At 41.6% G+C, this 57,671-nt stretch carries 31 protein-coding genes and 1 pseudogene (2 of these 32 cut by a window edge); 1 reads left to right on the plus strand and 31 read right to left on the minus strand.

The window, feature by feature from the left end; genetic code table 11:
* The 10 genes from BC643_RS05935 to BC643_RS05980 form a co-directional block, all read right to left on the minus strand.
* Positions 1 to 85, minus strand: the start of a protein-coding gene (locus BC643_RS05935; protein WP_120272221.1) for a family 43 glycosylhydrolase. 1,238 nt of this gene lie to the left of the window's left edge; 85 of the gene's 1,323 nt are visible here — the first part of the coding sequence; it begins with the start codon at positions 83 to 85; its stop codon lies beyond the left edge, outside the window.
* Between the two features lie 8 nt (positions 86 to 93).
* Entirely contained in the window at positions 94 to 1,863 is a 1,770-nt protein-coding gene (locus BC643_RS05940; protein WP_120272222.1) for an alpha-L-rhamnosidase-related protein, read from the minus strand.
* A 61-nt stretch (positions 1,864 to 1,924) separates the two neighbouring features.
* A complete protein-coding gene (locus BC643_RS05945; protein ID WP_170154470.1) occupies positions 1,925 to 5,557 on the minus strand; it encodes a glycosyl hydrolase in 3,633 nt (1,210 codons plus the stop codon).
* Positions 5,558 to 5,653: 96 nt separating this feature from the next.
* Positions 5,654 to 8,947 carry a glycoside hydrolase family 2 TIM barrel-domain containing protein gene (locus tag BC643_RS05950; RefSeq protein WP_120272224.1) on the minus strand — a complete coding sequence of 1,098 codons (3,294 nt, stop codon included), beginning with the start codon at positions 8,945 to 8,947 and terminating at the stop codon, positions 5,654 to 5,656.
* Between the two features lie 46 nt (positions 8,948 to 8,993).
* Positions 8,994 to 12,797 (minus strand): beta-galactosidase small subunit-related protein, encoded by a 3,804-nt coding sequence (locus tag BC643_RS05955; protein WP_120272225.1) that lies wholly within the window; start codon positions 12,795 to 12,797, stop codon positions 8,994 to 8,996.
* Between the two features lie 93 nt (positions 12,798 to 12,890).
* Positions 12,891 to 15,158, minus strand: a complete 2,268-nt coding sequence (bglX, locus tag BC643_RS05960) for a beta-glucosidase BglX (RefSeq protein ID WP_120272226.1) — start codon at positions 15,156 to 15,158, stop codon at positions 12,891 to 12,893.
* 174 nt (positions 15,159 to 15,332) lie between these two features.
* Positions 15,333 to 17,201 (minus strand): beta-glucuronidase, encoded by a 1,869-nt coding sequence (gene uidA / locus BC643_RS05965; protein ID WP_170154471.1) that lies wholly within the window; start codon positions 17,199 to 17,201, stop codon positions 15,333 to 15,335.
* A 229-nt stretch (positions 17,202 to 17,430) separates the two neighbouring features.
* Positions 17,431 to 17,802: a hypothetical protein gene (locus BC643_RS05970; protein ID WP_120272228.1), complete on the minus strand. Its 372-nt coding sequence runs from the start codon at positions 17,800 to 17,802 to the stop codon at positions 17,431 to 17,433.
* A gap of 39 nt (positions 17,803 to 17,841) precedes the next feature.
* Positions 17,842 to 20,160, minus strand: coding sequence for a porin family protein (locus BC643_RS05975; protein ID WP_120272229.1), 2,319 nt, complete (start codon positions 20,158 to 20,160; stop codon positions 17,842 to 17,844).
* Between the two features lie 616 nt (positions 20,161 to 20,776).
* A complete protein-coding gene (locus tag BC643_RS05980; RefSeq protein WP_120272230.1) occupies positions 20,777 to 21,910 on the minus strand; it encodes a helix-turn-helix domain-containing protein in 1,134 nt (377 codons plus the stop codon).
* Between the two features lie 663 nt (positions 21,911 to 22,573).
* On the opposite strand from BC643_RS05980, the gene BC643_RS05985 reads away from it, so the two are divergent.
* The gene (locus BC643_RS05985) at positions 22,574 to 22,900 is read left to right on the plus strand and encodes a winged helix-turn-helix transcriptional regulator (protein ID WP_120272231.1); all 327 of its coding nucleotides are present in this window, start codon (positions 22,574 to 22,576) and stop codon (positions 22,898 to 22,900) included.
* Positions 22,901 to 22,946: 46 nt separating this feature from the next.
* Here BC643_RS05985 and BC643_RS05990 read toward each other — a convergent pair whose 3' ends face one another.
* The 21 genes and pseudogenes from BC643_RS05990 to BC643_RS06085 form a co-directional block, all read right to left on the minus strand.
* Positions 22,947 to 23,975 (minus strand): hypothetical protein, encoded by a 1,029-nt coding sequence (locus tag BC643_RS05990; RefSeq protein ID WP_120272232.1) that lies wholly within the window; start codon positions 23,973 to 23,975, stop codon positions 22,947 to 22,949.
* 91 nt (positions 23,976 to 24,066) lie between these two features.
* Positions 24,067 to 27,180, minus strand: coding sequence for an efflux RND transporter permease subunit (locus BC643_RS05995; RefSeq protein WP_120272233.1), 3,114 nt, complete (start codon positions 27,178 to 27,180; stop codon positions 24,067 to 24,069).
* A gap of 41 nt (positions 27,181 to 27,221) precedes the next feature.
* Complete coding sequence (locus tag BC643_RS06000) at positions 27,222 to 28,289, minus strand: efflux RND transporter periplasmic adaptor subunit (protein WP_120272234.1); 1,068 nt, start codon at positions 28,287 to 28,289, stop codon at positions 27,222 to 27,224.
* A 69-nt stretch (positions 28,290 to 28,358) separates the two neighbouring features.
* Positions 28,359 to 29,729: a TolC family protein gene (locus BC643_RS06005; protein WP_120272235.1), complete on the minus strand. Its 1,371-nt coding sequence runs from the start codon at positions 29,727 to 29,729 to the stop codon at positions 28,359 to 28,361.
* A gap of 407 nt (positions 29,730 to 30,136) precedes the next feature.
* Complete coding sequence (locus BC643_RS06010) at positions 30,137 to 30,901, minus strand: SDR family NAD(P)-dependent oxidoreductase (RefSeq protein ID WP_120272236.1); 765 nt, start codon at positions 30,899 to 30,901, stop codon at positions 30,137 to 30,139.
* A 149-nt stretch (positions 30,902 to 31,050) separates the two neighbouring features.
* Positions 31,051 to 31,869 carry an SDR family NAD(P)-dependent oxidoreductase gene (locus BC643_RS06015; protein WP_120272237.1) on the minus strand — a complete coding sequence of 273 codons (819 nt, stop codon included), beginning with the start codon at positions 31,867 to 31,869 and terminating at the stop codon, positions 31,051 to 31,053.
* 338 nt (positions 31,870 to 32,207) lie between these two features.
* Complete coding sequence (locus BC643_RS06020; RefSeq protein ID WP_120272238.1) at positions 32,208 to 34,463, minus strand: glycoside hydrolase family 3 N-terminal domain-containing protein; 2,256 nt, start codon at positions 34,461 to 34,463, stop codon at positions 32,208 to 32,210.
* 16 nt (positions 34,464 to 34,479) lie between these two features.
* Positions 34,480 to 35,382 (minus strand): alpha/beta hydrolase, encoded by a 903-nt coding sequence (locus BC643_RS06025; protein WP_120272239.1) that lies wholly within the window; start codon positions 35,380 to 35,382, stop codon positions 34,480 to 34,482.
* 67 nt (positions 35,383 to 35,449) lie between these two features.
* The gene (locus tag BC643_RS06030) at positions 35,450 to 37,045 is read right to left on the minus strand and encodes a carboxylesterase/lipase family protein (protein WP_120272240.1); all 1,596 of its coding nucleotides are present in this window, start codon (positions 37,043 to 37,045) and stop codon (positions 35,450 to 35,452) included.
* Between the two features lie 9 nt (positions 37,046 to 37,054).
* Positions 37,055 to 38,629, minus strand: coding sequence for a carboxylesterase/lipase family protein (locus BC643_RS06035; protein WP_170154408.1), 1,575 nt, complete (start codon positions 38,627 to 38,629; stop codon positions 37,055 to 37,057).
* Between the two features lie 63 nt (positions 38,630 to 38,692).
* Positions 38,693 to 38,758: pseudogene (locus tag BC643_RS23745) on the minus strand (twin-arginine translocation signal domain-containing protein); the annotation flags it as partial.
* A gap of 46 nt (positions 38,759 to 38,804) precedes the next feature.
* Entirely contained in the window at positions 38,805 to 39,515 is a 711-nt protein-coding gene (locus BC643_RS06040) for a LamG-like jellyroll fold domain-containing protein (protein WP_120272242.1), read from the minus strand.
* 32 nt (positions 39,516 to 39,547) lie between these two features.
* Entirely contained in the window at positions 39,548 to 40,420 is an 873-nt protein-coding gene (locus BC643_RS06045; protein WP_120272243.1) for an alpha/beta hydrolase, read from the minus strand.
* A 20-nt stretch (positions 40,421 to 40,440) separates the two neighbouring features.
* A complete protein-coding gene (locus BC643_RS06050) occupies positions 40,441 to 42,222 on the minus strand; it encodes an alpha-L-rhamnosidase-related protein (RefSeq protein ID WP_120272244.1) in 1,782 nt (593 codons plus the stop codon).
* 18 nt (positions 42,223 to 42,240) lie between these two features.
* A complete protein-coding gene (locus tag BC643_RS06055; RefSeq protein WP_147377150.1) occupies positions 42,241 to 44,250 on the minus strand; it encodes a hypothetical protein in 2,010 nt (669 codons plus the stop codon).
* A gap of 125 nt (positions 44,251 to 44,375) precedes the next feature.
* Entirely contained in the window at positions 44,376 to 45,767 is a 1,392-nt protein-coding gene (locus BC643_RS06060) for a family 43 glycosylhydrolase (RefSeq protein WP_170154472.1), read from the minus strand.
* Positions 45,768 to 45,854: 87 nt separating this feature from the next.
* Positions 45,855 to 49,631: a beta-galactosidase small subunit-related protein gene (locus BC643_RS06065; protein WP_120272247.1), complete on the minus strand. Its 3,777-nt coding sequence runs from the start codon at positions 49,629 to 49,631 to the stop codon at positions 45,855 to 45,857.
* A 278-nt stretch (positions 49,632 to 49,909) separates the two neighbouring features.
* Positions 49,910 to 52,078 (minus strand): hypothetical protein, encoded by a 2,169-nt coding sequence (locus BC643_RS06070; protein WP_120272248.1) that lies wholly within the window; start codon positions 52,076 to 52,078, stop codon positions 49,910 to 49,912.
* Between the two features lie 183 nt (positions 52,079 to 52,261).
* Positions 52,262 to 53,818, minus strand: a complete 1,557-nt coding sequence (locus BC643_RS06075) for a RagB/SusD family nutrient uptake outer membrane protein (protein ID WP_120272249.1) — start codon at positions 53,816 to 53,818, stop codon at positions 52,262 to 52,264.
* Positions 53,819 to 53,841: 23 nt separating this feature from the next.
* Positions 53,842 to 57,195, minus strand: coding sequence for a SusC/RagA family TonB-linked outer membrane protein (locus BC643_RS06080; protein WP_170154473.1), 3,354 nt, complete (start codon positions 57,193 to 57,195; stop codon positions 53,842 to 53,844).
* Between the two features lie 127 nt (positions 57,196 to 57,322).
* Positions 57,323 to 57,671: the end of a FecR family protein gene (locus tag BC643_RS06085; RefSeq protein WP_170154474.1), read on the minus strand. 725 nt of this gene lie beyond the right edge of the window; the window shows 349 of its 1,074 coding nt (coding positions 726–1,074); its start codon lies beyond the right edge, outside the window — the gene reads right to left on this strand; its stop codon occupies positions 57,323 to 57,325.

The raw sequence follows: 57,671 nt of genomic DNA on the forward strand, positions 1-57,671 counted from the left end.
AAATGCCAGGTGGTACAATCGGATTTTGAGCATTAACTGCTGCACCGATAAAAAGCAGGGCACAAAGGGAAATCAGATATTTCATGTGAGGTTTTATTCTTTTTCAATAATCACTTTTATGCCCTTTGGCTTATCATAGGTAGTTTTCACGTCTCCATTAGCTGTTTTGTGATGTTCGATGTACAACTCACCATAAGGCGTTGGAAAGCTCCCTTTTACCCACTGGAGGTCACCCAAATGTGGACTAATCCTAATTGTTTTGCAACCTGGCTCTAAAACATTTACTCCAAGTACGTATGTTGTAAGCCAGGCAGTAGGACCAGATGCCCACCCATGGCAGAAGCTGTGACGAAATTGTTTGTAACAATAACCACCGTATGTTTTGTGAACATCTATTTTACCCTCAGGAACAAGTTCGTCTATTCGGGCCGCATTTTCCATCCAATCAATATCAAAATCTTCCCAAAAGGTCGTTGCTCCGAGGTCAAGCATCCCTCCCCAATATTCTCGAATATTGTCAATTGCCCCTTGATAATCACTAGCCATTGCACGAGCGATGAGCATATAGTATCCATAAAAGGTCGACATTTTGTGAACGCCATCCTGTGATAAAATCTCACGATTTGCCTTCGATGGAGATACTAATCCAGAGATAGCCAAGAGGGCTGCGGCCTGCTTCGAGTCCGCCATTTCGGGTACATGCTGCTTCAATTTCGCAACATATTCTTGGCATAGCTTTTCGGTTTCTTTATTCCCCAAAGCATTGCACAGTTGCTCTCCTGCCTTAAAACCCATCAACATCAGGGACTGCAAACCGGCGTGAATCGCTTGAGTATTTTCACTGGAAGGCCAATCCAGGAATCGTTCTGATTCCATTTGTTCAACCCCGTTCTCATCAACATTCCGAGTTAACTGACCAAGCAGATTAACCAAGTAGTCTTCCTGTTTTTTCAGGTATTCCAGATTTCCCTGGTAATAATACCAATCGCGTTGAATTAATATCCACCACAGAGAATACGAACTGATGTTGTTCATCCATTTGGGCAAAGGAGTTCCATCTCGCACAAAGTCCAGACTTTTAGGTACAACCTCATTATAACCAAAAACCGAATTAATAGTCATTACCTCCGGATGCATATCCCCGACCCATACCAACCGGTCTCGTTTAATACCATCCCACAGGTAATTTTGCATGTTCATATGTACGGTATAGGCACCGGTCATCCAGATTTCGTTCAATCTGTCATCGCTGCAAGTAAATGAACCTTTATATGGAATATCCCGATAACTCATCACAGCGTTCACTTCTTTGATCTGTATCCTGGAATTTGGATCAACCAAATTAATCTGTACAAAGCGGAAACCTGATTCCCCAACCACCGTCCTTCCAAGTCGTGGAATTGTAACAATGAAATCACGAATTGCATGATCGTTTGTCGCCCCATCAATCCCGACTTCTGACATTGTTTCGGAAACAGATTCGCCTAATCTTATTCGAATTCTACCGGCAGGACTTGAATTGCTTATTGTCGTGACAATTTCAATACCTCCTTGTATCTCTCTCCCGAAATCAATAATCAATCCCTGCTCTGTTTCGACGCCCCGATTGGCAAGCATTAAAAAGTCACCCTTGTTCAGATCGGCTTGTCCAACGCCGGTATTGAGCAATGAATTAGCGTTCTTAACTTTTCTGCCTGACGGATCAGAAGTCCAAACAATTCTCTTCGGGCTAATGTATAGTTGAGACAATTTTGATTTTCGAATTCTCAATGAGTCCTGTTGGTTAAAAACCGGAGGAATCTGGGCAATAGCGCTGATCACACTAAATGTGATTAATGCTATTGATAGGATTAGTTTATTCATTTTACTGACGGTTTTGTTCTTATTGCTCTTTGCAAACTTATTTTCTGACTACAGGCTCAGACTACTTTGCCTTAATCCAACTACTAATTTTGACCGGCCCTAGAATTCCCGCCGGCACTAATTCGGCATTCTTTTTAATCCCACCATTTCGGATTCCACAGGCAACCCAGGTTTGTCTTTCCTTTTTAGGTAGGCCTGCATCATAAGCCAGCCTATTATGCCAGGTATTCGTAGCTTCGATTTCGATAATATTTAGACCAGGCTTAGCTGTCGTTGTCATTTCAATACAATAGGGTGGCTTCCAGATTACCCCCAGGTCTTGACCATTCACCTTAACCCGAGCCAAATTACGAACCTCTCCAAGATCCAGGAAAATGCGTTTATTTTTTCGGAATAAAGCTTCATCTAAATCGATCGTTTTATGATAGGTCGCAGTTCCTGAGAAATGTTTAATCTCATCATCTTCCGAATTTGTCCACGACCCCAAGTTTAGTTCTGTAACACGTTCCTCTCCTGTTAACAATGGGAACCGAACTTCCCATTCTCCTTCAACAGCAACAGGCGTATCTATCTTATTAACTTTGACTTCATGTTGATTTCCGTTTTTCTTTTCCAAAATCCAGCTTCCACTTTCTTTCGCCCAAACATTGATATTTGAAGCTTGAACATCTATCTGTAGATTAGTTTTAGCTCCTTGATTCGGGCTAATAATATCAACCAATTGATTAGTCTTAGCTGACGAATGCCTAAACATCACAAAAACAGATTCAGCCGGTTGAAATATGTGTGGGATAATCGTCCTTCCATTTTCTTCACGCCAAAGCGGGACATCTTCTATCTGACCGGAATCCGGATGCCAAAACTCGGGAATTCTCCCCGACTGACGAATGCTGATTTCTGTCGAAATCAACATCTGTTCCTGGTTGGATAGAAAATAGAAGTCCTTCCCGTCGTTGCTTCTGTGGTTCCACATGAGGCCCCAACCTTTACGATCTTCCCCATATGCAGTTGGATTGTATCCAACCGGTTGATTCGCTGTCGCCCGAAACGGGTTCCCCGACAACGTCTCTGTTTGATTTAGAAATAACACATCGGGAGAAAGGTTCATCCGGTCTAGCACATCTACCATTGGCATTCCCCAGAAGATACGCCCTAAGCCATAGGTCCGTTCCTGACGTAAGACACCGTCCAGATCGCCCCAGACTTCATCTGCAATAGACAGCACCTCTTCGTGTGCCTGCACTCCACCCTCCAGCGTAATGGAACCAGTTGGTTTGGGTCCAACAACTTGTGCACCTTCTGCAATCAAGGCTTTGATTTTTCTTGCCAATTGAGGAGTCAACTTCGTATCAGGATGTAATACCAAAACCCGATAGCGAACTTCGTTGGGTAAAACAATATTATTTTCTTCGACCCTGGCACGCGATAATAACGCATCCTGATTTATCGAGTCATAATCATATCCGTCTGGCAAGGCCGGTTCTGTGACAAAAAAAGATCCGTATTTCGGGGGAATTAATGCTCGGGCTGGTATTTCCTCACCAATAAAGTAAAGTGCATCGCAGGTGGCAACTCCGGATTGAAGCAAAGCTTGTACTCTTCTCATATAGTCGAGCCAAACCTTCCCCGGCTTGATCCAGGTTGTATTTTGATTGAAATACAATCCCGTTGCTCCTGTCGCTCCGGGCTTCCGATCCGGATATGGCTGTGCTGCCCAAAGGTGAATCATCATTCGGTTAACGCCATCGACATAGTGCATATCGCCCAACGCCTTCAGGTCATAGGGATGCTCTCGCCAATCTCCTCCTCCGGTAAAGGCTTCTGCAATAACGATCTGCTTACCGTAAACACGAGCTCCTGATGCCGCATCCCGGATATCACACGGCTTCCAGCAGTTCCATTTCTCACACCAGAACTCACTGGAAGTTTCATCAACGTTTTTGTATGCCAGAATTCCATCTGATGTCATGGTAGGGTTCGTAACTTCGGTATTCACCAGGGAACCTTTAGCATGTGCCAGAGTCCTCATTTCATCGAAAAAATTGTCACTTATTAAATCGGCAATCGTGCGACGAATATCATACAAAAAAGCTTCTGAAACTTCGGCGCTCTCCACCGGGATACCGGTCATCAGCGGTAAGTATTTTGTCACTTTATACCCGCGACGTTTTTCAAATTCTTCTTTAAATACTGGAGACCAGTTCTGTGAACCACACTCCCAACTGTCGATGTTGAGCATTTTAACGACACTATCGGCCATTCGTGGCCCAACATGATCAAGTATTCGTCCATACCACCCTTCGAAGGCAATTCGTGCTCCCTCCCGACTAAATTTATCTGATTCCAGCCCCTGCCCGACACCATGTCCATTGGTTCGTGCCATTGTTGTGTAACCGAAACGCATAATCTTCCACTCACCATCAGGTACCTTCCAATTAAGCGTTCCGTCTTCCTGCATCTCATTTGTCAAATCAATAATCGCATCAAGTGGGATGCAAGCACTAGCAGGCATTTCGGCATTGGCGACGCGTCGACTTTTGCCCCAGGTCATCGCTGTTTTTGCCTCCCAATGATGAACTGTTGCTTGACTCAATAAGCAAACAGAGGCAATACTCAAGTCATCGACCATTTTTGAAAGATCAACAAATCCGGATGGTTCACCATACGGCCTGGCTCCAAAACCACCGGAGGTGAATGATGCGCCGACCATGTGTTCGTCATAATTAATTGGAGGCTTCGGGGTATAAACCAGTCTATAGAATTTTGCAGTCGACTGAGGAACAACATGAGTTAATTCTGTCAATTGGGTCTGAAAGCCACTCAACATAGCATCCAACTTACCAATTGTTGCAAAGGTAACGCCATCGTTACTTTGCTGGATCTCCATCGTGTGAGCTGGCAAGTTATAACTACCTGATTCGACTTTAATTGCCCTCAAGGTGAAAGGATTTTCAAATTCAAATTGAATGTATCCCTCTTTTTCCGATTTCAGGACGACAGACCGATTGTCTGGCGATCCTAATTTTTCAAAATCAGTTACCGGCAGGTTCGATGTTATTTTAGCATTTTCGGTAAAGCTTGTTTTCGACCAGTCCTGTGGTACCGGAAAAGCCAAAACATGCAAATCCCGGTAGTAATTGTTCCAACTATCTGGTATCTCTGGTTGGGCTATCCCGTGTCCACCGATTGGTTCGCCTCGGGTAGGACGTTCCAGTGAACCTAAATACGTTTGACCTCCCTGAATCAGGGTTTCGCTCCATACAACTTGCTGTTGAGAAAGCTCAGGAGGAATCCAATCACCTCCAGCGGTTGCCCATCCTGCACTAATCTGAATGGCTAATTTTAATCCTAAGCGATCCGCTTCATTAACGGCTAAGTCAATCAAATCAAACCATTCAGGAGTTAACGGCTCTGCCGGATTATCGATTACTGTGCCACCACCTGATCCCATTCCGCCAGTAGGAAAGCTAAATAATGTCGCACCAGCAATACCTGCCTCTGCCATTCCTTGCAAGTCGCTTATAACACCTTCTTTGGTCTGATTGGCCGATGTCCAATGCCAAACCACCCAGGGTCCGACTGACCTCTGTGGATTGATAAAACTATTTTCAAGTCCCGCATAGTCACCATCAGTAAGGGCCTTTATTGATTGGGGTGTCAACAGGCAAAAAACAGCACCTGCGCTACCTGTCAACTTTATAAAATCTCTTCTTTTCATCACCTGGTCTATTTTAGGAACAACTTAGTTCCAAGTTGCGTCAATCAACTGTCGTTCAAACGAATTAATCAATCACTTAATCTTCAATCTGCCGTAATCATCAGCATCTCCCATTCGAACATCATATGGTCTCAATTCATAGACGATATCATGTGGTGAGGGTTTTAACTGGAATTGGCTCAAAGTAGAAGGACCACAAGCCGCACTTCCCAATCCAAGATGTGCGACATCAATTGTAATTATTGTCTCCGGTCGTTTATGCAATTGATAAGGGTAGTTTGCTTTGTTCAAATCTGTTGCACGATAGTGCAAAGCGCTGAAATTGAAATTAGCACTGTCTGCAACAAGCATTAAACCAACACCATCTCTATTCGTGAATGTCGCCCACCTTACATCTGATCGATTCCCCATCTCTTGAGGACGAGCATAGAATTCTTCCATGTCCGTTACAGATATTTGATAGCGCCCCACAGTCGATCCTTCCATTCTATCGTTATAAGTTTCAAATGGGCCAGCTCCCAAGAAACCAACGTTTTCGAATCCTTTCGGCATTTGCAGGACATGTCCAATTCGCGGTAGTAAATTCAGTTTTCCGCTGTTATCAGGCTCAACGTGCGATTTCACACGGATTGATCCATTGGCCCATACGGTGAAAGTCGTTTTTGTCAGCGCATTATAACCCGCGTTTGTCTCATAGTTTACAGTGGCTTGTATTTCTACCTGTTGATCATCTACCTGGGTGTAAGCAAACATTTCAACTTTAGGCTTCAGAGTTTCAAGCTTATTTTTGTTCCAGGAATTCGCTATTCCCCTGCCATTTGACAAATCATTATCGGTCGGAGCTCGATACAAATTTAATTGAGGCCCGGACACAAGTTCATCCGTCGTTGTGTCCGTATAAATTACTTCAGCCTCCGGTTGGACTCCATAGATTGCCTCGGCTTTCGTTTCAATTAAGTTTGTAGCCCCGTACCAATATTGTGTGATTGTGCCAACTGCTTTATTGAATGTCACTGAGAACACTTTCCCATTTACAATGACGTCATCTCCCATTTCTGTGACATGAATGCTTCCAAACCCCTTCAGACGAAGCGTTTCGGGACTCGCTTTCTCATAGGGTAACTCCATTTGCTCCCATGCAATAACGTGTCCCTTAGGAGCCCAGGATTCATCAGATTTCAATGCGAAATAGACATTCAAAAAATATTCTACTCCCGGTCTGATCGCTGGTTTTTCAACCGGAATTGACACATGTGTCTGATTACCACCCTCCAGATCAATAGCAGGCAAATCCCCACTTTGAATAACAACTCCATCAGCTGTCAATTCCCAATAGCCCTTAAACTGGTCTAAGTTTAGGAACTGGTACTTGTTTGTAATCTCAATCGTGCCTTTTGTCAAGTCGACTGGTTTTATACCAATATATTGATAGCATTTCTTGACATTATACATTTTAGGTGTCACCTGACGGTCGGGTGTTGTCAAACCATTCATCAAAAAGTTCCAGCGAGTCGGGCGGTCTCCGTAATCACCACCATAGGCGAAATATTCTTGTGTCGGACTTCCGGGAACCGGTCTTGCTATTCCTTGATCTACCCAATCCCAAATGCAACCGCCGATGAGTCGCGGATATTCTTCAAAGAGATCAACGTAATCTTTTACTGAACCTGGACCATTGCCCATGGCGTGTGCATATTCACAGAGAAAGAACGGTTTGTTCGTCTCTTTATCCCTCGCTTTCCGCTTAAGTGTTCCCAAGGTGAGATACATTTCCGACTCGATATCTGCATGCTCGTTATCTCCTTGATAGTGGACCGGCCGGGATTGATCGATCGCTTTGATCGCTTGGTAACATGCAGCAAAATTTTGTCCATGTCCTGCCTCATTCCCCATTGACCACATGATAATGGACGGGTGGTTTTTATCGCGTTGAACAGAACGCACATTGCGGTCAACATGAGCTTTTTTCCAAGTGGCCACATCTCCTAACCTGTCCTCCTCATTACGAGCCATACCATGAGATTCCACATTTGCTTCAGCGACAACATACATTCCATATTCATCGCACAGGTTATACCATTGCGGATCGTTAGAATAATGTGAAGTTCGGACCACATTCATATTAAACTGTTTCATGAGTTTAATATCCGTCAACATCAATTCTTTACTCATTGTCCGTCCTCCCCAGGGGTTGGTCTCTACCCGGTTGACCCCTTTCAACAGCACACTTTTGCCGTTTACAAACAGCTGCTGATCCTTGATCTCGATCTTTCTGAAGCCCAAATTTGTGCCTAACACTTCTGTTGTATCGCCTTGAGTATTTTTTAGAACAAAGAGTAAATCATACAGGTTAGGGACTTCAGCAGACCAAAGCTTAAAATCCTTGAAGTCTGTTGTCAATTGGATTGTCAGTCCCTTTTTTGACGATACGTTTTTTACTGGCGTGGAATACAGCTTTTTTGCCTTTTCCTTTGGTTGTCCCTTCTCCAGCAGCAGTGCATCCAACTGATAATCTCCCTTTCCACCAAAATTGCGAAACTGAAGTGTAGAACTTATTGTTGCTGTTGTAAATTCAGGATCAAAATCGGTATTCACGAAAAAATCCCACAAATGAACTTTCGGAACCGAATATAAAAACACATCCCTGTAAATACCGGATAATAGCCAAAAATCCTGACCCTCCAGGTAGCTACCATCACTCCAACGATAAACTCGAACTGCGAGGGTATTTTTTCCAGGTTTCAAATATTTGGTAATATCAAATTCCGCCGGAGTCATACTATCCTCACTGTAACCGACTTTTTGACCGTTTACCCAAACGTACATTGCACTTTGCACGCCATCAAAATGAATAAAAACTTGACGTCCAGACCAATTCTCCGGCAACTCAAAGTCTCTTCGATAGGAACCTACTGGATTTGGCAGCGCGTTCTTCGTGAATTCAGCAGGCAAGTCTGCTCCCATTACATAGGGAGGATTAACTTTAAAATCATGTGCAAAAGGATAAGTACTATTTGTATAGTTCGGGATTCCGTAACCTTTTATTTGCCAATTTGAAGGCACGTCGATGTTGTCCCAAAAGCTTACATTGGTAGAGGGCAAATAGAATTCAGTCGGTGCTAACTCCGGGCTTTTTACCCAATTGAATTTCCACGTACCATTTAAATTCAGGTAATACGGAGATGCCTCTGCATAAGCGGTTAATGCACCGTCAACATCTGCAAAAGGCACATAAAATGCATGACCATCTTCCTTATTAATCCCAATAACTTGTTCATTTTCCCAATCAGGCTGTTGTGCTCGGCTAACAATACCAATCAATAAACAAACGACAAGGAGCCATACACTTTTGCTTGTTATCTTCATAATTTTTCCTCCACCAACATTTAACTATTCTATTTTTGTTTTCGTACTATTTTCTCAAAGGGCTTATTGTAATCTCCCGGTGGTACCCTGTAGGATAAACCCTGTATGCATTTAAAATGCCCCTGGCTGTTCCTCCAACACCGGTTGTGGCATAATCTAAATTCACAGTCACTGCACTATCTTTTTCAAGTTGATAGGTATACAACGCTTTAGTAAGATTCTCGGTGGAATAAATTGAGGTACTAAAGTTGAAATACCGATCCATTGAAAACTTCAATCCATTTCCTTTTTCGTCAGCGATTTCGAGCCAACGATTATCTGTTCTCAACCCGTTCTCCTGCGGAATGAGGTAGGGTTCGTACATATCTTCAACCGTCGAGCTATAGATACCAACTTTGTATCCAGTTTTGCGATCCGGATAGTTTTCCTGAGGGCCACGGCCATACCATTCCACCTGACTGAATTGATTGTTTAATTTTAGTGTAAGCCCGACACGAGGCAAAAATTGAGGCATCGTTCCTTGAGGCAGAAAGCTATGTTCGATATTTATTTCACCGTCGCCGTTGATTCGATATTCATAGATATTCTCGAAACCGTTGTATTTTGCGCCCATGATATACTTGTCCAGTTGTGCAAATTCCAATGTACCCCCATTTAGAAGAACAAATTCACGCGCATAGATATACACATTTCCATTGCTCTCTGTAGCTCTAACTTCCAGTGGATAATGCTTCAGGTTATGAAGCCCGTTCGAATAATATTCAGTCGCGATGACATCACCGTATTCACTTTTCCACCCTGAATTCTTAAAGGAGGAGCTATTCCATGAGTCCAGTTCGTTGGCAATAGGTGCTCGCCATACATTTAGCCGGAGTGGAGACCTCAAAAGTTCATCACCATTTATTTTCAATGAAACCAGTTCCCCTGATTTCTTATCAAAATTGTAACTGAAATCTTTCCCCCTAACAATGAAATAAGTGGAGTCTGAAATCAGCGAAACTTCATGGTGCGATTTTTTTGCAACAGCATTGTTTTGGTACCAATCCTTAAATTCAAACTGTTCCCAGGAAATTTCAAAGCCTGTGGGTGCCCAGAGTTCATCTTCTTTCAAACAAGAACTGATATTCAGGCGGTATTCCTTTCCCGCTTTTACAGCCGGTCTCTTGAAGGGAACGGTAATATTTCCGCGTTCCTGAGGCCTTATATTCAAATCCAGTTTCCCTGATTGCAATACTTTCTCGTCTTCTGTGAGTGTCCAGGTCGTTTCCCAGTGCGAAGCATTTAGAAAATGGCTGTGGTTCCAGACCTGAATAACGCCTTTCTCTTTGTCTATCAGCTCAAATGCCAAGGGCTGACAGGTTTTCTTCATCTGCCACATCTCTGGCTGAGGCTTTCTATCGGGCCAAATAGCACCATATGTTCTAGCCCCGATTCCATAGCTATAAAAATTACCTTCACGAGACTCGCTTTCAAAATCCAGCCATAAATCAGCATCACTCTTGTCTATCGTAGAAAACGGATTTATTTCCTTGGTAAAAACACCCACGTTATCAATCAACGCATCACAGATGTATTCAGAAGTGCCGTCGCCGTGTTTTTCTGCATTTCTTCCAATATTTAATGGAAAAGGTAAATTCACGATAGCACCGGTAGTAACTTTGGAAACTTTCACCTCACCATCGATATAAAGTTTCATTTCGGTGCCGTTATATACCGCAGTTATATTATGCCAATGATATTCCCAGTCATCTGGCAATGGTGCTGTAACGACTTGCCGTTCTCCATTAAATAAGTAAAACTCCAGTTCATTTTTCCCTTTCTGATTTATTCCAAACTGGTTATTTCCTTTGGTAATATAATAGCCACCTAATCGGGCGAGATTTCGAGGAAAAACATCTAGTGTGAGAGACAATTTATCGCCTGATATCTCCGTATTTTCGGCCCGGTAAACTTCGATCCACTGGTCATGACCATTTAGGTCAATCGCCTTACCATTCTTGCCATCTACCAATTTGGCATTTCCCATAATGTGCACTGGGGTTTTATATTCTGAAAGGTCATCCAAGCGACGAATCGGCTCAGTTACACCTGTACTCACAAAATCCCAGATGGCACCGCCCATTAGTCTTGAATGGCTGTAAATAACCCTCCAATACTCGTCAAGTTCTCCACCGCCATTACCTGTAACGGCCAAATACTCATCCATAAACGAGGGTCTGTTATCCTCTTTATTTAAGCCGATGTGCATTTCCAACTCTATTGGTGTTGGATAGCGCGGACCAATAATATCTTCCGCTGAATGAACCGGTGCATTTCCACCGTACATCCAATACCTGGTGGGATCAAGTTCCTTTCCTAGTTTGACTACTTCATTTATATTTTTGCCTTCACCACTTTCATTTCCAGCGCTCCATAATAATACACAAGGGTGATTTCTGTCACGAAGAACTAATTTACGGGTCCTGTCCCTGTACATCTCAACAAAATCACTCTTTCCCGATAAATAGGGAGATTGATGAGCCTCATCACTGACTTCGTCGATAATAAAGAGCCCGTACTCATCAGCTAATTCTATGTATTTATTTGTGGGAGGGTAATGTGATGTACGAACAGCATTAAAATTGAATTGCTTTAACAGCTCTAAATCCCTGCGAATTGTCTCTTCATCGACGTAATGCCCCATTTCCGGGTGTTGCATATGAGAGTTGATAGCATTTACCTTCAAAGGAACCCCATTCAAGTAAAATGTATTTCCTACAATTTGTGTTTCTTTGAAACCAATCCTGGTATCCAATGCATCGACCATAGAACCATACTGATCAAACAGTTCGATCGTCAAGTTGTACAAATCAGGCGTTTCTGATGTCCATTTCCTTGGATTAGTAACAAACTCTTTAAACGATACTGTTTGGATACTATCCTCTGACACAACAAATAGCGAGCTGGCTGAAGAAAAAATTTCCTGATTGTTTCTTGTTAATGTTGCTTTTATTTGAAATTTCTCTTTCGCAGTATCATAACCTTTAACGTCTACATCAAGCAACAAATCGGCATCTATAAACGAATCATCCAGGTCAGTAATAATCTGCCAGTCAAATATCCGCTGCTTCGGAGTTGCAAAAACGGTAACATCGTCAAATATCCCTGCTAATCTCCAGGCATCAACCCCCTCTAAATAATACGCGTCTGAAAACTTGGTTACAAGAATGGCAATCGTGTTTTTCCCTTTTTGCAGGTAAGAGGTAACATTATACTCGGAGGGTTCATGAGATCCTTCGTTATACCCTACCTGTTTCCCGTTTACCCAAACAAATGAAGCCGAAGCAACTTTTTCGAAGCGCAAGAATACTTCTTTACCATCCCAATCTAAGGGCATCTCAAAAGAGGTTCGATAGGCACCAGTTGGATTCCACTCGTAAGGTACCTCTCCCGGTTTTACCGGAACATAGTCGTCATCTAATGTTGTCGACTTGTGGCTATCGGCTGAAGTTCGACGCCCCATTCGTCCCAAGGGAAAACCAGTCCCCACATTCCGAAAGAATTTGTCGCCAAACCCTTCCATTTCCCAGTTAGAGGGTACCTTAATCGTGTCCCATGCAGAGTCATCAAAAGACATTTTATAGAAATCGTCCGGAATACCCCAAGGTGTATCACTGTAGGTAAATTTCCATTTTCCATTGAGAAGTAAATGTGCTTTGGGGATATGGTACGCATGAGCTTTCTCCTGACCTTCCTCTAACACATTAATATTCTCAATGTAGTTTGACAAATTATGCAGATAACCTGTACTTTGACAAAAACCATAGAGGTTCGAAATAATTCCGATAAGTAGGAGCAACTGTCTTTTCATTTTATGGCTAAGAATGTTTTCAAAAAGAGTACAAAGAGATGAGTCATTTTAATTCCCCACCTCTTTTCTAACTAACTAAAACCAATGAACTTTTTATTTTTTCCAAACAAAGGATGCAGTTTTTACTTCCTCCGAATCCGTTCCGACGTAAACAATAAATTTTCCAGATTCCCAGTCCCACTGTAGATTAGAGTTATAAAACTTAAGATCATCCGGAGATATTTTGAAGTTAATCCGTTGGGTTTCCCCTGGTTCTAAAAATACTTTATGATATTTTTTCAGTTCCTTCACTGGGCGAACAACTGAAGCAACCGGGTCATTTAAATACAACTGGACCGTTTCTTCTCCTGCATATTCCCCAACATTTGAAACTTCAACGCTAACAACCAAATTGTTATTCTCCCCTGCAATCAATGTATCACTTAAAGAAATGGCACTGTAATCGAAAGTTGTATAACTGAGTCCATAGCCAAAAGGAAATAGCGGATCATTCTTTTCATCGAGATAACGGGATTTAAAAGCACTTTTCTCTCCTTCTGTATATGGTCTTCCTGTATTCTTATGGTTATAATAAATAGGAATCTGTCCTAGTGATCTCGGGAACGTCATGGTTAGCTTACCCGAGGGGTTATAATTGCCAAACAATACGTCAGCCAAGCCAGCTCCGGCCATTGTTCCTGGTCGCCATGCCTCCAAAACAGCATCTGCATATTGGAGGTTATCTCCCAATGTAAGCGGCCGCCCATTGAGTAACACCAGGACGACTGGTTTTCCGGTAGCTTTCAATTTTTTCAACAAGTCTACCTGACAACCGGGAAGCGATATATCGGTCATTGATTTCGCTTCTCCTGACATCGCGATAGACTCTCCTAATACAGCTACGATAACATCTGATTTTTGGGCTATTTGAATGGCGTCTTTTTCCATTTGCAGCTGTTCTGCATCCTCATACCGTCCGTAGTTTTTTAAATAATCCGGATCATCGGTAAAAAATGTACCATCTGCACAAACTACCTTTTCATTCAGTTTTTGAATCCCGTCAAATATCGTTATAACGCTTTGCTTGTCCCCTGTTTGAGACCACATACTGAACATTTCAAACTGGTCATTAACAGAGGGTCCGATTAATGCGATTTTAGCATTCTTGCTTAAAGGCAACGTGTTATTATCATTTTTCAGCAAGACAATTGATTTACATACCGCCAGCTTTGCGACTTCTTTATTTTCGTCAGTCAATGTGACTTTTGCTGGTTTTTCCGGATCATAGTTTTTATACGGATCTTCGAATAGTCCCAGATCATATTTCCCTTCCAAAACTCTCCTACAAGCCTGATCGATTTCCTCTATTTTAATCTCACCTTCATCCAATAATTCTTTTAAAAAGGTCGAATAACCTTCGCTGGCCATATCCATATCCAGACCAGCATCTATTGCTTTTTTTACTGCGTCTTTATAATCACCGGCTATGCCATGGGCAATTAATTCCTGAACACAGTTGTAGTCACTAACAACAAAACCAGTAAAGCCCCATTTATCACGTAATAAATCCGTAAGCAACCACTTGTTAGCTGTAGCGGGGATCCCGTCAATATCATTAAACGATGACATGATGCTACCAGCCCCTGCGTCTATAGCGGCTTTGTATGGTGGAAGGTAAGATTGAAACATGGTTAGCCTGCTCATGTCCGTAGTATTATAATCTCGTCCCGCTTCAGAAGCTCCATACAGACCAAAATGCTTTACACAAGCCATCATCGAGGTTTCGTCAGTCAAGTCATCCCCTTGATAGCCTTTAACAACTGCCCGCGCAACGAGACTTCCCAGATAAGGGTCTTCACCTGCACCTTCCATTACACGCCCCCAACGAGGATCTCTGGTAATATCCACCATGGGAGAATAGGTTTGATTATAGCCCATTGCCGTCCCCTCGATAGCGGCGATTCTAGCAGTTTTCTCAATAAGAACGGTATCCCAGGAGCAAGACAACCCGAGGGGAATCGGGAAGATTGTTTTATAGCCATGAATTATATCAAGAGCCATGAAGAAGGGAATTTTCAATCTGGTACTATCAGCGAGAGATGCTGTTTTATGAATCCTTTCGACGGATCCCATCACTGATAAAATATTTCCAGCAGATCCTTCCTTTAGTTTTTCCATGACTCTCTTGGTTTTAAAAGGTCCTGTTCCCGCAGAAGGCGTCACCAGATTTAGTTGAGCGATTTTCTCTTCAACCGACATTTTATTCATTAACGCCGTGATGAACTCGTTCTTTTTGTCCTGCGGTTTTCGTTCGTTAACACAAGAGGCAAAACAGATTAGTAACACAACTGCCGATAATGACGCAGAAAAATTTGCTTTCATAGATTGAGGTCTTAATGTTTCGTTGAAACTAGTTCTGATTCTGTTTTTTTATTGTATCAGAAAGACTTTTAATAAAAGAAAGGCTCCATCGCCCTTAAAGCCTGATTAAAAGCGTATTGAAACAGCTCGGAAGCTGGATCAATTACGCATCTAATTCAGCCTAACAGGATCAATTTAATCCTTATGTTCTGTCCATCTTTCTCTTAAGTAATGAGCGGCCATTTTGGGTCGACGATCCCGTGTGAACACTCCTTTGAGATTATAGCCACCAAAACGAATCAAGTTTTGGCTGGTCTTAAAATCCGCAAAGTTCCAGACAAGCATACCGGTAACAAAATCTTTGGAATCTGCCACATCCAGGTATGCTTTTATCAATTCCTTTTGATACTCCTCTGTAAACATTTCCGGTTGGTCACTATGAAATCCGGCATATGCATCAGCTCCAAATTCTGTTACCATAACCGGTTTGTTGAACTTTCGGTGGAGTCTGTCAATTTCTAAACTGATGGTTTTCGCCCCCTGTTCAATATTTCCGGGTGTTGAGTACCAGCCCCAATAACGGTTAATACAGATTACATCTGTCAGTGCAAACCAATTGGTCGGTCCCATCATTACACCGACATAGCTCACCAAACGAGTTTTGTCCATCTCGCGAACCTGGGTAAACAATTTCTCAAATTCAAGATATGCTTGCTCTTTTTCTTCTTTCGCGATGATCGTTGCCTGTCCTAATTGAGCAATCTCATTCGGCTCATTAGCGACACACCACATAACAATGGAGGGATGATTTTTATCTCGAAGGATCATTTCCTCAATGTATCGTTTCATCGCCGCTTGTCTCTTGTCTAGTTGTTCTTTATCTCCCGTGAAGTATAAACCAACTCCTGGTGTTTCTCCAATGATTAAGAAACCTTCTTGATCTGCCAGGTAGTAGTTCTCTTCATCATATGGGTAATGTGTTGTTCGATAACAATTGGCACCTACCCACTTCATCAGTTCCAAGTCTTTTACAACAAGTGAATTTGAGCTGGAACGACCTAATACCGGGAAATCTTCATGCTTCCCAAACCCTTTCAAAAATATCGGCTTACCATTTAGTAGAATTTGTTTATCATCAACGCTGACCGTACGAACGCCGGTTTTCAACTCATACTGATCCTTGATATCACGATCATCTCCCAAGATAACTTTCACCGAATAAAGAAAGGGATCGTTCAAATCCCACATTCGAACGTTTGGAATCTTTATACTCACTACTGCTTTCCCGTTTTTCACTTTAAAGGGAGCCTCTATGTTCTTATCGTCTCCCAATATGATCACTTTCCCTTTTGCGGCTTTATCGGTCGTTTCAACTACGATATCCATCAAGCCCATTTTCTCCTCCAAACCAGGGATTACAGTAATATCTTTGATTCGATCTGTTGGGACAGAATAAAGTAATACGGAGCGATTCAAACCTGCATAAGGGAAAAAGTCGTAATTCGCTTTTGGGAAGCTTTCGAATGACCCTCCGGAAACATTTCCGGTCGGGACACGGTCCGGTGAAAGTTGATTTTCAACTTGAATAACAATCCTGTTGGATTCATCCCAATTTATAAAAGAACTAATATCGAATGCAAAAGGAAGATGACATCCTTCATGATAACCAACCGGTTTGCCATTAATCCAAATCTTGGCAGCATAAGTTGCATCATTGACGCGGATAAATATATGTTGTCCTTTCCAACTGGAAGGGACGTAAGTTTCAGTTTCATACCAAACCCAGTCCATGTAATCACGCATGTCTGAGAATTGTTCGTTCCAACTGCCAGGTACTGCAATTGAACGATAGTCGGTTAGTCCCTTGAACCAATATTCCTGTTCACCAATATTGGTGGAATCTTTTTTAAATTTCCAAACTCCGGATAAGTCCAGAATATTCCTTTGGCTATTTTGAATTGGTCGAAGAGCAATATCCTTAGGATCTGCAATTTTAAAATCTGAGGCAAACATCTCCATTCCAATTAAAAGAGACAACAATAAAAATGTAGATTTCAATTTCATAGGCATAAGTTTAAATTAGGTTAAGCAAGTGTCTAGTCAATGGGACTATACCCCAATGGGATTTCAGGCTACTATAAATACTGATATTCAACAAAAAACCCACAATTAAAAATCGAATTCAGCACGCTACTTCAATACGATCGCCTGATATAATTAAGTTTAGAAAGCTTGTTTATTTCTCTCAGAGAAAAGGGAGGATAGAATACCTATCCTCCCTGAGATTTATAGATTATTCCTTAGCGCGTTCACCTGTAGCATCGAACATATCCATCAATGAACCTTCAACGTTATCTTCATCGACTTTCTCCAAGAACAAATAAACATTGTATCCACCTGCAACCCAATAAGCTGTCAGTTCTGTGTCGGAGATTTCGAAGCGATCAACCGGTTTCAACTCACCACCTTCTTCGCTTTGCATTAACACAACGATCTTACCGTCTTTCTTAACGACTTCCGCTTTCATTGGAGAATCTCCGTTAGGTGTTCCCATTACCATAATGTTCCATTTACCGAGAAAGTATTCACCTTCAGCTTGTACGTTGTTCGCGAAAACAGTCAGCATTAAGAACATTCCCATCAAAATTGAAAAAACCTTATTCATAACTTCAAATTTTTAAATTAATAGAATTATTAAGTGTAATTAGAATTTAAAATCTACTTTCAATTCGACCGTTCTTGGACGAATAGCATTTGCAACAATTGGCTTGCCAATATAATCTTCATCAGAGTCTATCTGAGAGCCACCTTGGATTGCTCCTTTAACGCCTGATTGATCCAGGAAGTTAACCACTTGCAATTTGAGGGTTAGTTTTCTATTCACCATATAATCTAATCCTCCGAAATTCTCCCACCACGGATTCCATGAGAAAGCATTTGTTTCATTTGAGTATTGCTTTCCAAAATATCGCAGACTAACCCATGCCTTCAACTTGCCTTGAGCAAACATGTAGCTTGGATCAATTTCCATCAACACTTTAGATAGAGCTGGAATTGTTTTGTCACTGTAGGACAATGTTTGCCCGAAGCCACTAACTTCATAGTCTTTGTACTGTGGATTTTGTAGAGTCAACAGATAGTGAATATTGAAATTTCTGAACAGTTGTGCGGTGATATCCGTTGACCAGCCCATCGTTTCGATATTGTAGAATTCCGGTCCAAAATCGGCACGTAACCCACTTCCTGACGGATCATCCAAAGTCGCAGCTCCTGGTACTTCATTCTTTTTGATGGATGTCAACATCGAAACAAGGCTTATTTGTTTGCCAATATTCAAATAGACACCACCTCCCATTTTTGTCACTGCAGTTTCGTAACTTCCTGGTTCAGTTGTCCTGGGATGACCACCTTCTGATGCTGTCAAACCATTTTCGTCAACAGCTTTACCTTCTGAGTCCCGGTATGTGTAATCCCAGTAAGCTTTATTTTCGCTGTTATAACTAATATCACCCACGAAGCCGAAACTATTTGTCAATTTATACACAAATTTGGCGTAACCTACTTTATTGAATTTATTATTAAATTCCTTTTTGATTGGTTCCTTATCCTCCTGCCCTTCATTGTTCACATAGGGATTGTGATAATCGGTATAATTTTGATGTTCAAGTCTTGCGCCCAAACTCAACTCCAATCTCGATCCAAAATTGAAATCATCTGATGCGTAAAGCGCTGTCCGACTATATTTGTCATGACTAATAGTTCCCCATGCGCCACTAAAGACGACAGTATCATCGTTGGGAGACATACTTAGTAACACCGGATTTGGTTCTACCGACATTAAATATGCTCCTCCGTAAGTCGTATATTCTCTATTGTTATTCTGATACGTTGCACCAATTCGAACACTATGATTTTTGATTTTTTTGTTCATCTCCAGTCTGGTGACAAAATATTCACAGTCGGACTGCGGCATCAACTGGTTATACATCATTTGCACGTGACGACCTTCATACACATCAGAACTTCCAGCTTTATAGAAATTCATATAAGAATAGGGTGACTCCTGCGTATCCCAAATCATCAAACTTAAAGGGAATTCAATAATCAATGGAGATTTCATGTTCTGATAAAGAGCCGAATAATCGAGTTTCCAACCATTGTCAAAACGGTGATCTCCCATTAAGTAAATATTATGTGATTTAGACTTAGAGAATTCATCTTTCGTCAGATCAGCCCACTGTGCATCCCCCATAACATCTCGATAAGGAATCAGACCGTTTCTGGGGAAATAAGAATCTTTCCCTAATCTAAATCCAGGATATTCTTCGACTTCTCCATCTCCTTTGTAGATTACCGGGAAATAAGCCGTAGCTCCGATTTGAGCTTCAACGTATTTATAGAGTAACTTTACGCTACCTTTCTTATACTTTTTACTAATGGCAAATTTAGCATTCGATGTTTTGTTATCCCAAGGTGTATACATGAGATTGGTTCCGTAGCCCCGGTCGAATGATTGATACGCACTGACCATATATCCCCACCCCTTATTACCAAGAGGTCCGGTAACTGTCATATCAAATCTGGAAGACCCAACACTACTTATAAAAGAAGATGCATACCCTTGAAATTTACGACCAGGATCTCTATCGTAACTTTGAACAGCAAAACCAACCTTACCATATAATAAGGCACCTTCTTCAAAAGAGAGGAGCCCCATCCGACCTAAGCTGTTATCAACATTCCAAGCAAACGTCGGCATCGTCGGCCAAAAAGAAAATACGACAGGAACACCATTCTCCAAAATAACGATATCGCCTCGAAACGGCAAACCAATATTCACCTCGCGCGGACCAGTTGCTGCATCGGCGTTAAGCATTACATTACGATTCTTCTCTTCCTTCCGGTGAGCAATTGAGCTCTCCAACACAATAACGGTATCAATCTTTGCTTCCTGAGCAAAAGTATATACGCTCGGAGTGAGCAACAATGTCAAAAAGCAGAGATAAAAAAATGTTTTTTTCATTTCTATATTATTAGGTTTAAACGTTAAATCAATGATTAGCAGAATGCCATTTCAATTTTGTTGATCTAGTTTGGTAATCATTTTCGTTCAAACCTATACAATGATATTTAATCAAACGTCTATCTATGCTGACCCAAGAAAATAGACGTATATCTAATCAAGCATTGACAAGTACAGATTCCTGAGGATTCTCTATTTCTGACACTTACATGATTATCTAAACACAAAAAAGAGCAAAGAAAAATTGTTTGGATTTGATTTTTATATTCGATAAAACGATCGATCTCTCCCCTTTAACCGTCCGCCAGCATCGTGAATAAAGAGATTGGATATACTCTCCCTTTTTAAAGAGCTAGCTAATGTTGAAATGTAGATAAAGGATCAAGTAGCAAAACTGAAGACGATCCAAAACGTTGAATAATTGGCGTTGAATTGTGTTCTTCGGAATCACCAACGAGAGAACGAAAGGATGGTAAAAACTGGCTTGATAAAGGTTTGTTCGCCGGGAGATAACGTGTTTTTTAGTTCTCGGATAAGAACATCTTAGACAAGAAGGAATCTCAACAAGTCCAAGTCTTTGATTCTGATATTTACGATACAATTGTAATAGTTCTATTTAAGAACCAATAACTGATTTCTTATACTCACTTGGAGTCATTTCTGTATACTTTTTGAAAAAGTTATTGAATGCAGCTTTAGAATTAAATCCACATTCAAAAGAAATCGCGACAATTGACCAGTCTTTATATTTGGGAGAAACAATCATGTTTTTTGCGCACTCAACCCGGTATTCATTCACAAAAGTGTAGAAGTTCTTCTGGAGATTCTCATTGAGCACCTGACTGATATAATATTTGGGGATGCCTGTCGCGTCAGAGAGTTTAGCAACTGTAAGTTCATGATCTTTCCATGCTTTGTGTTGATTCATATATTCGATCAACAAATTCAGATATTCCTCGGCTTTCTGGTCTTTCAATCCTGATTTTTTATAACGATCGGACGAGGATTCTGTGTGCTCCAAATTCTCGTTCAAGCTGATCGAATCTTCGCCAGTAATTAGCTGTTGCTGCTTAAGTCCAAAAAAACTGAGGATATAAACAAAAACAAGTAAAGCTCCACTTCGAAACATTTCAACGTTCCTAAATGCTGAGTCAATCGTCTTGAAGGCACTAACGACAATTATAAAATTAAATACCACAAAGAACGATATCACAACAAATCGAAGCCAACTAAGATTTATCGACTGAGATTCAAAAGAATAAGCATTCCCTATTTGCTTCTTATATTTATGGATCTTGTAATAAGCTCCTATTGAATAAAAAACCAAACAAATGTGAAAGAAAATACCGGTTGAATACTTTAACCCTCTTAGGCTGTTAAAATAATCTCCAAATGATCCAATACTATCGATACCAAAGTCATAAGCGAGCAGTATAGCTAGAAAAACAACGATCTGAGGCAGGTGAAATAAATAATCTTTGCGTTGAAAATGCTCATAATCTTTGGTTATGTATTTAGAATACATAAAAAGACTAATTGGAAAGCCTATATACAAAATCAGAGAGATTGGCCACAAATCCTCGTGATAACCAGCCTTTAGTTTGACAATATTAAAGACAAACAGAGCAGTTAGATAAAAAAACCAGGAAGCGAGCATAATATCCGCTAATTTCAATCTTTTCCGGAAAAGGATAAAAATAGCAGAGAATAATGACTGGGATATTCCCAAGTAATAAACCGTACTTTCCATTTTACAAATCTAAAATATTTTTCAAGCAGCAAATAATTAAGATCAACAAAATGATTTTAAACTGACGATTCAAAATAAAAGAATATCCAACACCTGTTCACACAGCACAAATCAACTACAATCTTCTTATCACCATGAATAACGGCACATTGATAATTCATCTCGTCAAATTTTCAACAGTTCTTCCTTTTATATTTCCCCTAAATATTAATTCGGATCTTTGTTTTATCTACGCAAGGTCAACGTCAGTATTCAACCCCCAGGTTATAGCTGGCAAAAAAAATGCTTTTCAAACAAAGGATGGTTTCAATTTTGATTCCTCATCTACCCCAACAACAGCTATACCAAAAGCACAATAATATTACGTAACCAAATTGTTGACAGAAGCAAATAAAACATCTTTATCATCTAAGGAACAGTATTACACTGTAACGGTGTCTATCTTTAAATTCCTGTCTTTCACTTCGCTGAAGTAGCATCCATTTTCGTCTTCAGCACCGAACATTCTGAGGGTGGACTTGTTTATTGCGTGTCCTACCCTTATTTTTACGTATTTTTGTATAATCACCCACACAAAATAACCAGACACCAACACCTCACAAATCAAGTCATACGAACTGTTAGTTCTGTTTTAATATTTTAGAGGCTTAAAGGGAGAAAAAAATGAAAAAAAGTTATTGTCCGATTGATACATTTATAAACGTGGTCAAGGGAAAACGAAAAGGAACAATCATTTTACACCTTTATCAAGGAGACAAGAGGTATAGTGAGTTAGTTAAATTATTGCCTGACATTAGCGAACGCATGCTGACTAAACAATTGAAAGAATTGGAAACAGACGGAATAATTAATAGAACTGTCTTTCCTGAAGTTCCACCACGAGTTGAATATAGTTTGACAAAACTTGGTCGAGAAATTCATCCCGTATTAAAGGGAATGTTTAAAGGAGGTATCCTTTTTGAAAAATCGATTGATGGTTTTGAGGAATAAACCCACAATCGCACCTAAACACATCACATTCAATCCGAAATAAAAATCAACGAAAAGACAACACTGAAAAATTCAAACCGAAATAATAGTCAAATGCAGCCTCATTTTTCAATATTGTTCCCAAATCTCTAAAAGCAACGACATTGTGAATTTCTGATTTAAATGTGTTAACACAACCAAAGGAAGCTCCACAGACCAATATTTTGCCAAGTCTTCTTTCCCAAAGTAATCCTATTCGCAATTCTGTCATATTTAAACGAGCTTGATTTACGGTATACCCCCCCGTAGTCTGATAGAAAAACATCGGCCCTCCCAGTTCATTGACAAACGACAGAGCACTTCTGGCTGTCAATTCTTTCCGCAAACTCAATCGATAGGGAAGATTTGCAGAAAGTTCAAGTCCTAAAGTAGCAAAAGTATGCTCGTAACTTACTAACCCAAATACAGGTATTTTGACAGTTGGACTAGCAATTATCGCTAAACCAACAGATAGACTTGTATAGGCATTGCTCTTGAGGCTTATAAGCCCAACTCCGACAAGAGAGTGTTGTGATTGTGAAAAATCGGAATCAAAAAGACTACTAAAATTTATCCGATAAATTATCCGCTTTTTAAATAGCATCGATCTCATTGTAAAGCCAGCGACAATCCCTAAACTAGTTTGGCTCACCTTGTGTTCAAAATCTATATTCCCAGGATAGAAATTCTCAACTTCCGTCAAAACTGTTCTTTGATTCAAAGCACTTCCGGTTAAATCAATCGATTTGTTATTCCATTTAATCACCGGGAACCTCATTTGAACTGAGTTTCTTAACAGATCAGCATCTCCCGTGAAATAAGGTGATCCATTTAACTTAGAATTGATTCGGTGTTGCGGGATGAACTCTGAACTCACCAGGACAGATCGCAAAGACGGGTTTTTCAATGTCATCTTTTCCCAATAAGCTCTTTCCATCGCCTCCCGGGCACTCTCGCCTGATGATTTTGATTGTGCTGCTACATTTACAAATAGCGTTGGTAAAATGAACAAAGCTCCGCTAAAAATAATTCTGGATAACCGTTTACTCTTCCGCATTTGATGTTTTATTAAATGAAAAACAGCTATAAAACCTGCGTCCAGAAATTATAGCTGCATTAACCAATGACTATTTTTGATAAAAAACTAACTATGACTCTTCAAACTGAATTTTCGTTTTATTGAAAACTCCCATCTTTTGTTGAATTCGTTTCACCAGGTAAAAAACTACCGGAACAATAATCATGGACAGCACCATTGAAACAGTTAGACCACCGATCAAAGTCCAGCCAATACCATTCTTCCATTCCGCACCTTCACTTTGAGAAAAAGCCAAAGGAATCAAACCTATAATCATAGAAACATTGGTCATTAGAATCGGTCGAAAACGCAATTCTACAGCTTCCGAAATTGCTGTTGACAGCTCCTTTCCATTACTCATCAACTCATTGGCGAAGTCTACTATCAGAATCGCATTTTTGGCAACCAGCCCGACAAGCATAACCATACCCAAAATAGAAAAGATATTCAGTGTCAGATTTGTTAGAGCAAGCGCCCAAATCGCTCCGGTAATCGACAATGGGATAGAAAACATAACGATAAACGGATCTGCCCAACTATTGTATAAGACCACCATAATCAGATAAATCGAAATAATAGCAGCCAAAAACGCAAGTCCGAGATCCGAGAACGATTCTGCCATCAACTTCGTCAGTTTTGATGTAGTTACCTTTGTTGATTTGGGAGCCCTCAGTGCATTCAATTTTTCAGTAAACTCCGACTGAACCGTTGCTTGCGACACACCAATAATCTGGCTAGTCAGCTGAACGGAGGGAGAACGATTGTACCGTTCCAGGTTGGACGGTCCGGTGCTTTCTCGAACTTCTGCAAACTGAGAGAGCTTTATCAACTTCCCCGTACTCATGGACACAAAAGAAATATTTTCCAGATCACTTTTGGTCCGTCGATCTGCGGCATTGAGTTGTATATTGATATCATACTCCTCTTCTCCGTCCCTGAATTTATTATCTGTATTTCCAGCAAAAGACGTTCTTAGAACTCCTCCTACCATTGCCAGGTTTAACCCGAGTTTTGTCATTTTATCGCGATCGACCACAATATTGTATTCAGGATTCGCTAAATCAACACTTAATTCGGTTTCAACTGTTCCATCTATTGACTTGAGTGCTTGCAGCACCGTTTGAGAATAGACCATCACGCTATCGATGTTATGACCTACGATATAATATTTTAAGGGCACGTCTTCACTTCCCATCAGGTTTACTGCAACTGCTTTGATCTTAGCACCAATAACCATCTCCTCTAGTTTAGACCGAATTTTCCGAGCGAAAATATTGGTCGAGATGTTACGTTGATCCAGGGGAACCATATTGACGCTAATTTCTGTATAGTATGGTGTTGCCGAAGTTGTGATGATGCCGGATTTCTTACCTACAGTCGTATAAACCATATCTACTTCCGGCTGTTGCATTAAAAATTCTTCAACCTGGCGGGTTTCATTATTATTCTCTGCTAAGCTAATATCATGAGGGAATTCAAGTCTTAACATGAAAGATCCACGGTCACCTGCAGATGCAAATTCAGCGCCAATAAACCCAGCAGGAAACAGCGTAAATGTTCCAAAAAATAAAAGACCAGAGGCAACTAGTGTAACAGCTTTGTGATTGAGGGCCCAAAGCATGGCTTTATGAATAACTTTGTTAAAGCGTTCTATTCCGTATTCAAAGATAGCCAACAGTTTTCCCAGTAAGTTATTTTTCGGAGTAGCCAATTTTGCCCATTTCGAAGTCATCCAAGGCACCAGCGTGAAGGAAACCAACAAACTGAGTAACATTGAAACGACAATAGTCACTGCATATTCACGAAGAATATCTCCAACAATCCCCGTTACAAAGGCAATCGGAAGAAATACGGCAACCAATACTAAAGTGATCGCTGTAACTGTCATCCCAAGCTCTTTGACAGCGAAATAAGACGCCTGGATTCTATTTTTCCCCATTTCCATGTGGCGGTAGATATTTTCGATCACAACAATAGCATCGTCCACCAGCGACCCCACCACGAGCGAGAGTGAAGTTAAACTGATCAGGTCGAAAGAGAACCCGAAAAGATACATTGCTGTGAAGGTTGAAATCAATGAGGTTGGGATGGCAACCAATACGAAAATCGAATTTCTCATGCTGTGCAGAAAGACCAGCATAATCAGAGACACAAGTACGATCGCCAGAATCAAATCGTGCATGACAGCATCAGCAGCAGCAATTGTGAATCGAGATTGGTCGTCAGCTGTTGTAAATTTCAGGTTATCGGCCTTGTAAGAAGCTTCCAGCTCGGCGAACTTTTCCCGAACTAGTTTTGCAACTTCGACTGAGTTAGCATCTTTCTGCTTACTTATCTCAATACCAATAGTTTCTGCTCCATCCAGTCTGGTAATTTTTTCCGGATCTTTAACTCCATCGTAGATATCTGCGATATCCCCCAATTTTATAACGACCCCTGTTTCCGAACCACCGACAATAATTTCCTTCAATTCCTGAATTGTCCTGATTTTGCCGGACAAGCGAATAGTCATTTCATTCGCGTTAGTTTTGAGTTTCCCGGTTGGAAGTTCCATATTGGCGTACTCAATCATCTTAGATACTTCCAGTAAGTTGAGTTTAGCTGCCTCCAATTTACGGGGATCCAACATGATTTTGATTTCACGTTCAAGTCCACCAGCTAATTCAACCCTTGAAACTCCCTGAATACTTGCTAGTTCCGGTTTTATTTGTTTATCGACGAACTGAAAAAATTCAGTCTCAGAAAGGTCTGACTTCACCCCGGCGACGAATATTGGGAGCGCACTCAGGTCAAATTTTTCGATCGAAGGAGTCCGAATTTCCTTGGGTAAATCGGCAACAATGCTGTTAATCTTCTGTGTGGCTTCTTGAACCGCCACATCTACATCCGCATCCAGAGCTAGAGAAAGCGTAATAATTGATAAGTTCTCAAGCGAATTGGATTCAATTTCTTCAATCCCACTCAAGGAAGCAACAGCGTCTTCTATTGGAATCGTTACTGATTGCTGCACTTCATTTGGGCCGGCCCCAGGATATACCGTTGATACGACCACTGTTGCAGTAGTAATCTCAGGCATTAAAGCGTATTTTATTTTTGTGGCTGAAAATAACCCAAGAAGGATCAATATCGTGAACAATACGATAGGTACTGTGCTTCTTTTTATCGATGTGCTGACGAGTTTCATCTATTCAATTTTTAATTTATAGGTCCGATGTTAATAGGTGATTAGTCCATGACTTTAACTTTCGCACCATCAAAAATGCTGTAATTACCTTGTGTTACAATCTGGCTACCGGAAACTAAACCACTAGTTATCTCTACTTGATCATTTTCGATATTCCCGGTTGTTACGCTTATTAGATTCGCAACGCCATCTTTGATTGTGTAAACAGAGGCATCTTTCAGAGACCCGTTAATCGCTTTTCTTGGGATATAAATGCCTGGAGTACTATTTATCAGGGTCAACGTGGCGGTAACAAACATCCCGGCCTTTAAACGGTTCCTTTCGTCATTGATAATTGTAATGTCGGCATCGAAGGTATTTCCGAAGCCTGCCTTCTTACCGATATAGCTGATTTCCCCTTCAAATTCGATATTCGAATAAACAGAGGTGCTGATCTTAACTTTCTGCCCCAATTGAATATGCTGATAATCCTGCTCGGAAACGGATACTTTAAGTTTCAGTTTTTTGGCATCAATGATATTACAAATCTGCGCATTCCTTGAAATATACTGTCCTTTCTCGATAAAATCATTCTCAATGAATCCCCCTACAGGGGCTTTAATCTTGGTATCATCGTATTGCCTCTTTGCGGCAATATAGGAAGCTTCTGCTGATTCGAAATTAAGCTTAATCTCTTCCAGCTTCTGATCTGTCACGGCGTTTTGAGCATGAAGTTTCGTAAAGCGCTCCACTTCCCTGTTAAGTTGTTGGTAAGCTGCTTTGCTAGCCGAGAGCTGTGCTGCTAATAGTTCATCATCCACCTGCGCAATAATATCCCCTTTGACAACGAAATCGCCTTTCTCTTTGAAGACTTCTTTAATTACCCCTTGCGTCTCCGCAAGTACGTCCAGGTCCGTTACCGATTGAAGAAAACCATTAATTTGAATTTGTGTTTCCATCGTTCCCATTTGAACGATCATTGCCTTTACAGGATAAAAGCTACCTGTTTGAGTGGCTAACTCTGTGACTTTGGCGGTTTCTGCTTTATTGGATCTCAATTGAAAAAACACGAATACACCAATCAGTATGGTCGCAAGTAGGTAAAGGGTCTTTTTTATAATATTTTTCATTTTGCAATTATTTGTTTTGTTTTGATAAGTACAGGTTTTCTTTATTGTGCGAATATTGGTCCCGCGTTTTTAGTCGATGTTAGCGAATGATTTCAAGAGTCCTTTTGCTTTCAAAAGGTCAATTTCTGCCTTTTTCATATTGAGGAAATTCTGGACGAAGTTGATTTGTGCGTTGCGATAATCGCTTTCTGAAATTAAATAGTCTGTAAGCGTTCCGATTCCTTCTTTGTACTTGACCTCTTCCTGCTTTTTAACCCGTTCGGATAACGCAACATTCTTACTCTGAATGCGACAATTCTTGATACTGGTATGGTAGCTCATCAAAGCATTTTGGTACTGTAGATTGAGTCCTTGCTTTGCTTTGGCCAGTTTATCGTGCGTTATCTCCATATCAATTTTGGCACTACTAATTTTCGCCCGGTTACTAAATCCAGCAAAAATTGGTATCGTAGCACGGACCCCAATCAGGCTCACTTTAAACCACTTTTCATCAAAATTAAACAGGTTAAATTCATCTCTTTGAGCCTGATACATATAACTGCCATAAAATGCAATCGTCGGAGTTGCTTCTGCCTTGGCCAGTTTTATCTGAGCTTCGTTTAATTCTAAATTCTTATTTAGTAGCTCAACTTCGATTAAGTTGTTCACGTCAAGTGAGTCCTCACCATAACGATCAATAAATTTTGCATTACTAAATTGCTGTTCAAACCCAGTTGTATCTATTTCCAGCGCTATGTCTGGTTCCATTCCAATAATATATTTGATATTATTGGTTTGGACATCGATACCGGCCAGCACATTTTCCCGACTAGCTTCGAGATTCGCATAATTGACGTCAATTTTATCTAAGTCAGTCTGCAAAGCCAGTCCCCCGGAAACGAGGGCAGCAACATTTTCCCGATTCAATTTTAGAGACTCCATGTTCCCCTCTATTATATCCAGGTTTTTATAAATTGCCAGTAGGTTATAATATTCGGAATAGAGTAGCTGTACCAGTTCTTCTTCAGACTTATCTACTTCAAGCTCTCTTATTTGCAGTACTTTTTTTGTTGTCTTTACGGCGTCAATATACTTGAGTGAAAACAGAAGCTGCGAATACTGAATAGAAGCATCCAGATTATGAATCTTACCGAACTGGGATTCAATATCCGGGGCTCCAGCCACTCCAGTAAGGCTTCCTGGAAGAATAATGGTAGGAAGACTTAAGTAATTCTTGTAGTCCATTTCACCATCTACCTTGGGTAAACCGTTAGCTTTGGTTTCCTTGACGGTCAATTCACTTTGGACTTTCTTGAATTTTGCTTCCCTGAGCTCGTAGTTGTTTTCGGTAGCAAATTTCAGCAGTCTATTAATATCCATCTTCTGCAAATCCTGAGAGAACGCATGAAAACAAACGAGCAGTACCAGTGAGATAGTTAGGTTTAATTTTTTGAACGTCATCTTGCGATATTTTTACCGGCAAACCTAACAGTTGGAATCCTTGATAAAGACTACTTAAAAAACCCAAGCCAGATTGACGTACATCATTATTCAAAATGAATGTACACATTATTTAGGAACCTAATTATCAATACCATACACTAATCACTTTTATATAATTTTTCGCAACTGGTGTATTTCCTTAATTCAAGCCGCATCCCGAGTTCTTCCAATCCCAAAAGCAAATCCCACAAGCAAAAAAATAAACGAAAAGATATAAGCGGAATCTGATCGCTTTAGTTGGTAAAAAGGGAATCCGGATTTCCAATCTTGCAAGATTGGAAATCCGGATTCATATATCATTAACGAAGACCAAACTGGCTTCACACCAATTTGTCTGCTTAAAATGACTAAGTTTTAGATCACAATTAAGTTCTCATCACTGCACCACCATCAACACAGATTGTTTGTCCAGTGATCCACTCTGAAAGATCTGAAAGAAGAAACGATACCATTGACCCCATATCTTCCGGCTTGCCTACACGTGGCGCCGGCATCATTTGCAGGACCATTTCCACCAGATGACCAGAATTTTGGAGGCCAGCCTCGGTCAAAACTAAACCAGGAGAAACAGCATTACACCGAATACCTTGTTTTCCGAACCTGGCGGCTATATTTCGCGTCAATGCTCCAATACCCGCCTTTGTCACCGAATAGGTAAGCTTGTCCGGCATTCCTGCATATACAGCATCAGATATTGTGTTGACAATCGAACCACCACCTGCTTTCAAAATATGAGGAATAGCATATTTGGAAGTAAGCATATATCCCGTTAGATTGATATCGATGTTACGCTGCCACACATCCAGATCAATATCGACCGGATTCGTATCCTTAGCAACCTCTTGCGGATGAATATTCGCGGCAACATTAAACAATCCGTTGATTTTACCAAATTTCGCTATCGCCAGATCGATCAAATTTTTTACTTGTTCTTCATCGGCAATGTCAAGCGCCGCCGCTATACCATCTCCGCCTGCATCTTTTACGATCTGCACGCAACGCTCTGCGTTTTCCTTCACAATATCACCAACGACTATTTTGGCACCACCTGCACCCAAAAATTTAGCGGTCCCGTCAGCGATTCCGCCAGCACCTGCAAACACGATTACTTTGTCATTTAATCCTTCCATTGTTAAATTGTTTATTAGTTTCTGATTTATTTAGATTTATGAAAGCCCCAACAAAACACAAAGCACTTTCTAAAACAAATTAGCCCCGTTCCCTACTGCCAATAGTACAATTTAGGTCTAACCGCTATGACCTCAAAACAAGTCAGCAATTACGATCCTTGGCGGGCAAGGCTCTTCTTCATCATTTTACCGATAAAATTGGTGGCTATTTTGGGGGATAGACGATAAAGCTTATCCAATACCCAAGCATCTTTCCCAATGGTAGCTCTAAATTTATTCTTTTCCATTGCCTTTATGATAAGATCAGCTGCGATCACGGGTGATAAAGCCATACCTTCATTCTTGGAATTCCCGGCATCAACGGCAGGCCCAGCTAACCCTGAGTTTACTGTTATATTGGTTGCAATTGCTCCCGGATGTATAACAGTCACCCTGACTGCTGAATCCTTTAACTCTGCATATAGTCCTTCAGTAAGAATTTTTACTGCCGCCTTTGAAGCTCCGTAGATCGTTTGTGTTGGAAACGACATAAAACCTCCCATGCTCGACACATTCACGATGTGAGCCTCAGGCCTTGTCAACAGATGGGGTAAGAAAGCCTTCGTGAGATAAAGGGTGCCCCAGAAGTTGACATTGAAAACACGATCAATTTTATCGTAATCAAGCTCATTTACACCAACAAATGCTTGAATTATACCTGCATTATTGATCAAGCCATCAATTGTTTTAAACTGTTTCAAAATAACATCAACCGTCTCTATGACAGCAAGATTATTTGTAATATCAAGTACATAACAACTCAGATTCGTACCATTCTTGCCTGCAAGTGATGCCGTTTCATCCAAAGCCTCTTTATTAATGTCAATAGCCGCGACCCCAGCACCTTTATTTAGCAACGCTAACACCAACTGGCGTCCCATTCCTCCACCAGCGCCGGTAACAACAATGTTCTTATTCTGAACTTTCATGCTCTTCTGGTTTAATTAGTTCGTATTAAGTATATGAGTGTATCACCTTTCTGTCAATCTGAAATTCTATTTCTACACCAAATTAGTAAATGCAATCCACTATGTACGTCAATCTACCTTGGGACAAGCAAATTGACGTACAACTACCGCAACGACACTCGTAAACATTCCTTAGGACATTGACTATCTGCCTATTACAGCATGACTCTTCAATTGAGCAACTATATTTTGCAAAAAAAACACCAGTAGTTGGCGTTTCTTGACTAAACTGTTTTCGCCAAATCCAAGAGCCCCAAATTGCATGAGAGAGGAATTTTACATTTAAAAACCATTTCGGATTAATCAACCACCGTAATTTTTAGCTTCTTGTTCTTCACCGAGATATAATATTCGCCAGATTCCAGGATACGAGTTCCAGTCTCATCTACATAACTTAGATCACGCATGGGGTCTATTTCAAAACGAAAAACCGTTACCTCGCCCACCTTAATATTCTTCTTCTCGAAATATTTCAATTCCTTCACGGGTCTGGATATACTAGATACAGGATCAGTGACAAACCAATGTGCGGTTTCTGCGCCATCCCTATCACCCATATTAGCAATGGGGATTTCAACAACCAACTTTTCGGATTTTTGGATCGTATCTTTATTCGCTTTTAAATCTCCATACTTAAATGATGTATAAGTCAATCCGTGGGTAAATTCATAAAGTGGTTTATTGGTAATATCCTGGTATTTACCTGACCTTGGACGGCCTTGTTGCCGCATATTGTAATAGATTGGTATTTGTCCGGTTGAGAAAGGAAAAGTCATGGCGAGTTTACCGGATGGATTTATTCGACCAGAAATAATACCAGCAACAGGTGTGCCTCCAACAACTCCAGGTTGCCACATTTCAACAATAGCCTGACAATTAGGCTCAATAGCACCTAAAGCAAGTGGACGTCCATTTGATAATAACAGCACAATAGGCTTATCCAGCTTGCTTAATTCCAAAAGCAAATCTTCCTGAATTTCAGGAAGGGAAATAGTTGATCGAGAGGCATTTTCACCACTCCACGACTTCTTTTCTCCGAGACATAATATGACTACTTCTACTTTCCGGGCAACGTTTAATGCTTCCGAGAAACCAGTTTTATCGATGCCCTCAAAATCACATCCTTTGGCATAAGTTATCTTTGACTCCGGAAATTCTTGCTTCATTGCCTCATAAATGCTTATTACATCCTCAGCTTCACCATGTGCCGACCAGGAACCTAAAAGGCTTTCCTGCTCCTTAGCCATTGGGCCAATGATCGCCAAAGCAACGTTCTTGCTTATCGGAAGCGTCTTATGCTCATTTTTAAGCAAAACGGATGATTCCTCTGCCAATCTTTCTGCTATTGACAGATACTCCGCGAGCAAATAGCGCTCTTCCTCCGAAGCCTCAACCACATAGGGACGATCAAAAAGAGCCAATTGAAATTTGAGCCTCAGTACACGTCTCACAGCATCATCTAAACGTTCAATAGGAAGACTGCCGTCCTTGATCAATTCCGCTAAATTCCCCAGGTAAAGCCCATCGGCCATATCCATATCTACTCCTGCAGTAATGGATTTGAGAGCAGCCTCACTATCTGAACCGGCTACTCCTTGTGACTTCAGTTGCTTAATAGAATTCCAATCGGAAACCACAAAGCCGTTAAATCCCCATTTCTCTTTCAAAACCGCTGTCAACGTATAATGGTTGGCGCTGGCAGGAACACCACTAATATCGTGAAAACCACTCATAATCGTCGCTGCACCAGCATTTACGCCAGCCTCAAAAGGAGGTAAATACGTGTCCCAAAGTGTTTGCTTCGAAATTTCAGTATAGACATAATCCCGTCCCCCTTCCGAAGCACCATAACCTACGTAGTGCTTTAAGCAGGCCGCTATGGAATTCTCATCAGCAAGATCGTCTCCCTGGTATCCTTGCACTGAAGCAATCGAAAAAACCGCATTCGTATAAGGATCTTCCCCATATCCTTCTGCTACTCGTCCCCATCTGGGATCCCTGGCCACATCAACCATGGGTGAGAAAGTCCAGTCAATTCCGGAACTTCTGGATTCCTTGGCTGCTACTGTACAAGCCTGCTTTACAATTTCCGGATTCCAGGAACAGGCCTGCCCTAGTGAAATCGGATAGATTGTTTTAAACCCATGTATAATGTCATTTGCAAAAAGTATAGGTATACCCAAACGCGACTCTTCAACAGCCCTCTTTTGCAACGCATTACGAACAATCGGATCTTGATTCACATAAATCAAAGAACCTATTTCCGGTGGAATTTGATCCATCTCTCCACCCAAATTATTTACGGTCATATTTTTCCCAAATGCCACTTGCATTAATTGATAGATCTTTTCATCAAGTGTCATCTTTCCCATCAAATCACGAACCCGGCTTTCGATCGGCGCATTTTTATCTTTGTAAACAGGAAACTTATCATCCCTATTTCCAGAAGAAATGCATCCGAAAAGGATCAATAATGTAAAAATACCGAGAACGAACAATCCTTTATAGAAAACAGATTTGACGGACAATTTAAGATTCGTCTGTATGCTTGTCATGTCTCTAGTGCTTTTGCTAAAATCTTGAAATCTTTATCCATTCATAAAATCTTTCAATCCACTTATTAACGGGAAGACCGTGTTGATCCATGCCAAATCCGTGCCCCCCTTTCGAGAAGATATGAAGTTCAGCCGATAACCCTTTTGCTCTCCAGGCCGCATATAAATCCGGGCTCCCGGATGCGATTGGATCATCCGCAGCACATAAAATAAACAGGGGCGGAGCATTATCAGGGACTTCTTTTCCTCGGAGCCAACCACCATATATTGTAGCAGCAAAATCAGGCATACTACCCGGATCACTATTCAAAATAGTATGCATTGTAACTCCTGCTCCCGCAGAGAATCCGATCATCCCAATTTTGTCAGAACTGATATTATAGTCTCCTGCATGTTCTCTTACATACAGAATAGCTCGAATACCATCATCTCCGCCATAGTAATGTTGATTTGCTTCCGACTGATTTACAACTTTCGTGTCACCCTTTTCTTCCGCTTTCCTCATGGCTCTAATTCTTGCCCCAAATCCGTTCCAAAAATCTTTAAACTCCTCCGGGTCTTCCGGGGTCTTATTTAGCCGGTATTTGAGAACGAACGCTGTTATTCCCCTTTTTGACAGCCATTCTGCGACCGCTGTCCCTTCACTCTCGTAGGAAAGCCAGACATTCCCTCCTCCCGGACATATAATCACAGCAGTTCCTGTTGAAATTGACCTATCCGGCATAAACACCTCGAGCGTAGGATCAACAACATTGCGCAGCATTTTCGTAGTCGTCCCCGGATTGTTAAATTCGACCTCTTGATAATCCCAATCCTCAGAGCCGGGTGCCTTTCCCTCATACAAATGCACAATATTCTGGGAAAAAGCATTTCCGAACAGTAAAGAGATAAGTATGACGATAATAAACGATTTTTTCATTTCTGATTTTTTAGTTTAGTGTTCTAATTAATATTCTCGAGCCGACGAACGATCTTCGAATAATGCCCTATAGAAGGGATCCAGATGGCATATTCAGTAGTATTTCCCGTATATCCTTGTCAGGATCAACTACTACTTCACTTTTATCGACATCAAAAATCATTGTGCTCCTGCTGTCTTTGCCATAACCCGGCCAAGGTAGATTCTTAGTCCCTGGATTACCATTTCTCGCAAACGCGGCCCAGGCAGCACTCAATTGACGGGAAAGCTGTTCCGACTCAGGATAGAGTGTCAAACGCATTATTAGAGGTAAGTCACTGGTATGAAATGCCCTAAGTCTCCCTCCATCCACTGGTGTATTGTACCGGAAGTAATACATAAATACATCAGCCTGAGCTCGTTCAAGCTGCATTTCAGCCTGCTTAACCGCGTTGTAACGGGCACCACGATCTGTCGAAATCCTAAAATACAAATCACTTGGGCTATCCGAAGGGTGGGCTTTTTGATACAACGCTAGCATTTCATCGAGCTTGTCTTCAGGAATTTTTGCCTTCAACAATTCACTACGCAAACCGGCCCCATCCAGACTGAAAAGAGATTCGTTATTCAAGGCAAAAAGTGTAGCCTCATCTTTATCATTTCCAATCAACAATGGTATGTTAGCCGATATCTCCGGTGAATCGGGATACCAGGGATCCCTTGGTAATGAAAGACCGTCAACGACCGGTCCCTGTCTCATTCCTCGCCCCATGGTTGACCGGAATAACTCGTTCGCTGGAATTTTCTGCAGATCATCAACAGATGTCACACCTAATTTTGACATTAGCTCTCTGGCTGAATTTGTTGCGGCGTCAACATCCATGGCTTTTCCAACAAAACTACCGCTTTGGATGGCAGCCTTGTGGAACAAGCCTTTTGCTGCAGGCATAGCCAATAGTGTTGAAATCTTCGCCCCTCCTCCTGACTCACCAAAAATCGTAACATTTTCGGAATCACCACCAAAATTCTCGATGTTGTCACGAACCCATTCCAGCGCAGCAACTAAGTCTAATTGTCCGGGATTTCCAAGCTCATACTTTTTATCAATGCTCCCAAAATAAGTATATCCAAAAACATTCAGCCGGTGATTGATCCCTACCAGTACGACATCTTGTTCACGCACATGCTGGTCTGAAAAAACCGCCAGTAAACCACCACCATCCTGAAAGCCTCCACCATGAATATAAACCATCACCGGGCGCTTGCCTGTTATCCCAGGGGTCAGAACATTCAGATTCAGACAGTCTTCGCCACTGGGCTGTTTGGACAGTTCAAACCGATCTGAACGTCCACCGGAGAAATAAGGTCCAAGCCGATCGGTTTCAAAAATACTACGCCCCCCTTGAATACAGCGAGGGCCATTGGATGTACAATCTTTGGTACCTGTCCAGCTTTTAGGTTTTCTAGGTGGTAAAAATCTGGCTTCTCCTTCTGTCGTATCTCCATAAGGGATACCTCGAAAGATTTTAACTCCGTTAAAATCATATCCTTTTACCTTACCATAAATTGTTTCGGTTTCAATCTCGGCTGATGTAAAGCTCATCAGTCCATTTCCCGCCAAAACAACCGCAGGAATTGCCGAGAGGGTTGCAACAAGAAAGGATCTTCTGTTTATCGGTTTCATGATTGATTTTTAGGAATTTGAATTTCTGATTTCGTCTGCCAATTCCCTTGCTTCGCGGTCGGGATCGTTCCTCACTTCGCATACATCGTTCCAAATCATTACCGCTCCTTGCTCCCTATCGTACTTCGGCCAATACGGAATTCCCTCGTGATTAGGATCGCCCGTTCTGGCGAAACTAGCCAGTGCCAAACTCATTTTTTCAGCTAATTTGCGTGGTCTGTCCCCTCCTCCGGTCATTGTATCCATCACATCAGTTGTACTAAACCAAAATGGCAAATCGCTATTATGGTAAGCCCTTGGACGTCCGTCATAAAGCGGAGTAGCCCAGTCAAACCAGTAATTGTAAACTGCCCCGCCATTTGCCGTTTGCAATTCTGCTTGTTTTAGCTGACTATTTCGCCCGCCTAGCAAAGACCAAATCGCGACAGGTTTTTTCTCTGGGAATACTTTGGCATAAGCATCTATCACATCCTTAGTTCGGTTTCCAAAAGCCAGGTTCCCAACAAATAGTCCACTACCTCCCCGACCATTCTGTATCCTCTCTACAAGCTCCTCAAAAGTGATATCCTCCAGTGATGGATTGTCACCACTGTGGGATTGTTCGCCTGTACAACTACCAATAATCATAGGAATGCCTGCTGATATTGGGGGCGCTGACGGATCAAAAGGATGTCTTGGGATGTGTAGATTATCCAAGCAAGGAGCGTAAACCATTGAGCCCAAGGCACGATCTGCCCGGGTGATTCGATACAGCTCCTGCCAGGGTATATCCTGAATTTTATCGATGTTTGTAGGACTGATTCCTGCTGCTTTAAGAAAAGCATGGGCTTTTTCAGCCTGGGAATCATATGAAGCTACCTTCAACATTGCTCCGCTTATGGTCACAGCTTTATGGAAGAGCCCTTTAGCAGCAGGCATAGCCATCAGAATACTGACTTTGGCACCACCACCGGATTGCCCGAAAATGGTAACGTTACCGGAATCACCTCCAAAACTGGCAATATTCTCGTTTACCCATTTTAAAGCTGCTACACAATCCTGCATTCCTGCCGTTGCAGAATCTTTGTATTTATTTCCGCCAATAGCCCCAAGATTCAAAAATCCAAAAAGATTCAGGCGGTGGGTTACGCTAACAACAACCACGTCACCTATTTTACTGAGATTTTCTCCGATGTATGCTTCGATCTGGATCGATGAGCCCCCGGCAAAACCACCACCATGAAACCAAACGAGTACGGGTCGCTTCGTATTATTATTAATTTCCGGAGTCCATACATTAACAGACAAGCAATCCTCATCATATCTTTTCTCGGCCCAATCATAAGTAAACCAATCACTAAAATGGCTGAAATCAGGACGCATCGGGTCTCCCAATCCTCCACCTTGAGGAGCTGCGTTCCCAAAACTTAAAGCATTGCGTACTCCAGTCCATGCTTCAGGTTCCTGCGGTGCCATAAACCTGTTTTTACCCCCAGTTGAAGCACCGTAAGGTATGCCTTTATAGGTATAAATCCCGTTTCGCCGGTAGCCCCTTATTTTTCCGAACTTGGTTTCGACAATAGCTCCGTTTTCTGATATCTCCACTACCTGCTCCGGCAGAGATGGCTTTTTATCGGATGGAATTGAGCAAGATGTTATTCCAACGCCACTTAATCCCAGTGTCGCAGATCCAACACCTAGAGTCTTTAAAAAATCTCGTCTGTTGTTTGTCATAGGTTTAGTTTTTACAGGTTGTTAGATTTCGATCGTCAAGAGATAGCTAGTCAAAATTTAAAAACTCGCAAGGCATTAATACTTTGTTGGTAATTCGAACGCAATAAATTGCTCCTTTAAACCAGGATATTTTATTCTGTCGAACACCAATAGACGTATTTCCCTCTTCTATTGGTGAAAAATCAACAGAACCTTCCAATTCTTTTTTTCTATTAACGAAGGTAGCCTGCTCACCATCCTTTACCGTAAATGCTATATGATACCATTTGTCCAATGGATGTGTCAGCACCGAATCCATTAACACGACCCATTTCTCGTTCGAATCGAACATTCCATCCAAGTACCACGTTGTGTCATCCGATCGCATCTCCATTAAAACACGATCTTGCTTAACCGTACCTGTATGAAAATAACGTTGTTCTTCTGTGCCACCACGATCAAACCGGATGAGCATTTCAATGGTAAATTCTGAATGATCTTTCAACGGCATCTCTTCCAGAAGGAAGCCATCATCCATACCATCAAATTGGACAGCATTGCCATAAGGAGAATCAATTATTTTAGGATCACCCAAAACCGTGACATCTTCTCGTTCTTTCAGCAAATCTGTAATAATCCAAGTCTTCTTTGACATCACCTCCTGAGAGAACGCAGAGGAAGAAACAAACAAAAACAAGGAACAGAACACAAACGGCATAAACAAAGCGGCCCTGCGAGCGAAGACATTTCTATTATTTAAAACATTGAGTTGTTTCATCTATCCTTCTTATTAGTTTTTCTGGTTACTGACTAATATTTTCTCAGAAACCCTTGATTAATCATCCATTCCTCGAAAAGGGAAGGCCATTGGTCTGAGGGTTTGTTTTGTTTGACGACTGAAAATCCGTGTCCACCAGAATAAAAGCAATGCATTTCAACAGATTTCCCCGCATCTCTCCACTGCTCATAAAGACCCGGATTTCCTTTTGCAATCGGATCGTCAGTTGCCCAGGCAAGAAACATCGGAGGTGCATCTTCAGGAACACGATCTCCCAGAATGGCACCGCAATAAGCATAGACTGGCGCAACAAAATCGGGGCGGGACTCCGGCGTATAAGTCCGTCCAACAGAACCCGTAACAGTCCCTCCCGCCGAATAGCCGACGATTCCTATTTTTGCCGGATCAATTCCGAATTCAGCTGCGTGGCTTCTAACGTACCTAATCGCCTCAAGTCCATCTGCAACCGCAAGACGAACAAATGGGATAAAAATTGAATCTCGTTGTGATTGCTCTGCTTTATCTAATTCCGGATAGGGAAAAGGCATCAATCGATATTTTAAAATAAATGCTGTAATCCCTTTCTCTACACACCATTTAGCCGTCTCGGCACCTTCGTGTTGAAATGCCAGGCCCTGAAAGCCACCACCGGGGCAAATTATAAGGGCAGTTCCATTCTTTTTGCCTTCTTCAGGTTGGATGACTGTCAACGTAGGCATAGAAACATTCCGTATCGTAACAATCTCTCCATTCTCATCACGGCGGGCTGTTTCTTCCCTTGTCAATAGTTCAGATCCTGGAGGAACCCCACCATCATATAGAGGAATAACCGTTTGTGCTTGACAAACCACTGCTATTAGGTTAAAGAAGAGCAAGGAAAAGATTTGTAATGTTTTGTTCACCATGGGGTATTTTTTTAATGAATTTAATTTTCAACGATTACCGTGATTTCATCAGGTTTCTCATAGGTTGTCCGAACTGATCCATCAGGCAGTTTCTGATGTTCAATCGTCAATATTCCATGAGGCGTCGGAAAAGTACCTTTGACCCATTGCAGATCACCCAAATGAGGAGATAGTTTAATTACCTTGCAACCAGGCTCAACAACATTGACACCCAGCACATATTGAGTCAACCAAGCGGTAGGCCCGGATGCCCAGCCGTGGCATAGACTGTGACGATATCCAACATAACAGTAATCGCCATAATTAGCATGCACATCAATTTTCCCTTCGGGGATCAGTTCATCTATCCGGGCAGCGTTTGTCATCCAGTCGATGTCAAAATCTTCCCAAAAAGTAGTGGCTCCCAAATCAAGCATAGCTCCCCAGTACTCCCGGATATTGTCAATTGCCCCCTGATAGTCTCCAGCCATTGCACGAGCAGTGAGCATATAATAACCATAGAAAGTTGACATTTTATGAACCCCATCCAGGCTCAGAGCTTTTTCATTTGCCAGTTGAGGGGAAATCAAACCAGATATCGCAAGCAAAGCAGCATCTTGCTTGGTGCCTGCCATTTCCGGTACATATTTCTCTATCTTCGCTATTGATTGTTCACAAAGTGCAACGGTTCCGGTTTCATCCAGAATCCTACACAACTCGGCTCCAGCGTTAAAGGCCATCATCATCATAGCTTGGTAACCAGCATCAGTTGCTTCTTTATTCTCACTGGTAGGCCAGTCCAAAAATCGTTCTCCGTCCAATATTTCCTTCCCGTCTTCATCAATATATTTTGCAAGTTGGTGGAGCAAACCAACCAAGTATTCTTTCTGTTCCTTGAGGTAGCTCAGATCACCTTGGTAATTATACCAATCCCGTTGTACCATTATCCACCACATGGAGTATGAACTTATGCCGTTCATCCAGTTGGGAAGTGGATATTGATTTTTGGCGAAATCCAGCGTTTTGGGTACGACATCATTGTGTCCAAAAACAGAATTGATGGTCATCACTTCGGGGTGCATATCGCCTACCCACACAAGTCGGTCACGTTTAATTCCATCCCAGAGATAATTCTGCATATTCAGATGTACGGTGTATGCTCCGGTCATCCATATTGTATTTAGTTTTTCATCATTGCATGTAAAAGAGCCCAGGTATGGAATATCCCGATACCTGAAAATAGCGCTTATCTCCTTGATCCGTATTTTTGCATCAGCTCCCACCAAATCAATTCTGACAAAGCGAAAACCGGATTCACCGATTTCCAGGCGCCCCATATTCGTCAGGGCAACTTCAAAATCGCGCATCGCATGATCGTTTGTGGCCCCATTTACTCCTACATCAGTCATGGTCTCGCCCACCGACTCTCCCAATCGTATGCGCACTTTAACCGGAGGACCTGGATTTCCACGTGAAGTAACAATTTCAATTCCACCCTGAATTTCTCTTCCAAAATCAAGAACAACTCCATGTTGCATTACTCCATCATTCTTGATGGTAAATACATCCCCCCTGCTTAAATCCGATTGCCCGGTTGAAGGGTTCAACAACATTTCGGTGTTTTGTACGAATTTTCCGGTACTATCCGAAGTCCAGACAATTCCTTGTGGAACAATAAAAGCCTGGCTTAAATCCGATGTACGCACTCGTTGAAGATCCTGGTTATCAAAAACCGGTGGAAGTTGAGCCTTTACAACCGATACGCATAAACAAAGGATCGCCAATACGATTATTCGAATGTCTTTTATCTTTAAGTTTTTCATAATTGTAGGTTTTAAATTTTATGGTGCAGGTTTGAGCCCTTCCCATTTTACCACCCACGATCCGTCGTCTGGAAATCCGGGGGCGTTTCTATCGGGCGCACCATCCCAGCCTGCAGCCATCATTGCAACGGCGTATAACAGCCCACCATTACCTGGTAAATACGGACAAGGCCCACCGGTACACACCCCACGTTCATCATAGTGGTTTTTAGTACCAGCGTCCAACAATAGCGCGTCAACAGCCATTTTAGGTTCTCCAAGGCGCGCAGCAGCCATCGCTGTCCATGGAAAATCCCAGCCCCAGCAACGCTTCCACTGCCAAGTCTCCCATACTTTTAGCAGGCTGCGATGTGCTGTATCAAAATCCATATCTTTTTGAGGAGGTAGCATCCCCAAAACACCAACCGTATTAGGGTGTTCCCAGTTACGTTCTGTGTATGTATCTTCCCACTCCGGCGAATGCAAATAAAGCCCGTCCTTCACCGGTAGTTCTGCAAGATTTTGTATGACTTCATCCCAATGAGAGTTTCTCTCAGCTCCCATACGTTCCCGCCAAAGTTGAGCTTGTTGCAAGCCCCACTTCCAATAGGCCAAATCAAATATGTCATCCTTCGTGACTCCCTGTTCGCTCGGCGGCATAACAGGATCCAAATGAAAGATCCCGGTTTGTTGGTCGCGAACAGGATAGTCTGCCATGTATTCTGCAGTTCCCTCAATAATCTCTGCCCACTTTTCAAGCGTTTCATTTGTCGGATGAAGTCGGTAATCTAACTCTGCAAAAAAGATGGGGTGAGGCTGTTTCCAAATTAGAACCTGATTCCCCTCCCACGGGGCTGTTCTTCCTCCCGGACTTGCTGATTTTTGCCACTGGAAACCCTTGTACCCGAGCTGCTGTGCCAGTTCACGTGCCGTTGGGATGAAACGCTCGTAGATTGTCAAAGCACTATCTGCCATTTCCCAACGATCCCACAAGGCATAGTGCGCCAAATGCCACCAAATCATTTCCATATGAAATTGTCCCCGCCATGAATCGATTCCCATCAATCCAACTTCGGCAGGCGGATAACTTCCGGCAGACTGTACTGCCGTCAAATATTGCGAAAGAACAATGCGACGCTCCAATTCCTCCCAACGTTCATCTTTACTTTCAGATAGGTCTATTACGCCGCCTTTTTCCCAAAAGGCAGGCCAATGTTCTTTGTTTGCTTGTTCTGTCTCCTGAACGCCGGGGAGACTCTTTTTCAATGGATTAGAAGAAAAAGCACAGGTAAATTGCATCGAGGATACACTATTAGCCTCTAGACGCCACGTATTTGGTTCGGATTCTACCGGTGCCTTCAGTATACCACCATCACTCCAGTTTAAAGTCGTATAATAAACCACATCATCTATTTCCCTACGAAAATCAGCACGTTTATCACTCCTTTGATCATTCATGCGAATTGTGGAGTTCCCCTCAGTTCGTTTAAAATTGCCCACCCAAGGTTTATTCCGTTGAATCGCAGGATAAGGAAAATCGATTGCAATTCCCAACTCTCCATTCTCGAAAAGTGGTGATTCAATCCGAATTGAAACCATATCCGCAGAGGGATCTACGCAGGTTTCTACCTGCACCGGTTTGCCTTCCACTGAAAAAGAAGAAGTCTGAATCCCGGTCCATAAATCCATCGTCCGGGATAAATTCTGAATTTGTTCCGTAGCTACCGATTGGCCATCAGATTTGACCAAACGGATTCGCCCAAGATTAAAGCTGTGGGGATTGTCAAACATATACTGACGAATAGCTGAAGTTCCTTCGGGGAAAATATCTGGCCCGGTATTGCGTCCATTCTGAAAAGTACCGGTAGAAGGAATCTGATCCTTAGTTACACCTTCCGGAAGAGGAAACGAATGCCAGGCCCAGTGTGCCATCGTATTCCCACCGAAGGTCTGTAATCCGGTTCCGTCAACATTAAAGCAAAACTCACCATTACCAAGCGGAATTTGTCCGTCCAGATCATTCCACTCAATATTATGCCTGGTTACCAATGCATGTCGATCAATTAATCTTGCAGGCTTATCAGCATTACACTGAATACAAAAAACTGCAACTAGGCAGAGAATTACGATCGTTATTATAGAACTATTTTTTCGGTTCATATCATTTTTCTTTACTATTCATTTTCAGAATTATTGGCGAATTCAAACCAATCTAATTCAAACAATTCGTTCTTATCACCGGAAAAGGCCAACCAGACAGCATGAACACCCTCAACCTTTTTCATTTTTGAAGTCACTGTGTCCCAATCGCCGGACTCGTCTCCAGAAATATTCAAGACTCCAACTTCAGGCCCCCAGGGCTGATCAATCCTCACACTTATTTTTCCTCCATTTTGAAGAGCTTTTACCCTAAACTGAATTTGATCTGCTCCATCTTTGAAGTCAATATACTTGTAGGCCACCTTATCTCCATTTTGAATGCCTCCAAGTTTTTCGTTCATCGTTTCAAATAATTCAATCCTCGAATTACCCAAAAGCAAACAGGCGCGTTCTGCTTCAATTTTATCCAGCGATTTTAGCGGAGGTCCAGCCCCCTGAGAAGTCATCTCCACTTCATTTATGCTACCATCCATATTAAAAGTGATGGGCTCAACACATGCTTTTCGCATCATTCTACTGTTGTGTGTGGATCGATGATAGAAGACATACCATTGACCTTTAAATTTTACCACAGAACCATGGTTATTCCATGTTGACGGATCACAATTGTCATTATCAACTATAACTCCACCATATTTAAAAGGCCCCCAAGGCGAATCACTGGTAGAATACCCAATACAGGTTGGTTGGTTTCCCCTGCTTATATCGGAATAAACAAGATAATAGATTCCGTTTCTTTTAAACATAAAAGCGCCTTCGTGAAAAAAGTGTTCCTTCTCAGTAGCTAATTCGGGAACAATGGATAAGGAATCGATCTCCGTCATATTAGGCTTCAATCTGGCAATTTTCGCATCGAATTGACCCCAGATATAATAGGCCTGTCCATCATCGTCAATGAACACTGCCGGATCGATCTCTTCTATTCCTCCGAGTGCAATTGGGGCCCCGGAGCTAAACGGTCCTATTGGGGATTTACTCGTAGCAACCCCTTCTGCAGCCTTACGGTCTGGCTGGCAATAATACAGATAATACAATCCATTTTTGAATTGGCAGTCGGGTGCATAAAGTTCCTTATCAGAATAAAGGACTTCGTCGTTTTCGCCTCTCGATGCAAAAACATTTTCCTCCATATCCCAGTGAAGCAAGTCTGAGGTGGAGAGTACATGATAATCATAAGAACAGTAATACTCCGTACTTTCATCCAATGACCCGTAAACGTATAATTTACCATCCTGCCACACATGAGCTGAAGGATCAGCCAGATACACCCCAGCCGGAACAATCGGATTTTGGCAGAATGTTGAATTCGAAATAGTTAAAAAAAGAAGTAGCAATGGATAGTAAGTCATAGCCGAGTGAAACCTGGAATACGCCCCTTCTTTTGCTATTGTATTTCCAGTATCCATAACTACATCTTTTTTCGTGCTTAATCTCATTTGAAATTGACCTTATCTGGGTTTATTATTCTGTCACAACTGAAAATGTCGAAGTGACTATTTAACTGGTTTTATCGTAATTTTTCTCGAATACTCTTGCGGATACACCCGGTATGAATTCAACACCGGCTGGGAGGTATCGCCAACACCGGTAGTTTTATAATCCAAATTAAGCGTGATTCCATCGGCCTTCTCCAGTTGAAATGTATAGAGTGCTTTGGTTATGTTTTCCGTCGTGTATGCATGAACATTGAAATTGAATTGCTGATCCATCGAAAACTCAAGGCCTTTACCCTCTCCATTTGTCATTTTCAAATAGCGGTTGTCCATTCTCAGACCGTAATCCTGAGGAACTAGATAAGGCTCGTACATGTCATCTACTGTCGAATTATAAATCCCAAGTCTGTAACCACTTTTGCGATCGGGATAATTTTCCTGAGGTCCCCTTCCATACCATTCTACCTGGTCATACTCATTATCCAACATCAGACATATTCCGATTCGAGGTAGCAATTGGGGCATTTGACCTTGCGGCATTACATTGTGATTAATCTCGATAGTCCCATCTCCATATACCGTGTATTCATAGATACTTTCAAATCCGCCTATTGCACCGGCAGCTCCTCCTTCAATTAGGTAATCGAGGGATGCCGCATTCTGGTCTTGTCTTGAGAGAGCCACTTCCCGGACATAAATGCACACGACTCCTTCTGCCTCCTCCGCTCTTACCTCAAGCGGAATAAACTGGAGCTCATCCACTCCATTGGAATACAAATCCGTAGCCATAGTTCGTCCATACTCCGGTTTCCAGTTAGGCTGTCTGAAGCTGTAGCCTGCCCACCTGTCATTTTGGTTGTTAACCGGCGCTCGCCAAATATTTAGTTTGATTGGCGCCTTTAGCAGTTCATCTCCATCGACCAACATGGATTTAAGTTCGCCTGAATTTTCGTCGAAAGTGTATGAAAATCCTTCTCCTGTAATGATATGGTTCCCCTCTCTGTTTGATAATGTTGCCGCCAGATTGGTCGGAACCCTGGGGGGTAAGGGATCGTTCCAGCCAGTTAACTCAAACTGGTCCCATGAAATTTCATGGCCTTTTTTTGCCCATATTTCATCCTCCTTTAATGAGGAACTGATATTGAGCCGATACTCTTTACCACGAATAATCTCAGGCTTTTTATAGTTGACCATCACTTTAGAACGATTTCCCGGCTCGACATTCAATTCCAAAACACCTTGCTGAAGCACCTTATCATCTTCTGTCAGTGTCCAGGTCGATTCCCAGTGGGAAGCATTTGTAAAATCGCTCCGGTTCCAAACTTCCAGTACACCTTTTTCAGTACTCAATAGCCTAAAAGAGAGTGGCTGTGCTGACTTTTTCATTTGCCATAACTCTGGCTGAGGTTTACGGTCTGGCCAAATACTACCGTAAGTTCTGGCCCCCATTCCATTACTATAAAAAGCACCTCCATTAGTTTCTTTTTCAAAATCCAACCATAAAACGGCATCCGAAGGATTGAGGTTGCTGGAAGGTGATATGGCTTTTGCAAACAACCTGACATTGTCAATCTTCGAATCGCAGACATAGTCTTTCGTATCCTGCGTGTGAATTTCAGCGTTTCGACCAATATTCACAGGAAACGGCAAATTTTTGATTTTCCCACTCACTTTCGCCGATCCAACTTCAACACCATCGATAAAAAGTTTCATCTGAGCACCATCATAAGTCGCTAAAATGTTATGCCAATGGTTCTCCCAAATTTCAGGCAGAGGTACACTTAAAGTTTGTTTTTCCTTGGTGAAAATGTAGAAATCCAGTGAATCTTTCCCGTTTTGTATCACCCCGAACTGGTTACTTCCTTTGGTCAAAAAGGAGCCAGCGCTACTATTCAGGTAGCGGGGAAATACATCCATCATGATTGACAACTGATCTCCCGATATTTCAAGGTTATTACTTCTATAAACTTCAACCCACTCATCATGTCCGTTAAGATCTAGGCACTTTCCGTTAACTCCATTTACCAATTTTGAATTGCCCATTGCGTAGGTTGGTGTTTCAAAAGGAGATTTATCCGACAAAATACGAACCGAGTCGGTTAAACCGTTGCTCACAAAATCCCATATAGCACCACCCATAATTCTTGGGTGCCTATAAATAACGCGCCAGTACTCATCAAGCGCTCCTCCTCCATTACCGGTCACGGATAGATACTCGTCCATGAACGATGGCCGGCTATCAGTTGTGTCAAGTCCCAGATTAACTTCTTCCTGTAACGGAGACGGATAACGGGGACCGATTATGTCTTCGGCAGGATGAACCATATCATTGCCGCCATACATCCAGTAACGCGTAGGATCGAGCCGCTTACCTTCCTTTACGACCTCTGTGATATTTTCACCCTCACCTGCCTCATTACCAGCGCTCCAAAATAAAATACTTGGATGGTTTCGATCCCGAAGCACTGCCTTCCGAGTCCGATCTCTATACATTTCGGTGTACTCAGGCATATCCGACACATACTGTGTGGCGTGACACTCATTACCCACCTCATCAACGATAAACAATCCGTATTCGTCAGCCAATTCCAAATACCTATTAACGGGTGGGTAGTGGGATATACGTACCAGATTGAAGTTGAATTGCTTTAGAAGCTCCATGTCTTTACGGATGGTCTCTTCATCCACAACATGCCCCATTTCCGGGTGTTGCATATGCGTATTCGTACCATTCAGTTTTACCGGTACGCCATTGAGGTAAAAAACATTCCCAATGATTTCCGTCTTTTGAAAGCCAACTTTAGTTTGAATTTGGTCGATGATTTTGCCTTCATTATCAAGCAACTCCATCTTCAAATCATAAAGATTTGGAGTTTCAGAAGTCCATTTTTCCGGTTGTTTGATTAATTCGGAAAGATTGATCGTTTGCCTACCTTTTTTAACACTGAACTTTGAGCTGCCAAAGCTGGCAATCTTCCGGCCACTTCTCTCCAATGTTGCATTCAGCTTATAATCCTTTGTACTCTCTCCATAGTTTTTGATATCGATATTAAGCGATAGCTTCGAATCTGTATAACTTTCATCAAAATCGGTAATTACCTGCCAATCAAAGAGACGAACCTCAGGTGATGCGTACACCCATACATCGTCAAAAATACCAGCTAAACGCCAATAATCCTGGCCTTCCAAATAGTATCCATCAGAGAACTTCAACACGAAAACAGCAATCTCATTTTTTCCGGGTTTCAAATAGGATGTGATATTGTATTCAGAGGGCTCTTGTGCACCTTCATTATACCCAACCTCCTGACCATTTACCCATACAAAGGAAGCTGAAGCAATTTTCTCAAAATGCAAAAATACTTCCTGCCCTTGCCAATCAGCCGGCAAATCAAATGACTTTCTGTATGCTCCAGTAGGGTTGTATTCCTTCGGAACTTTCGGAGGAACAACCGCAAATTCTCCTGCATTTTGCCTTGCTGCTTCCGATTGCGCATATTGGTAACCCAAACTGATATTACGGAACATTCGATCGCCGTAACCCTTCATTTCCCAATTAGAAGGTACCTCAATTAAGTCCCATTCAGAATCATCGAAATCCATTTCGAAAAAATCGGACGGTATACCTTCGGGAACATCACTATAAAAGAATTTCCAATTGCCGTTAAGTAATATGTTTTGATCAGGTATATGAAATGCTCTCCCTTCCTCCTGCCCGAGCTCAAATACCTCGGTATTCTCAATGTATTTTGACCGGTTTTGTATGAAGCCGCCGTCCTGTGTCCACCCACTGCTTAAATAAAGCGTGCATACGATTAGTATAAATAGTTTTTTCATTTTTATTGGTTAGTAGTTTATCTTACCCGTGTTTTCTTTCTTTGAATACCTCTCTCCGAATCTATCTGTCCGCAGAAATTGGCTGGATCATCTGAAAAGAAAGAAACAAGGATCAGTTCAGTTAAAACTTAATGGTTTTGAGGACTTACATACTAGACGGTTCAGTCGACATCATCCACTATTCAAAAATTGAATATTATCCGATTTTATTTGACAAAACTCCTGTCATGGATAAAAGTCATATCGAGATACTTCTTGTATTTTCGTTATTTCGGGCACTAAGGAGCTCGCTTAAGCCCCTCCCATCTAACAATCCAAGAACCATCATCCGGAAATCCGGGAGCATTCCGATCCGGTGCGCCATCCCATCCTGCAGCCATCACCGCTGCAGCATAAAGTAATGCGCCATTTGTAGGCAGATAAGCACCTCCTAATCCCCGATTGATCCCGGCAATATCAAAAGCTGTCCCCAAGCCTCCAAGCAAGGATTCAACAGCCCCTTCTGCGTCTCCCATTTTGGCCTGCCCTACAGCTCCCATCGCAACTCCCCATCCCATATTTCTGCTGCCAAAAGCGCCTTCTGATGATTGGCTTATCATCTCTTTCATTTTAGCATAAGTTCGAGTGGCCGTTTCGAGTGTGATCGCCTCCGATGGAGGCATTAATCCAAGAATACCAGTAAGGCGCAATGGCCGTCCTTGACTGTCGACATAAATACCATCTTTAATTGGAAACTTTACAAGATGATTTAGGACCTTGTCCCAGTTCGGTTCTCGACCAAGCCCCATACGTTCTCTCCAGGTTTGTCCCTGTTCAATTCCCCAGTGCCAGAAAGCCAACACTTGTGGATTATCTCGAGACTCTCCCCACTCTCCTCTTCCCATATTTAATTCAATGTGATAAGTCTCGGTCTCCTTGTCCAACGTCAAAAAGTCAACCATATAATCCACTGTACCGAAAACGACTTCGGCCCATTTCTCAAGAGTTTCGCCTGTTGGGTTTAGTCTGTATTCCAGTTCTGCAAAATGTAGCGGTTGAGGTTGTTTCCATAGTAATGCCTGATTTCCCTCCCACGGAGCACTGCGCCCTGAAGGAGTAGCTGATTTTGGCCACTCTAAACCTTTAAACCCAAACTGCTTTGCCCTAGCTCGCGCAGTTGGCACAAAATGTTGATATGCTCGTACCGCCTCATCAGTCAATTGCCAACGATCCCAAAGCGCGAAATGTGCTTGGTGAAAGAAAATAATTTCAAAATGAAATTGTCCCCGCCAGGGATCTATATTCATCAGACCACTCTCGGATGAGGGCCAACTACCTGCAGCTTGAACAGCGGTTAAATATTGCGAAAGTACGATGCGACGTTCCAATTCAAACCACCTTGGATCAGTACTTTCAGAGAGATCAATAGCTCCTCCATTCATCCAAAAGTTTTCCCAGTATACTTTGTTAGCCTCTCGTGTTGATTCAAAATCAGCAATTATATCACCAATTGGATTAGGTGAATACGTGGTACTAAATTCTAAGGTTGACAGTCCATTTCCGTCAAGATACCAAACCTTATCCCCATCAAAAATCGAGGAAGTCACTTTAGCCCCTTCAGAGTAGCTCATCGCAACATGATAAGTGAAATCATCCACCTGTCTTGTAAAGTCAGCTCTGACTTTACTGGTTTGAGTGAGGGTTGTTAAGTTATTTTCGGTTCGCTTAAAATCACCGACCCATTCAATTTCATTGTTTAACGTCGGATAAGGAAAATCCAATGCCACTTTTATGATGCCGTTTGCTATTAAATCAGACTCAACTCTCACTGAAACCTGGTCGGTATGCGGATGCACATAAGTTGTTACCGTCACTTGTTGACCACTTCCTCCCATTTCAGCGGGATTGACCCAAACTCCTTTGTTTATCCATTCACCGCTCACGACAAAACTTGTGGTGTGTGTACCGGTCCATAGATCGATGCTTCTTTTGGCATTGCTTGTGATATCCTCAACGGTTAACTCAGCGCCATCATATCTGACAAAACGTAAGCGCCCCAAATTTACAATGTGGGGATTATCATACATCCAATTTGCAATCGCTTGTTTTCCCGTCGGAATAGTATCTGGCCCAATGTAATGATCTCCATTTTTCACATTGATGAATGAACCGGTTGGTGGAATTTGGTCAGGACTAATGCCTTGAGGTAGTGGAAATGAATGCCATCCCCAATGAGACATTGTGTTACCACCAAAGGTCTGAAGTCCTGTTCCATCCACACCAATACAAAACTCACCGTTCCCCATCGGGATCTGCCCTCGCTCCTCCCATGGCCACCGGATGTTATGTCTTGTCACCAAAGCATGACGATCTATTGGTTTGGGAGTTGTTGCGTAAGCGCCAACTGATGTATGTAGAAATACAAGTAGAAAAAAGGTAAAGATTGATGAATATTTTTGGGGGTGCATCTTGATTAGTATTACAGGTTTTAAGAGAATAAAAAAATGACTTAGAATGCCAGCTCTGTACGACTGGACATAAGCTAGATATTCCAGCTCTAAAATGAACCAGAAGAAATACGATGAAAGATATCTAAGGAAGGTATCTTCTTCTGAAAATACCTTCCTTAGATCAATAGGAACTGCTATTTATTAATAACCTGAATTCTGAGGGAATGTCCCCATTAACTCTATTTCTGATTGAGGAATAGGGTAATTAACCATATAGGGCTGCATAGTTCTCCCTGCTACATTCGTGGAATTTGAGCCGACCTTAAAATATAAGCTCACTCGTTCAGCTAATAAACCTAGCCTCTTCAGCACAAACCAGCGAGAATGCTCAAAGGCCATCTCTCTTGCATGCTCCTCGAGGTAAGAATCTAAACTTATGGATGTATAGTCGAAGGACGAGTCATTATTAAATGCTCTACGTCTAACCATATTAATGTATTCCAAGGCCGTAGCATCTGTGTCTCCGCCCAATCGCCAATGTGCTTCTGCTCCGAAGAGTAGTGTCTCCGCAAAGCGATAATGGATATAATTTTGGTAACTATCTGTAGATGTTGCCGGTTTGTTTTCGTCGTGAAACTTTTTAAGACTCCAATGGTACCGTCTGTAGTTGTCTTCAGTTGAAACAAATGGTTGCCCAAAATTCGGACTATCTGGATTATTCACAACATATGCACTTTGATCATAGTAATAAGTAACATATCGCTGGTCGTTTGTCTGATCATACAAGGACTGCAAATAATCGTTAGGAAATGCCCATCCAAATGCGTTTCCACCGTATTCAACTGCTTGAACCATTTCGCCACTTCCAGCTTCGTAATAACGATTGTTGAAAAAGCTTGCGTAAGCAGTTGCTCCACCACCTGCTGATTCGTTTCCACTTGCCAACTCTTGGCTGAATTGATAAGTATATAATGATTCTGCATTATTTCTGTCGCCAGAAAATACCTCATCCACCCCTACTAGATGATATGTTCCATTTTCAACGATAGCATCATACTGATCTGCAGCTTCCTGCCAATCTTCCTGCCACATCGCAGCGTTACCTCTTAGCTGTCTTGCAACACCTTGTCCGTAACGTCCTTGTTCGACTACCCAATCAAGTTTTGATATTGCAAAATCAAGGTCACTGTTTACCAAAGCCCAAATGTCGGCAGGTTCTGCCGCCGCATATTCCACGTCTTCATTTGGTTCCGTCTTAAGTACAATGTTGTGATAAATAGTATATAGTTCCATGTATACTTCACCCCGCATTGCTCTCACCTGAGCTACAAGTACATCTTTTTTCGTTTCGTCCATATCAATATTTGGAGCATTTGCAATGAGAGCGTTGCATCGTTCAATTATTAAATACAATTGATCCCATTTGCCTGTAGGTCCGATTGCCGCAGGGTTATATTGATTCGGATCATAAGCCCAACTTGACGCAATTCGAGCAACGCCTAAGTCAGTGGCGATTCTGAAAAACGCACTTGCTTGTATAGGTGCATCTGTTCCTGCAGGATAATACAACTCTCGCATCAAATTATAAAGTCCAGTTACACCTGACTCTAAACCAGCCTCTGTGGTGTATAAAAACTGTGCATCAATAACGTCAATAGGCTTTTCATCTAATAAACTATCACATGAGCTTATTAACAAGAACGACAATAACAGAATATAGATATTCTTGAATTTATTTAATTTATTAATTAATTTCATCTTTCTTCAATTTTTAAATTCTACTAAAATCCAACTTGAATACCTGCAGTTACTGAAATCGACTCAGGATATGAATAGGCATTGTTTTCGGGACTAAAAGACTGAAAATCTGTCACCGTAATTAAATTGTGCCCTGTGACGTAGACTCTAAATTTACTCAAGCTCCATTTATCAATAATTTTCTTTGATAATGAATAACCTAGTGTTACGTTTTGCAGTCTAAAAAACGAAGCGTCCTCCAAACCGGCTGTTACGTTACCCAAATCCATAAATCGTCTACCTCTGGCTTCCAATGGTCTAGGGCGATCTCCTGTTGGATTTTCCGGTGTCCAATAATTTACTTTAACCCCCGACAAGATACCTCTCGGATTACCACCAGTCTGATAGTCGACTAAAAACGGATTAAACTTGGTAACACCTTGAACTGTATACAGACTCATTGAGAAATCAATATTCTTGTATTCCATACTCAAATTGAACGTACCGTACCAGTCTGGAGTTTGGCTTGTAATAACCCGGTCGTCAGCATTCAGTTCACCATCATTAGGATCTCTGTCCCAAACTTGAATATCTCCCAATTCGGCATTAGGTGTGTTCGAATTGTCTATTTGTTCTTGAGAACTAAAAATACCAACCATTTTATAGTCATAATAAGCATCAATTGGCTTTCCAATAAACCAACGGTTGGCAACATCATCATCTTCTTTTCCGTCACCATCTTTGTCCTCGCCATACAAACTGATTATTTTGTTTCGGTTACTATTAATAACAACGCCTGCGCTTAAGGTGAAATCTTCCTTTTTAATGATATCAGCATTTAGCGAAGCCTCAATACCTTTATTTTCGATCTCACCAACATTGGTTTTGCTAACAGAGTAACCTGTTACTGCCTCGAGTGCACGATCTACAAGTAAATCTTTAGTTCTGGTATTATAAAATTCAACCGTCCCACTTAACCTGTTATCAAGAAAACCATAATCAAGCGCTAAGTTTAGCGTCGTAGATGTCTCCCATTTAAGATCAGGGTTAGGAAGGCTGGCGCCGGGCAAAAGACCTCCTGTCTTAACTCCATTAATAATATAATCCCTGGGCACTAAAGTACTGAGGCTTTGATAGGGCTCTATCCCCTCATTACCAACACTACCGTAACTAGCCCTTAGTTTTAACACATTGATACCACTGTTAGCCATGAAATCTTCATGATGAACATTCCATCCACCTCCTACTGCCGGAAAATATCCCCATTTGTTATTAGCACCAAACACACTGGAGCCATCTGCACGCATTGAAGCTGACAAATAGTACTTACCTGCAAAGTTATATTGAGCCCGACCTACAAAGGAAACCAGATTTCTATCTAATCCCCCAATCGAAGTTTGATTTGTACCTGCCGCTGATATCGCGTAAATCCCTAAATTATCATTAGGAAAATTCTTTGCTTCATTGGTTAAATAATAGGTCTTTGTATTTAAAACACTTTGTACAAATGTTAGATTTAATTTATGATCCTCATTATCAAAATCAAAATCATAGTTAACGATATTCTCCAATTGCCATGATTTATTCTCATCATAAGTGATTGAGCCCAACCCTTGACCTCCGGCCTGAATACCTAACAATGATTTAGAAGAGTTGTAAATGATGCTTTTTCTGTTTACAGTCGTTCTGCTGGCATTAAATCTATAGCTGAATCCTTTGAACGGTTTAACATCTAAAAACACGTTTATGATGTCTCTCTTATCATCAATTGTATTGGTTATTTCATTTAAATCCAATAAGGGGTTGAAACTATCCTGAACATCACTTGGATGTATTTTTAGACTACCGTCCTCATTATACACTTGCCCTAAAGGAGAAGTAGTTATAGACCTTAACAACATTGACCCTGCATCATCGGTATAAGCAACCCCTGGATTATCCTTATTCGAAATTTGGTAGGATGTATTTACACCCAATTTTAGCCAATCACTAATTGTTTGGTCTAGATTTAAACGAATCTGACCTCTCTTAAAGTCTGACCCTTTAATAAGTCCTTCTTGTCTAAAGAAATTAAAACTACTGTAAATCTTCGTCTTTTCTGTACCTGCAGCAACACTAATATCTGCATTCGTGATATTAGCATTGCTGTTAATAATCTTGTCCTCCCAATTTATGTAGTCACGCGAGGCTATGGTCTCAAGTTCTGAAGCCGAAAAGACTTGATCATCGGGTAAAAATACCCCTCCGTTAGATGCTCTAAAAGCTTCACGCTTGTACGCGATAAATTCATCACCGTTATAGGTTTCAAAATGCTTTTGAAGGTTCTGCACTCCGGAATAACCTGAAAAATTAATCTGAATTTTCCCTTCTTTCCCTCTTGCAGTGGTTATTAATATGACACCATTTGATGCACGCGCCCCATATATTGCCTGCGCAGCTGCATCTTTGAGTACTTCCATGGAAGCTATATCATTGGGGTTGACGTCATTTAGGCTGGAAACTTGAACGCCATCTACAATTACCAATGGGTCATTACCACCGTTTATCGATCTTTTTCCCCTTATCTGAATCGTTGAGGAACTTCCGGGACTCGCATCGGCAGTAGAAATGAGAACACCGGCAGCTTTACCTCTAAGCATTTCTCCTACATCCGATGAGGTTGTTTTCACCAGTTCGTCTGCCTTTACCGAAGTAACAGAACTGATAACATCGCTTTTTTTCTGCACACCGTAGCCAACGGCAACAACTTCTTCCAGACCAATCGTACTTTGATCTAAAGTTACATTGATTGAATTTAGTCCATTTACTGGGATTTCTTTGGATTCCATTCCCACAAAAGAAAAAATCAATGTTGCGTTAGCAGCCACATTACTCAATGAATAATTTCCGTCGAAGTCAGTGATCACACCTTGGGTTGTTCCTTTCACCAAAATCGTAACTCCGGGTAATGGAGCCCCCGTGGAATCAGTCACTTTCCCACTAACGGTAACAGTTTGTTGGGAATTTTCCCAAAATTCATTCTGGCTACCTTCTCCTGAAAGAAGAATTTGCCGACCTTTAATCTCGTAGTGAATCCCATTGTTCTTCAGGATTACATCGAGAACTTCAGTAATGTTCTCATTATCGACATCAACATCAACTTTACGGTCAACATCAATAACTTCAGAACTATATAGGAAATAGAAATTAGTTTCGTTCTCTATTTTCTCTAAAACCTGTTTCAAAGAAGTGCTTTTGTAATTCAAAGTCAACTTTGTTTCCTGGGAGTACGATTCAAGTCCCATAACTTGAATTATCGTAACCAATAAGAAGAAGGCTGTTAGTTTCATTACCAATAAAATTTTTCGCGCAATACACGCATTTCCCACCTCACTGGTGAGATAAATCGTTTTTTTCATACTTTTGTTTAGTTTTTAGTTTGAAATAACTCTTTCACTGAGAGTTGTTTTTTTAAAACTCAGGCAGAGTGATGTGGCGCATTACTCTGCTTTTTAAGTTCAACAGCAGTTACGTTCCATGCTTTATTTAGTTTATTTGATTACCTCCTTTTTTATGAATTAAAACTTTCTTTTCGGTGAATGTCCCGTCGGTTTTTTTACTTCGGGCAATTATCGTATAAGAAATTGGAGCGATGCTTTCCATCATCTCCAGAACCTGTTCTAATGGTTCGTCAACAAAAGTTGCAGTAAAAGTCAGATATTCCAATCCAGGATCTTCTAACTGTATTTTGACATTATACCAACGGGATAAGCGCTCAACTACCTCATCCAACGGATTTTCTCTGAACACTAATTTACCCTCTTTCCAAGATACATAAGCAGTAAGATCTTCCGCATGAAGTGAATACTTATTCGTATTCTCATCAAAGACAAAA

It is taken from the genome of Mangrovibacterium diazotrophicum, assembly GCF_003610535.1.
Taxonomy (GTDB): domain Bacteria; phylum Bacteroidota; class Bacteroidia; order Bacteroidales; family Prolixibacteraceae; genus Mangrovibacterium; species Mangrovibacterium diazotrophicum.

Coding starts and splice junctions, on each gene's coding strand:
- BC643_RS05940 (WP_120272222.1), bottom strand. CDS start 1,863: ATGAATAAACTAATCCTATCAATAGCATTAATCACATTTAGTGTGATC.
- BC643_RS05950 (WP_120272224.1), bottom strand. CDS start 8,947: ATGAAGATAACAAGCAAAAGTGTATGGCTCCTTGTCGTTTGTTTATTG.
- BC643_RS05955 (WP_120272225.1), bottom strand. CDS start 12,797: ATGAAAAGACAGTTGCTCCTACTTATCGGAATTATTTCGAACCTCTAT.
- bglX (WP_120272226.1), bottom strand. CDS start 15,158: ATGAAAGCAAATTTTTCTGCGTCATTATCGGCAGTTGTGTTACTAATC.
- uidA (WP_170154471.1), bottom strand. CDS start 17,201: ATGAAATTGAAATCTACATTTTTATTGTTGTCTCTTTTAATTGGAATG.
- BC643_RS05970 (WP_120272228.1), bottom strand. CDS start 17,802: ATGAATAAGGTTTTTTCAATTTTGATGGGAATGTTCTTAATGCTGACT.
- BC643_RS05975 (WP_120272229.1), bottom strand. CDS start 20,160: ATGAAAAAAACATTTTTTTATCTCTGCTTTTTGACATTGTTGCTCACT.
- BC643_RS05980 (WP_120272230.1), bottom strand. CDS start 21,910: ATGGAAAGTACGGTTTATTACTTGGGAATATCCCAGTCATTATTCTCT.
- BC643_RS05985 (WP_120272231.1), top strand. CDS start 22,574: ATGAAAAAAAGTTATTGTCCGATTGATACATTTATAAACGTGGTCAAG.
- BC643_RS05990 (WP_120272232.1), bottom strand. CDS start 23,975: ATGCGGAAGAGTAAACGGTTATCCAGAATTATTTTTAGCGGAGCTTTG.
- BC643_RS05995 (WP_120272233.1), bottom strand. CDS start 27,180: ATGAAACTCGTCAGCACATCGATAAAAAGAAGCACAGTACCTATCGTA.
- BC643_RS06000 (WP_120272234.1), bottom strand. CDS start 28,289: ATGAAAAATATTATAAAAAAGACCCTTTACCTACTTGCGACCATACTG.
- BC643_RS06005 (WP_120272235.1), bottom strand. CDS start 29,729: ATGACGTTCAAAAAATTAAACCTAACTATCTCACTGGTACTGCTCGTT.
- BC643_RS06010 (WP_120272236.1), bottom strand. CDS start 30,901: ATGGAAGGATTAAATGACAAAGTAATCGTGTTTGCAGGTGCTGGCGGA.
- BC643_RS06015 (WP_120272237.1), bottom strand. CDS start 31,869: ATGAAAGTTCAGAATAAGAACATTGTTGTTACCGGCGCTGGTGGAGGA.
- BC643_RS06020 (WP_120272238.1), bottom strand. CDS start 34,463: ATGACAAGCATACAGACGAATCTTAAATTGTCCGTCAAATCTGTTTTC.
- BC643_RS06025 (WP_120272239.1), bottom strand. CDS start 35,382: ATGAAAAAATCGTTTATTATCGTCATACTTATCTCTTTACTGTTCGGA.
- BC643_RS06030 (WP_120272240.1), bottom strand. CDS start 37,045: ATGAAACCGATAAACAGAAGATCCTTTCTTGTTGCAACCCTCTCGGCA.
- BC643_RS06040 (WP_120272242.1), bottom strand. CDS start 39,515: ATGAAACAACTCAATGTTTTAAATAATAGAAATGTCTTCGCTCGCAGG.
- BC643_RS06045 (WP_120272243.1), bottom strand. CDS start 40,420: ATGGTGAACAAAACATTACAAATCTTTTCCTTGCTCTTCTTTAACCTA.
- BC643_RS06050 (WP_120272244.1), bottom strand. CDS start 42,222: ATGAAAAACTTAAAGATAAAAGACATTCGAATAATCGTATTGGCGATC.
- BC643_RS06060 (WP_170154472.1), bottom strand. CDS start 45,767: ATGGATACTGGAAATACAATAGCAAAAGAAGGGGCGTATTCCAGGTTT.
- BC643_RS06065 (WP_120272247.1), bottom strand. CDS start 49,631: ATGAAAAAACTATTTATACTAATCGTATGCACGCTTTATTTAAGCAGT.
- BC643_RS06070 (WP_120272248.1), bottom strand. CDS start 52,078: ATGCACCCCCAAAAATATTCATCAATCTTTACCTTTTTTCTACTTGTA.
- BC643_RS06075 (WP_120272249.1), bottom strand. CDS start 53,818: ATGAAATTAATTAATAAATTAAATAAATTCAAGAATATCTATATTCTG.
- BC643_RS06080 (WP_170154473.1), bottom strand. CDS start 57,195: ATGAAAAAAACGATTTATCTCACCAGTGAGGTGGGAAATGCGTGTATT.